The organism is Bacillus sp. JJ1533 (assembly GCF_036965045.1).
Lineage (GTDB): Bacteria > Bacillota > Bacilli > Bacillales > Bacillaceae_L > Ferdinandcohnia.
Map to the genome: position 1 here is coordinate 57,672 of NZ_JBALOV010000029.1, position 45,871 is coordinate 103,542.

Consider the following 45,871-nt stretch of genomic DNA (forward strand, 5'->3'; position numbering starts at 1 on the left):
CCAAATCATCATTGGTTCGGCCTGCAGTTGTAACGATCATTTTATCACCTGTTTGCAAAAAAAAGATGTCGTCATGACATCCTTTAGCAATGCTTATTTAACGCGGAAGTAATATTTTCCATAATGCCTTCCATTGAATTTGTTTCAATTTCATGACGTGGAATGAAGTGTACAACTTCCTTGCCTTTCAATAAAGCCATTGACGGAGATGATGGTTCATAACCCTCAAAGTACTCTCTCATCTTCGCAGTTGCTTCTTTATCTTGACCAGCAAATACCGTTACAAGATGATCTGGCTTTTTCTCATTATTTAAAACAGCTTGTGTTACAGCAGGTCTTGCAAGTCCTGCAGCACAACCACACACAGAGTTTACAACAACTAGTGTAGTCCCTTCTGCTTTGTCCATGAAGTTTTCAACTTCTTCTTCTGTTTGAAGCTCGTTAAAACCCGCTCCCACTAGCTCTTGGCGCATCGGTTTTACGATTTGCTTCATATATTCATCATATGCCATTGACATATTAATCCCTCCCTCATTTTTCATAAAATAAGCATACTATTTTGTAGTAGCAAAATCAATTTTCAAACAATATCAATACCGATTTTTTATGTTTATAATGTAATCAACCTTTAGTTTTTTCTACTTTCTGTCATTTGCTTCCAAACGGAACCCTTTGCTTCCTCGCCACCTTCAATTCGTTCGATAGCCAGTTTAATTTGCATCTTCACTTCAAATTCCGGATCATTTTCTGCCGCTTTAAGGGCATCAAGTGCTGTTTCATCGCCAACCTCATATAAAAACATAGCAGCACGCCATCTAACTAGCTTACTTGAATCCTTCAACGCCTCACACATCGCAGCAATTGCAGCTGGGTCCCCGATATCTGACAAACAGTCACCTGCTGTTCTTCTTACTGTAACTGACTTATCTTTTAAAGCCTCGTACAGGTATGGTAGTACAGTAGGCTTTTCAATCATACCTAAATAAACAGTTGCTAACCGACGGATTGAAGGCTTTTCATCCTTCAATGCTTTAGCTAATACTGGAATATCATCTTCTTCTGGATCCATTTGTTCGAGGCTTGCATAGCGCTTTGTCCAATCAGGATCATCAAGCATCTCTGCTGTCACCTTATAGGATTGTCGTTTTTGGACAGTTAGAGCTGATGTTTGCTCTGAAATTTGTTTTACAATACGGTCTAATCGGTTTTTCGGGTAGGCTGCAGCAAGCTCATCCACAACTTCTTTTCCGATTTCATCATGATTGCCATAACGAACACCTTGTTCCTTCCATTCTCGTTCCAATACTACATTTCCTGATTCCTCTTGTGCACGAAGCAACGCATCTCTGAACACATCAGGTAAGCCAAAACGGAATTCTTGTTCACCGTCATGAAGCTTGACCTGCATTGGAAGACCTTTATACATTTGCACAAAAACCTTCACTTCACCAAAATGTTCGTCGAGCTTCTGTCCTTCGTTCTCACCTTCTATCACATCTTCTCCAAAAACCTTACGGACGTTTGGTAAAAGCTCCTGCCAGTCATATCTTGCATTTCTTTCTAGCGCTAAGAAATCGGCAACATGATAAACACCTTTAATTCCTTCGATTAACATAATTTCTTTAATAAGTGGTGGTGCTTGATCTATGTTGTCTTTTTTATAATTATTGCTTTTTCCCTTTGGTAGTTCCTCGTCTAATATAATCTTCATTGTATTCGGACTAGGTGTTGGTTCAATTGATTTAATGTTCATATCTACCACTCCTTCTCCTATGAAATCAACTACCGTCATTGTAGCATACGTTTTGCTCTTATATCTATTAAGAGACATTCGTTGATTTTATTCGATTTGTACTATTCTCATTTTTTTTCTATAGCTTAGTACATCTAGAAGCAACCAGGTTCTTGCTCTTTATCAAACTTGTCTTATTTTAGCGCTTAAGTACTAAATTTCAGCAATATTGTCATAATAGCTTAATAATCTAAATATCATAAATGTGTGTTCATCAAAAGGTTGTTTTCGCTTTGTTGTGATAAGGATTAAAATTGTTATTCGTTTTCTATCTTTAAGTACTAGTTCACTTCCATAGCCTTTTTATCCAACAAACCTTTCGAAAACTAGACTATATTTGCTTTTGCAAACCATCAAGGAGGAACTTCAATGAAAAAACGCTATGGAACAAAAGAAGCCATTGTCGTGACGTCACTTGCAGCTGGCTTTTTCTTTGGTGCCCCATTTGCAGCAGATGCATCTGAAAAGCAAAACCTAGATCCCTTACTAGACAAAAACTATCAATTTGATACAAAACAGGAATTACGATATGGCCATACGGGTTATCCGGTTCGATTTCTTCAATTTGAATTACATAAGCTAAATTTTTATTATGAATCAATTGATGGTCACTATGGCGCATCTACTCAAGAAGCTGTTAAAAGATTTCAAGAATTATATGAAATAAAGATCGATGGTATCGCCGGTGAAACAACACTAAAAAAATTAAACGAGGTCATTCTGCAGCCAAAGCCCCCTTTCTATGCTGTTGGAGACGAGGGCCCTGCTGTAAAACAGCTACAAACCAAATTGCAAAGATTGAGATTTTATAGTGGTTTGATAGATGGAAAATTCGAATCAGTCACAGAAGCGAGTGTTAAGGCTTACCAGAAGAAATTTAATTTGGAAGCAAATGGCCTTGCCACAGAAGAGACAATTGACCATATTATGAAAAATAAGAATGTTAGGGGTCTCACGATCAAAAAAGCGAAAGTAGTAACGGCACAACCTGTTACAGATTCCAATTCCGTAAGTAATGAGGTACCCGCTGAAACAATGGAAGCACCGCCTGTCGATGCTAGTGTGATTTCAATTGCAATGAATTATATCGGGGTTCCCTATGTTTGGGGTGGAACTTCACCAAATGGTTTTGATTGCAGTGGTTTTTTACAATTTGTTTTTGCTCAAAAAGGTGTTAACATTTCACGAACGGTTCCTGGTATTTGGAGCCAGGGGGCAAGTGTGTCTGCACCAAGCGTTGGTGATATTGTCTTTTTTCAAACGTATAAACCAGGTCCGTCACATGCTGGAATATACCTTGGAAACAATAAATTCATCCACGCTGACTCAACCGATGGTATAAGCATTGATGATATGACGATTAACTACTGGCAATCAAGATACTTAGGTGCGAAACGTCTATAAAACAAAGGCCCGGTTCTATACCGGGCCTTTCATCTATTCGTTTACCATTTCTGATAATTCTGCCCATCTTTCAAGTAATTGGTCAAGCACCTCAGTTTCCTTTGCATGGTCATCCATTGCCTGCTGTGCTTTCTGGTAATCACTTCCGGCAGCTTCGATTTCCTTTACAAGTACAGCAACCTTTTCCTCTTGGGCTTCGATTTTTCCTTCAATTTCATCCCATTCTAGTTGATCCTTGTAGGAAAGTTTCTTCCTCTTAGGCTTAGGTTCTTCTTTTGTGAAGGTCTTTTCAATTTTTGCCTTCTGGACAGCTTGTGCAGCTTCTACTGAATTCTTCTCGAGATAATCCGAGTAATCACCAAAATAGGTTGAAATCTTATGCTCTTCTTCAAAAATTAAGAGCTGATCAGTTACCTTATCCAAGAAGTACCGATCATGTGATACTGTGATGACAACACCTGGGAAGTCCTCTAAATAATCCTCTAATACGGTTAAGGTATGGGTATCCAAATCATTTGTCGGCTCATCCAATAATAAAACATTCGGCTCACCCATAATAATTTTCAATAAATACAACCGTCTTCTTTCCCCACCAGATAACTTTCGAATTGGTGTACCATGTGTATGCATAGGAAATAGAAACCGTTCTAGCATTTGGGCTGCTGAAATTATTTTTCCATCGAGTGTATGAATCATTTCGGCAGTTTCTTTAATATACTCAATCATTCGCTTATTAACGTCCATATCCATGCTTTCCTGTGTGTAATATGCAAGCTTTACAGTTTGCCCAATTTCAATTTCGCCCGTATCCACTGGTACTCTTCCGGCAATGACATTTAATAATGTGGATTTCCCGCTTCCGTTTCGACCCACAATTCCAATTCGGTCACCTGGCTTAACAAGCAAGTTCACATCCTTTAAGATTTGCGTTCCATTAAAGCTTTTTGAAACACTTTTTAATTCAATCACCTTTTTACCGAGCCTACTACCACCAACCGAAATATCAAGTGTATCGGTGTTTACAATCTTTTTTGCATTCTCTATTTCATCAAAACGTTGAATACGTGCTTTTTGCTTGGTCGTTCTTGCCTTAGCACCTCGTCGAATCCAAGCAAGTTCACGTCTATATAAATTTTGACGTTTTGATTCAATCGCTTGCTCCTGTTCAATTCGTAGCGCTTTTGCTTCTAAAAAGCTACTATAGTTACCAGTATAGGTATAGAGATTACCTTCATCAAGCTCGATGATACGGTTTGTTACACGGTCTAAAAAGTAACGATCATGGGTGACAACTAATAAGGCACCATTGTATTTAGTAAGATAATCCTCCAGCCATTTGATTGTGTCAAAATCCAAATGGTTTGTTGGCTCATCGAGAATTAACAAATCTGGAACTTCAATTAAACTTTGAGCTAGAGCCACGCGCTTCTTTTGTCCCCCTGATAATTCCATAACATCTTGTGAAAAATCAGTAATTCCTAGTTTTGACAATACTGCTTTTGCATTTGAATTAGCTTCCCATGCATTGGCTGCATCCATTTTTTGTTGTAGGTCATATAGTCTTTCCTGATTTTCAGTGTTCATCGGTTCTTTTTCAATTCGAATCATCGCTTCCTCGTATTCTTTTAATAATCGAAGAAGTGGTGTGCTTCCTTGAAAGACTTGGTCAAGAACGGTATTTCCAATTGAAAAATCAGGTTGCTGTGGTAAATAGCTGATTGTATATCCCTTTGAATGAGTGATTTCCCCATGGTCCGCCTCTTCCACACCTGCAATGATTTTTAATAGCGTAGATTTGCCTGTACCATTGACACCGATGATACCAATTCGTTGATTATCCGTAATGCTAAACGAGATATCCTCAAACAATGTTTTTTCGGCATAGCTTTTTGATAGATTTTCAACTGTTAAAAGCATCATAACTGTCCATTCCATTCTTTATAAAATTGATCAAGAAACGCCGTCATAAAGTCATGGCGTTCTTGAGCTACTTGTTTTGCTGCGTTCGTATTCAGGGTATCTTTTAATTTGAGTAATTTTTCATAAAAGTGATTAACTGCTGTAGATTTGCCGTTTCGATATTCTTCCTTTGTCAAATTTTCACGATATGGAAGATCTGGGTCATACATTAAATCACCATGTGCACCGGCGTAAGCAAAGGTTCGTGCAATGCCAATTGCTCCAATCGCATCTAAACGGTCAGCATCCTGGACAACCTGTCCTTCAATGGTTGTCATTGGAGGTCGGTTTCCACCCTTAAACGACATGGTTGAGATGATTTCGAGTATCTGATCTTGTTCAGATTCGGGTATTTGTAAGGTAAGTAGCCAATCACAAACCTTCTGAAGGCCTTCTTCTTCCGAGTTATTTAATTTTTCATCTGCAACATCATGTAATAATGCTGCCATTTCAACGATGAATAGATTAGCACTTTCTTTTTCACCAATTTGTATTGCAGCCTTTCTGACTCTTTCGATATGCCACCAGTCGTGGCCGCTGCTATCATGCTGCAAAATTTTTTTCACAAAAGTGGTAGTTGCTTCAATGATTTGTTGTTGCTCCATATTATCCTCCGCCGACTTCAATATCGTAACCATTGTATCATAAAACGCCCCAACTAATCTGTCGCGCACCATTAAACCTTTGCATAAAATAAAAAAGCTAGAGGAACTCCAGCTTCGGTGAGAGGTGGTAACAAATATGTATTTTTTAAATCAGTTAAATCGGGAAATTGGAACAGCATGGTATGGACGGCATGTCGTATTGATTACTTGTAATCCCAGTACAAATCAATTTCTGCAGCTTCATAAGAGCCTTCACGCTCCGACGGAGCCACCAAATCCAAATTGTGCAGAAGCAATCTCCCAATTTTTAAGCATTGGTTATAAAATTGCAGCCATTGCTCCCTTATCTCATAATGAGGTGCAATACGTGCTCGTAAAATAAGTTGTTCATTTATTCATCCAGCTGATTCCGATGGTATTTTCACCAGCGTGAACACCAATCGCTACCCCAAGTGGGTAGGCTTCAATTGAAATATGATTAGGTGTAAATCCTCGAATCTGCTCTTTCCATTCCTTTGTTTTGGAATCGTCCAAGCCATATAAAATATAGATTTCATCCATTTGATTGTTCTCAACTGCATCCCTAAGATAACCTAGTATTTTACTCGTTGCCTTATTCTCAGATCGCACCTTTTCTTTAACCGAAAGAGCACCATCGATTATCTGGATGACTGGCTTTATTTGCAGCATACTTCCAAGAAAATATTGAGCGGTGTTCATTCGTCCACTACGATGTAGCTGTTCTAAACTGCCGATAATTACGTATGTTTCTAGTTTCTCGGCTAAATTAACGATAAGTTTTTCAACTTGAGTCGAAGTCCCACCTTCATGAATAAGCTTCATCCCTTCCTTCATTAGCTTTGTCATTGGATAGGTTAGAATTTTTGAATCAATAACCGTAACAGGGATATTTACTAATTCTGCTGCTTGTCGTGCAGATGAAACGGTCCCACTTAATTTTTCTGAAATATGAATAGAGATAATTTCATCATATTTTTCTTCAAGACTATTATATAGTTCCACAAAGCTTCCAATGGAAGGCTGTGATGTCTTAGGTATGGTTTTAGCTGTTTTTAACCGTTCAAAAAATTGGGCAGGTGTAATCGTTACCCCATCAAGATATTCTTCCTCATCAAAAAAGATTGTCATCGGGATAACGTATATATCCTCATGATTCTTAAGCTCTTTATCTAAGAATGCTGTACTATCTGTAACCCATGCGATTTTCCCCATAATTTCGCCTCCTTATAAATCCACTATACCTATTTTACTATATATTAAATAACATTTTTATTAAAAATGAGTAATTATCTGAAAATTTAAATCTTTAGTCTTATAAAAAAGAGGCATGATAGCCCCTTATTTTATCGTATTATGAAGTTGATGAATGGAATCAATGATATAGTCAATCATTTCAAGTAAGTCATCAATATTGTCCTCATGAATTAACCGATGAAAAATAATTTTACTATTGTTTGTAAATTGATTTATTGAACCGTATGGAAACGAGATTTCCTGTTGTATTTCTCTGGTGTCTCCCCAGATAGTGGTAAGTTCTCGCTCGATTGTAGGACAAGCATCCAATGAATCCAATTTGAAAACAAAGCCGATTTCAAGGAAACAACCCGGTTTTTCGTTGGTATTTCTAAGTTCTGAGACCAGATTATCAAGGTCAATTTTTAAATCTATATAGGCATGGATTTCGTTAATCGCTTTGTCTTTAAAGCTAATGTGGTAGTGCCTGCCCATTTTTGCCGTATCGATCTGGTCCTTACGATCAATAATCAGGATTTGTCCTTCTAAGTCCAAATCATAAAGAGCCCCTTCGACGACAACCTTTAAATTTTCAAATACAGTTGGATCAAACATAATTCTACCTACCTTTAAAATAGCCCGACAGCTTTTCCATCTTCGGTTACATCCATGTTGAGTGCAGCTGGTTTTTTCGGAAGTCCTGGCATGGTCATAACTTCACCTGTTAGTGCAACGATAAAGCCAGCACCAATCGATGGTCTGAATTCACGGATAGTAATCGTAAAATCAGTTGGTCGTCCTAGTAAGGTTGGATCATCTGAGAGTGAATATTGGGTTTTCGCCATACAGATTGGTAGATCCCCCCAGCCAAACTTCTCGAAATCAGCTATTTGCTTTTTCGCCTTTGAAGAAAACTCAACATCCTTAGCGCCGTAAACCGTTCTAGCAATCGTTTTTACTTTGTCTTCAATGGAAGCAGATAAATCGTAAATCGGCGAATAATGATTTTTTCCCGTTTCGATGACCTCAAGCAACTTCTCGGCAAGTGCAATTCCACCTTCGCCACCCTTTTCCCAAACTTCAGTTAGAGCAACAGGATACGAATGTTCCTTACACCAAGATTCAATTTTCTCTACTTCTTTTTCCGTATCTGTCACAAATCGATTAATGGCGACTATAAACGGTAGGCCAAAAGCCTGGACCGTTTCAATATGTTTTTGCAAATTCTGTAATCCTTTGGCTAAAGCATCTACATTTTCTTCTTTGAGGTTTTCATTTGCCACACCACCATGCATTTTTAACGCTCGGTTTGTCGCAACAATGACAACCGCCTCAGGCTTAATATCGGCATATCTTGCTTTAATGTCGAGAAATTTCTCAGCACCAAGATCAGCACCAAAACCGCCTTCAGTTAACACATAATCTGCTAATTTCGCCGCCATTTTTGTGGCAATGACAGAGTTACAGCCATGAGCAATATTTGCAAATGGTCCACCATGAATCAAGGCGGGAGTGTGTTCAAGTGTTTGAACTAAATTTGGTTTCAGCGCATCTTTTAACAAAAGGGTTAGTGCCCCTTCTGCACCAAGGTCACTAGCTGTAACCGGTTGTTTATGTATATTATAGGCTACTACAATTTTAGATAATCGTTTCTTCAAATCCTGGATGTCCGTTGCAAGACAGAAAATCGCCATAATTTCGGATGCAACGGTAATATCAAAGCCGTCCTCACGTGGAACACCTTGGGTCGGACCGCCAAGCCCAACAATCACATTTCGAAGAGCACGGTCATTTAAATCCACAACTCGCTTCCAAGTGACACGCCTCACATCAATTTGTAGCTCATTTCCTTGATGAATATGGTTATCAATCAAGGCAGACAATGTATTATTCGCTGTCGTAATCGCATGAAAATCACCGGTAAAATGCAAATTAATTTCTTCCATTGGGATGACCTGTGAATACCCACCACCAGTTGCTCCGCCTTTAATTCCCATTGTTGGACCAAGAGAAGGTTCTCTCATCGCAATCATCGCATTTTTTCCAAGCTTGGCAAGGCCTTGCCCCAATCCAACCGTAACTGTTGACTTTCCTTCACCGGCTGGCGTTGGATTAATGGATGTTACAAGAATGACTTTGCCATCCTTTTTCTTTTCAAGGCGCTTCATCACATCTAATGAAATTTTTGCTTTGTAATGACCATAGGGTTCGACTTCATCATCAAGTAAATCAAGTTTCTGGACTATCTCCTTGATTGGTTTTATTTTAGCCTCTTGAGCAATTTCAATATCGGATTTGTACTTCTTAGGTAATTCCATGCACATGACCCCCTAAAATCTATTCGTCATATTGTTCCTAATCATTTCTATCTTACATTATTCAGTACAAAAGTTGAAAGATAAACCTCAATTTTATAGAGTTTCCTTTACCACTAAAAACGAGTAAAGATTTTTTAATTGATATTCATATATGAATTGTTGTAAAATTTCAATTATAATAGAAAAGCGCAAGCGACTTGATCAGCCCCGAAAAGCATAAGAAAAGCCGGCGAGAAGGATGCCTTTTATCCTTTTTGACGGATTGGCTTATGACCTCGAGGGGCTAGTCGCTGGAGCTAGACATTATACAAGAAGTAGGGGGATGATACGATTGCCGATTAATATACCTCATGACTTACCAGCGAAGGAAGTGTTGGAATCAGAAAATATATTTGTGATGGATGAGGACCGTGCCTATAGTCAGGACATTCGTCCACTTAATATAGTAATCTTAAATATTATGCCTGAAAAAGAACGTACAGAAACTCAGCTCCTTAGACTTCTAGGAAATTCCCCATTGCAGCTGAATATTACGCTTTTATTCCCAGAAACGCATGTTGCAAAAAACACAGGAAAAAATCATCTTGAAAAGTTTTACACTACATTTTCTAAGATTAAGCACAGAAAGTTCGATGGAATGATCATCACAGGGGCACCTATTGAGCACCTTTCTTTCGAGGATGTGAATTATTGGGATGAACTCAAAGAAATCATGGAGTGGACGAAAACAAATGTAACTTCGACCTTACATATTTGCTGGGGCGCACAAGCAGGACTCTTTTACCATTATGGAGTCAAAAAGTATCCTCTCCCTGAAAAATGTACAGGCGTGTTTCACCATCGCGTTGTAAATAAGGATATGAAACTTGTTCGAGGCTTTGATGATTTCTATTTTGTACCGCATTCCAGATTTACGGAGGTAACACTCGATGAAATTGAAAATACGGAAGGTTTAACATTGTTATCCGTTTCCGATGAGGCGGGTGTGTGTCTAGTTTCCTCAAATGATGGAAAACATATTTTCCTAACAGGACACCCTGAATATGATGTCAATACATTAAAAGAGGAATTTGAACGTGATCTTGCAAAAGGAAAGAGGATTATCCCTGTTAATTATTTTCCTAATAATGACCCAGCTAATCCACCAGTACACAGCTGGAGATCGCATTCATATTTGCTGTTTGCAAACTGGCTCAATTATTATGTGTATCAAGAAACACCGTATGACTGGGAATAGACAAAAGGTATCTCGCAACCGAGATACCTCTTTTTATTTCTCTTTTCTTAACATAAAAACCCACATAAAGGATAATGCCTGTTTTAGCTCCCTTGGCAGCCCCTTTGTCCATTCTTTGTTTACAGCATCTTTATATACTGGTTGACCATCTTCTACCGTCCAGCCATTTTCTGAAACCAGTTGTTCAAATTCCCATGGCATCATCGTGTTTTGGATGACTTTTTTACCATATAGTCGTGGATACGCATTTTGCCTAGGACCTGCTGTAGGTCCCAATAATCCTGCACAAAAAATACCACCTGGTTTTGTCACTCTCTTAATTTCATTAATTGCCTTCAAGGGCACCTCTGTCCACTCAATCGAGTTGATAGCCATTACGCCTGAAAAGGTGTCATTTTCAAAAGGGAGAGCAGTCAAATCACCTTGTCTAAATGATAAGCCACAAGATCGGCTTCGTTTATTTGCTTTTTCAATCATATCAGCAGAAATATCAACACCTACCACCTGAAAGCCATGCTCTGCAAGTAAAAATGACCCATATCCATCACCACAGCCTGCATCTAAAATAAATGCGTCGTTCTCTAGGTATTGTGAAAAAAACGGAATAATCGTTGACCTGCTCCCTGAATTCCACATTGCTTGGCTTTGCTTGCTCCAAAAATCTGCACGACCATTCCATTGTTTTTCCGCTTCTTCATGCCATTTGAAATCAGTCATCCTGTTCACCCTCTCCAATATCTACCAAATATTATAACAATAAAAAACAATGAGACACCAGCCTCATTGTGATTACGTAATATGAATTTTTTTATCTGGGTCATTACGATGTTGTTTATAATACGTCACGATATTGCCGACATAGTCTTTGAAATCAGGACAGCTTAATCCTCCCTTTTCGAGCGCTTTTTTCGCATCCCTTGCATCATATTGCGAGGGACAACGAAAATATTCAACCGCCTCCTTCTCTACCCCTAAGAATTTCCTCACAAAAGAAAGAGAAAGCCCTAGCTCCACCAGTTTAGGAGAAATCGTCCAAGTTGGCTTTTTGCCAAGTAATTCCTCACAGATCATCCGATATAAATCCCGTGCTTGATGTGGATTTGGATCTGTAAGATGAAAGGTTTTCCTTTTTGCGTCATCTGCCCCTGATAAATAAACCGTAGCATGAATCAGATAATCATACGGAACAACATTAAATAACACATCCCCCTTTCCTAGGTAAGGAATAGGCAAATACCGGATCCTGTCTAATATCCTCATAATAAAATAGGGTCCATCAAATTTCGAGGTCTCACCAGATTTAGAGTTTCCTACAGTAATGCCCGGTCGGATAATGGTATAGGGAATGTCCCTTAGCTCCTGAACAAGTACCTCTGCCTTATATTTTGTTTCTTCATAATGATTTTTAAATTGCTGACCCATCTGAAGTTCCGTTTCCTTAATTAGACCCGTACGGTTTCCTGATACATATGCAGTGCTGAAGTACACATATCTTTCCAGGTTCGGAAGCGTTTGTACGAACTGATTGATATTCTTTGTTCCCTCGACATTTACTTTTTCTGCAATCGGTTGTGGGACCGCCAAATCATATATAGCTGCTAGATGAAAGACATGAGTTATTTTTTCACGAAGCATATGGCTATTATCCTTTGAAAAACCTAGTGATTCCTCGGTGATGTCCCCTATTTGCACTTCAACATGGTTTAAACCTTTGATTCTGTCATTTGCTAATTCAACTTGACTTGGAAGAACCAATAATACAAAACGGGCATCTTCGTATTTTTGTAACAATGCATGTAATAGTCTGGATGCTAAAAAGCCTGGAAACCCAGTCAATAAAAAATGCTTCATACTTTCACTCCTTTCAAAATAAAGCTAGGGACAAAACTGCCTTACAGATATTCTTTTAAATTATACTCTCGTAAAAGCGCCTCAAGTTTAATAGCTTTGCCAATATCACCTTTTGAGTACGAACTCGTATCCATTATGCAAAAAAACTTATTCCTGCATCCCAAGGTTTACGAATGCAGAAATCACAATGCGGTTAAGTAAACGAGAAATTTCTTCAAAATGGAGGTCTTCTTCTTTCGTATCAAAAAAGAACTGCATAATGACTTCATTGATTGCACCGACCATCGCCTGAGCTACAATTTTCACCTCATTTTGTGTAACAGTGATTGGAAGCTCTGTTTCAACAGTTTGCAGGATGATGTTCGCGAACACCTGGTGTGACCGCTTCCTCACTAATTCAACATTACGAGACACCCCAACTGATTCAACTAATAAAATTTGGGCAACATGTTTATTTTCAAAGCAGACTTGAATATAACGATTAATCCCTGCAAATGCCTTGTATGACATTCTTTCTTCCTGTATAATCGCGAGTCTTACCTCCTCGGCCATTTCATCGCCTAACTGTTCAAACAAGGCTACCATCAGTTCCTCTTTACTTTTAAAATGCTGATAATAGGTTGTTTTCGAAACCCTTGCCATCTCCACAATTTCAAGCACAGATGTCTTTTGGTATCCCGCTTCAGTAAAAAGCTTTAGTCCTGCAAATAATAGTTTTTCTCTTGCCTCAATTGGCATTTCTGTAACAAATAACAAATTTGATCCATCCATTCATGTACGTGTACGTATCAGTATTTCTTCTTTCAATTATACAATTTGATAAAATATGATTCAAATCATTTTTTAGAAAACTCAATCATTGGTACAATAACCATATTTTCATTTTCGAATCTCCCACTTTATAGTATTTAAAAAATAGCCTTAAGAAGACCAACAAAGATTGATCTTCTAAGGCCAATACAAGCTTATTCCTCGATAAGGATCAAGTAAATAGTTTTGCTAAAATCCCCACCTAGGACTCTTATGTTGCCAGATTTTATCTAACTCTTCTACTTTCACAACCTTCTCCCAAACCCCAGGTTCTATAAATGAAAATTGGTTGTTTTTACAAAAGTCTTGATCTCCGTGAAAAATAACGATTTCTCCAGCTTCGTTTATTCTTGCTACGCCAACTTCCTTCCCTTTATAAATGGCTTTGGTTGTTAAGTTGTAACCATCGTCTGCTTCGTGTAGGTCGATGTTTTTTAAGAAGATAGAATCATTATTATCATATTTTGTAAATCCTTTTTTTAAATCCTCTTGATTATGGGAAACTAATACAAGCTTATCGATTTGATAATCAAAATATGCTTGATACTCTATTCCTTTGTATAATGCATAATCTCCATCTTTTTCTTTCATACTTACCTCCGTATCAGTATGCTTTTACCCATTTTAATTCGGCACGATTAAACACGGCAATTAATATTTTGTGGCCAGTTCGAGTAAATTCGTACATTTCTGCTCCATTTGGTGGAATGTCAACTTGGCTTCCGTCCGCGTACTTAAATTCTACAATTCTATGATTATCACTGAGCGTAATCCCATTTCCTGTAAATGGACGATCAGACTTATGAATTTCTATTTTATTCATGTCTGCTGAGTCTATGTCATTTAGGATTCTTTCAGCTCTAGTTACATCAGCTGAGGTATTTCCTCCTAATGGAATCTTGATAATATCTGTATGATCAGCTGGATATCGGATTATACCAACAGAGTAATCACTATAGGTAAATGCTTTTTCTCCATTATCTCCTACTCGATAGTGCAAGGCTAGACCGTCTACAATTTCTTCAGGAGTATTTAAGTGATTTACATCCTGTGCCCTCGCAACAAAACCACGGATTTTGTATTTACCGTTGATGTAATTGTCAAATGAACTTGGTGTTATTACCTTTTGCATAATTGTAGAAGGTGTTGGAAAATCAACATCCAAACGTAATTTGAAAAGGGTATCAATTTCAGCATCTGTTAGCCTACTAATAGTTGTTCTACTAAGCCTGTTATAATCCCCTATTGAGATATTGTGTTTACTCAACAAGGAACTTAAATTTTCTTGATAGGAGGGTCCAAAATTACCTGAACGGTGTACACCTGCCTCCAAAGCCTCAACGAAATGATCAATTTGACTAGGATTGTTTAATCTTAATCGATTGAATTCAGAAGGTGATACATTTTTATCGACAAGCATCTTAACGTGATCAGGAGTAAATCCTTTATCCTGAATAAAACGTTTTACCCAAGTTGCTTCTGTACGACTGGTAATACCATAGATACTATAATCGCTCGGATCAATATTGCGATTAGCAAAGAAGAGTATATCATCTAACTTAAATCCATCACCCATCAAGCGTGTTAGCTGGGCTTCGTCATACCCTTTGTTCACAAGATCTAATAGTGAGTTTAGACCTTGATTATCTAAATGTGATGCATGATTGATAAAGTCTTTACTTATACCTGCCTCATCTAGTTGTTTCAGTAAATTCTCTGTAACGTGTAGATTTTTAGAGCCGTTATTTTTAATAAAATTGTAAATAAAATCATCTGAGTATCCGTTTGTTGCTAAGCGTGTTGCGAAACCACCCGCTGCAGCATCTCCAAATCTCTTAATATTATCCATTAACGTTGACAGATGACTCAAGAGCCTTGGAAGCTTGCTAAGAGCAAATCCGCCCCCTGCACCAACTAATGACCAGATGGCCTCTGTGATAATCGCATCTCCCGCTGACTCATCACCTAACACATAATACTGATAAGACAGGTGAATGAGTGTCGCAATAAAGTACACCGTAATAGCTAAAAGGATAATGCCGCCAATCACAGCTAATGGTCCACCAGCTAATAAGACCAAGCTAGAATACAGCATTGATAAAGCATCAATGGCAGTAATAAGAGTAGCCAGTTCGACTGGAATACCAGTTGAACCACCATTAATTCCTCCAGCAATTCGGTAAGCAGCTGAGCCTGTATCTGGGTCAAGGACTAGATAAGCCGAGCCTTTCCAGTCAAAGTATCGAATCTCTTCTTCTGGAATTGTCACGATATTTCCATTTCGGACAGCATTTCGAATATCATTTTTTACAGTTTGGCTAACATTAAGCCTTGGCATAATTTCATCCATATTCCCGCTGTTAATCGTGTAAGATAGAATGCCACGAGCATTGGCTTCTTCAAAAATCTTGATCGTCGAAACAGATGGTGTGCCCAATAGTTGTTCGAAAATACGATGTTCTAATGCAGAGCCCAAGACACCGCCTGCAATCATAAATGGCTGTTTATTCTCTTGATCATTGTTTCTAGAATTGACAGCAACCACATTACGATTTACATCGACAAACAGATTGCCTTCTCCCATTTCTACCGGACTCATAAAGAAATATTTCACTTGAGGCTCATAGCCTGTTGTTGTTTCACCTAATAAACGAGTCGAATTGACATTGAATTGTTGACCGATGTATTCTTGGGTTAAATCAACTTGAGCAAGATAAGCTTGAACGACACCGTGTAAGAATTCACCCATGACCTCATCGGTGTACATATTTGCATGATTACTCGTTTCTTTTAGGGCTGTCATTCGTTCTTCTAAGCTTTGTAACTGGGATTCTGAAACACTACCATAATCCAAGCCAGTTGAGTAGAATCCTCCAGCTGTAACCGTATTATTGGCTACTTCTGAACCGATTCTAGGTGCAGAGAGTGTAATATCAAATGATTGTCTAAATCCAGCCCCTACTGGTTCTCCCTCGGCAACCACTTCACCATCTATGGTTAAAACAGGAATGAGTTTAATCAGATGAACTGGAGTTTGGAAAATCCCTCCATAGGCTTTGATGATTTCACGATCCTCAGTTGTTGCTGGCTGATATGAGAGTGTAATTCTTTTTCCGAATAGTTCTGCTGCACGTTTCGTATAGTCAAATTGTGGTGAACCTGTCCAATTTAGTGAAAACGGACTTGCACCTTTGATTTGGAAATTAACTGTTTCAGCAAGACTTTCTGGGATTTGTGAGAAAACACCATATTCCTCTACTGTTGTATATGGAAGTGATAATGGTATTACACCAAGGTGTTCCTCAGTTACCTTCCAGCCGCCAATGATATCTGTTATGGTTGAGCTTTCACCCACATTGCCTTCCAAGTAGGACTGTAGCTTTGTGTATTGCGACTCTAATTCTTCCTCTAGTAGATTGGTAGGAATATTCGTCGTTGTCAGTAAATCAGCTGAACGCTCACTATTATTATGGATTTCATCTAAGATTGATTCGATATCTACGTCAATTTGATCCTCAAGGTTCAGTCCTTCTGCATACTCTTGTTGGACGAAGCTAGGGTCTAGTGGTACCCATGTACTCGTTCCAGATTGCTCTCCAATTCCACGATATTCATCATAGGGGACATAGGCTTCAACCCAAACATGCTCGACTTGAATGGCAGAAATTTTGCCGCCTTTGATAAGTGAACTCACTGGTGTACCTAATGAAGCTAAAATTCTTGCTGCCGCTTCTGGCGTTTCAGCTCCAACCCATTTCATTGCCCGTTCAATCGGTACTTCAATTGTGCCATGTGCATAGCGTGCTGGAATGTCATGGTAACGAAGCAAAGAGATTAGTAGAGATGCTTGGTCTATGTCATTCCCGCTTCGTTCCTCAAGCGTTCCGAGTGCTCCTTTTCTAGAACCATAGTATGGCTCAAAGGTGACAGTATGACGAACGAATTCATAGATTTCTAGTGGATTTTTACCTAGTTCCTCTGCGACTGCTTCAATTTGTTCTGTCCATTTCGTCTCAATCGTTTCTTGCACATCTGCGTCTGTTGGTTCAACTGCCTCTATATAGGCAATCTCGATGTCAGTAGTTTGACTCGAATGTGTTCCACTCTCTTGACCAAGAATAACCTCCTCAGGCTCAAGGTTGAATGGGCGATGTGGTAATTCATTACCGAGTATTTCATACGGCTTCTCTGGAGCAATTTGCTCTTTCAGGTTTGATAAAGCTTCCTCCCAATTAGTAGAATTTAAGGATTGACCTGAATTCTCATCTTTAGCAAGTTGGTTCAATATGCCAATGGTTTCTTCCAATTTAACAAATTGCGAATCAACTATGTTTTTTGTATCCTTTAAGCGTTGGATACCTTTTGTTGAGCCAGCTTTCTTCAGTGTTTTCTCGTGAGATTTCCACTCATCCACTAACTCTTTTTTTGCCTGATGAATCGTTTGATTCATCTCGTGTATCGTTTTTCGTAATTGAACAATGTCGTTCTGCTTTTGATTACTTTCAAGCTGCTGATATTGTTGATCCAAGTTATTCACTAATGTTCCGAGTACCGTTTGCGGTTGACCAAGATCACCGGAAGGTTCTTGAATAGTAGGCTCATGAAAATTCATGAGTTCCTCTGTCACTTGGTTCACTTTGGCGTTTGTGATGATATGCTGAGATGGCATGACAAACGAGACAAACAATGTAAATAAGGTGGTATAAATGATTGTTTTAAAATTGAAACGACTTGATTTTCTCATTTACGATCCTCCAAGAACCATTTTTGTTCAATATAACCAAGCACACGCTCGAGTTTTAATCGGATTAACTCTTCTTTTTGTTTGGTTAATAGTTCAAGAGATTTCACAAGTGAATCAATGAGTTGTTCTCTCTCCTCACTTGTTTCGGCTGGTTCCTGGTGTCGTTCCACAAGCAGTTGAAGTGTGTTATTAATCTGCCCCTTGCCTTGTTTACCTTTTCCTTGTTTTAAAGCATCAATGGCTTCTGCGAAAAGCTCATCCCTACCTTGTAAGACTTCATATGATATGGTCGTTGGTTCAATTGAAACCCATTCTTCTTTTACTAAAAATTCAGTATGAGCTGTTACTTCATACGACCCTTTTTCCGCTGGGGTTGCTGTAACAAATGTAAGCTCGAGTGGAGCATCACCTGCTACTTTCCCATCCCAAGAGAGGATATTGTCGTTAAGAACAAAATCACCGCTATCAAGGACTTGGAAGCCTTCAGGTAGGGGAACACGTACCTTCGCATCTAAGGAAGCTCCTTTTGCAGTTAAGGCCATGACATATTGGATACTTTCTCCTGCATGGTTCTCCTCTTCATTTGGTATTGCTTGCTCGATAATTTGTTCTACATCTGTTTTGAATTCTGAGAGGTTTTCATCATATCCTTGTAAAAAGCGGTCTGTAAGATAGGCAGCCATTCCATTTCCATACGGATGACTACTCCACGCCTCTCCAGATTTTCCTCGCTTACGATCGAAAACATCATAGGTCCAAAAATCAGCTAAGTTGAATCGTTCTGTCACCAGTAACCCTTGTCCACTATGGAGTTTAGAGAGTAATTCTTGATCATAGTGTGCGGTTAATGGACGGTTCGAATCGTGAAGGAAGTACAGATTGTATAAACCGGAACGCAACTCTTCGATAAACGTCGCTTCCTTATTCACAACGGTTACCATGGCACCAAGTTCTTCTAATAGACTAGCAATTTCTTGCTGATTTTTTTCTGTCCAAAGTAATACACGAGGGATTGTATCATCTAATCGAAAATCTGCTTCTAGTCCAACCTCTAACACAAATCCCGTACTATCTAGATTCACCCATTCTCCGTTTGGTTTTTGTACTTGTAGAGTAACTAGATAATCTCCGATTGAAAAATCGACGGTCGGTATCATGTTGCTAATTGATTTACTTTCCCCAACCGAAAGATCAAGGGTTGTTGGTACTTGGTGAACAATCTCTTCACGTTCTGGATCGAGCAGTACTAATTCAGCATTTATTCCTTTTAGGTCCATGTTTCCATGATTGGTGATTGAATAGGTCACTGGAACTTCTTGACCTAGATAGAATGTTTTATTAGAAAGCACGATGTTACCAGTGAGGCCGATGTAGCTATCCTCATTTTTGGCAACTGTAAATAGGATTTCATCTGAAACAACGACTTCGCCGTTTGAGATTACCTCTGTCTGCAACGTATAGACGCCTGGTTCAATATTCCCTTGTTCAAAAGTGAAGGAAATATCTTGGAGGCTTTTCGCTGGTAGAGTTACTTCTTCCCGTTTTTCATTCAGTATTGAACCATCATCCTTCAACCATTTCGTTACAATCTCTGTCCTTTCAAAGGCTTTGTTTTGGCTTGTATTCTCTAACTTGTTTGTAATCTGAATTGATTCACCTGGCTGATACGTCTCTTTGTCGGTGTGGAGCTGAAGCTTAATGGTTCCATCCGCTAAAATCGAAATTGGGATTTCCCTTGTGATGATGGTCCCATCCGACTCCTTAACTTTAACAACGATTGTGTAATTACCCTCATAAGTCCCACTTACCACCCATTCGACATCTTTTTCGAAAGGTGAATCCGATTGGAGACCTTTGACCGGAAACTCACTGATGACCTCAACAAGCTCATGATTTTCATCCACAATTTGGACATCTACTTGTAATTCTTTTTCTTCTTTTGAGAGATTTTCAACTTTTAAGTTAACAGTCATAACATCATTCGGATAAAATTCTTCTTGATTTACACGGACATCCACTTTTAAAGTACCTGATGAATGTATTTGTAAATCTGGTAACGATTGTGTATGATTGATTCCTTCCACATCTTTATACTCCAATTGCGTATTTCTCGTTATCACAATCTCTTTGTTTGGTTCAACGACCGACGTATTCAACCTTAGTTGAATCGCTTCGACTTGTTCAAAAATAATCAGGTCATAGTCCCAAGAGACAACGGTTTCTCCATTGTCATTCGTTGTAACACTTTTTGGTTTCGGAGAGGTCTGATCTTCGTCAATCGTGACATAAGATGGAAGGGTAGTTGTTAGAGATACATCACGGCCAGATATATTAAAAATTTGATTTCCAACCTCTGACATCATAGCATCAAGTTCTTCCATTGTTGGACTAAAACGATAGATCCCACCTGTAAGCTGTGCAATCTGTTGTAAAATGGACTGGTCCGCTCCACTTCCTAATCCCACTGTATGCACAACTATCCCTTGGTTTGCTGCTCGTCTTGCCTCTTGTAAAATACTATAATCACTCCATCGATTATCATCGCCATCTGACATCAGAAGGATGACTTTCTTATGTTTTGGAATCCCAGTGTTGTTAATGAGATTAATAGAGTCCCTTAAAGCAATACCGATCGCTGTTCCATTCCATGGAGATTGAGGTGTGTCATCTAACCGTTGCTTTAATAAATCCTTATCACTTGTAAATTCCTGTTGAATCCAAACAGTCCCTGCAAATTGGACCACTGCACCACGATCTTCACCATCGATCAGATCAACTACATGCTTTGATGCCTCAATCGCAAAGTCTAGCCGATTTGGGTTTTCATATACATAATCCCTATTGCCCCATTCCATACTGCCTGAGTTATCAATCGTTAGGACAAAATCGATAGGTTCTCTCGTTTCTTCTAATGCTTTACCAATTCCCTCTAATTCAAAGCTCACATTCACTTCATCTGCCTCTGGATGGAGGGCTTTGTCTTCAATCTTTTGTCTAGCTTCTACTTTTGGTGGTATCGGTTCCGGTAACACTTCAAAAATTGTACTCTCTTCAAAAATCACCTTCTCATGATGGCTCAAGTTAGTTTCAATTGTATAGGATGATTCCACTGATACCTCTGGACTAAACGTAAGCATTGGCAGAATCACGACATCCCCACTCAGATCATTCGTGTGTTCCTTAGAAGCTTCTGCGACCGTTTCTCCACTTGCATCTACTACCCTTGTCGTCACAGTTAGATTGTCAACAATATTCACAAAAGGATATAAATGTACGGTAAGCGGCACCTCTACTTCCTCATTGACAACAGCTTGTCCGGGCTTGGCAACAGTTGTACTCTGCCAGTTGAAGCTAGGAGTTACTGAAAATCCTTTACTTGCTGTCATTAAGAGTACACCTGTCTGCGAGTCTTTGATGTGGGCTGTAAGCACGTATTCCCCAGGTTCGGCACTATGAACTGGCCAGTGATAGAGTTCTCCCTCTTGTTCTAGGACAAACATCTCTTGTTTAGGACTTTGTACAACCACTTGCACATTGACTTCTGTGCTTGAAGTAAAAACAGGCTGAGCTAATAAGACATCATAAGCATTGAAGTGGAGTGATTCTTTTCGCTCTTCTCCATCCATCTTGAATAGTTCTATGTCCTCAATGGATACAGACTGAAGTTGAGAATCCAATAGAAAGTCAATCACTAATTTTGTTGTATACGGATCCTCAATCCAGCTTCCATTCGGATGCTGAAGTTCTTTTACTCTTTGAATCATCTGATCTAGATTTGGGATTCCTAATGTCCTAATTAATGCCGATAGAACATGTAAGGTTTCCTGGGGTTGATCAAATGTTTCTAAACTGAGTAATAAGTCTGAAGAAGATAAATATTGGGCACCTTGTAAAATGGAAGTTTGCAGTTCCTTTTTTATCTGCTTGGTTGGAGTTGTAACATCCATTTCATCCCAATTACGTACAAGTTGATCTAAGGTAAGGATAATTTGAGCGGTAAGAGATGGTGAAGATGCTCCTTTTTCTTGGTAAGCCCAAGATCCATCCTCACGTTGCTGCTTTAATAGGTAGTTGGCTCCATTTATTACCGAGTCATTATCTAATTTATCATTTTTTAGATTTAATAGGCCTTGAAGGACTATTGTCGTATCTAATACATCACTTGCATACGAATGTGCAAGGCCCCAACCCCCATCATCATTTTGACCTTGGGTAATGGCCGAGATTGATTCGGTTCTTTGTTGAGTATCTGTCAAAAACGGTAAGATTCTTGACATTTGATCAAAATTTGATGCTTTCTGTTTCTCAAGAAAGTGAACCCCAAGCTTGTATCGTTCTTTGCTCACACCAGTATCTGACATCAACTGTAGTATTTCTGATGTGTTTCGGATCGTAGGTTCAGTATCCCACTCCCCTGTTTCTTTCTGTTGCGATAGTAGCCAGTCAAGTGCATGCACGACATCCTCATCCATTTCAATGGTCTTCTGCAATTCACTTGCAAAAGCCCCTGTTTGGAAAAGGGTAGAAGCAAAAAGCACAAAAACAAACATGAAAATCACACACTTGTTCCTTTTCCTGAACAACGTAAAATAGCTCAAAATATTTCCCCCTTACTAATAGTAGTTGAATACAAAAAGCATATATACCCACAGTTTTACAATATTAGACAAATCATGTAAAAAATCCTATTCAATTACAAAAATTGAGTCTTTGTTACTAATCAATATGTACTACACAAGTATAAATAGGTACATTATCCTATTTCTTAGATACAAAAAAGCCACCCCTCAAAAGTGAGAGCTGGCCGATAGAGTAGGAGTGCCTATCACACAAAAAAGCTTAAAGGCGAATTTGACCTAGGAAGGAAGAAATAGATTTGATTTTACTATAGGTTAGTTCCCGCTTGGCACCTTTGCTTGAAACTCAAATTCTATTTTCTCCGTTTGATCATTCCATTTCAGGTAAGCATCAAAGGTTTTACTGTCTTTTTTAAAGCCTTTGATGAGGTTTGTCTTGTTTCCTGAGAGAAGCTTCTGAGCATTTGTTTTTGAAATGGTTTTCCCTAAAATCCTACCTGAAATCGTGAACTTACAGCCGTTTGACTTATAGTTCGAACAGCCATAAAAGGTACCTTTATTGATCACGTTGCCTCGACATTTCTTACAAATTCCCACCACTGTACCAATTTCTTTTTTATTGTATTTGCTTTTTTGAGAGCTGACATTTTCTACATTGACATTTGAGAGATCCCAGGTTCCACTTAGCTCTTTCGCATCGTCAATGATTTTTTGAGAAAGCTTTTTTGTCTGTAGCATAAAGGATGCAGGTGAGGCTTTGCCTTGCCCAATTTCATGGAGCCGCTGTTCCCATTTTGCTGTCATTTCAGGAGATGCAAGAATTTTATCACCAATTACATCAATTAAAAGAATTCCTTTTTCCGTTGCAAATACTTGGTTCTTCTCAACCTTGATATAGTTTCGTTCTTTTAGCATCGTAATGATACCGGCTCGTGTTGCTTCCGTACCAAGTCCTTCTGTTTTGGCTAAAATCTTCTCTAGTTCATCATTCTCAATATGCTTACCGGCTGTCTTCATTAATGTAATGAGTTGCCCTTCCGTATAGCGCTTCGGTGGCTGAGTTTTGCCTTCTTTTGTGTAGCTCTTTTCTACAACACCAGATTCACCGATTTCAAGCGGAGGCAGGATCACATCATTATCCTTTGTATCTTCTTGAAAGAGAACCTTTCTCCACCCTTCCTGTAAGCTAACCTTCCCCTTTGTGATGAACTCAGCTCGCTTGTCTACAAGCGTTTTTACAGTTGTATAGTTAAAAATAGCTGCCTTATAATGTGCTGCGATTAATCGTTTGACAATCAAATCATAGATTTTCTTTTCATCACCTGATAGCTTAGCAGGATTGGGGACCTGCTCGGTTGGAATGATTGCATAGTGATCGGTTACCTTTTTCTCATTGACATAGCGAGAATTATTGTAGATAGATGTGACTGGAGTCGGAAAATAAGCTTGATAGTCTTCCAGTTTTTGAAGCTTTGAAAAAATATCAGGGATGGTCTGGGCCTCTTCCTTTGTTATATAACTAGAATCAGAACGTGGATAAGATATAATTCCTTTGGTATAAAGGCTTTGTGCAACATCCAATGTCTTTTTCGGTGAAAATTTAAAGGCTTTGTTTGCCGTTGCCTGGAGACTTGACAAATTAAATAATAACGGTGGCTGATATTCTTTCTTTTCAGTGTCTACTTCAGCAACTTCAGCGGGTTTATCCTTACAAAATGCTGCAATTTTTTCAGCCATTTCCCTTGAAGAAAGACGTGATTCATTATCCTTCGTCCATTTTCCTTCAAATTGTTTTCCGTTGATTTGAAAGTTCGCAAAAACTTCCCAAAAGGCTTGCGATTTAAAATTCCCAATTTCCTTTTCGCGTTTTACGATCAGCGCTAATGTCGGAGTTTGGACCCTTCCTGCAGAAAACACGTCGGAAATGCCTTTTTGCTTTAATAATAAGGTATAGACCCTTGAGGCATTCATGCCAACAATCCAATCAGCACATGCACGTGCTTTCGCTTCATAATAGAGATTTCTTGTGTCCTGCTCTAATAAGAGATTCTCAAAACCTTCTCGCACTGCCTTTTCCGTTAATGAAGAAATCCATAATCGTTTCAACGGCTTTGACACCTTTGCCATCTCAATAATGTTTCTTATAATCAATTCCCCTTCACGGCCCGCATCACCAGCATGAATGATTTCTTTTACTTCTGGTTTTCGAAGGAGATTCTTTATGATTGAAAACTGCTTTGATTTTGATTTCGTGACCCGGTATAAGAAATGGTCTGGAATGATTGGGAGGGTTTCAATACGCCAGTTTTTCCAAGCGGGATTATATTCTTCTGGTGGTAGTAACTCACAAATATGGCCAATCGCCCAAGTAAAATAGGCCCCGTTTGGAAATAGCGGATTCGGCGCAACCTCAATAAACCCTTGAGATTTCTTACTCCTAAAGGGAGCAGCAAGCTTCATCGCTTGATCTGGTTTTTCCGCGATTATGACTTTCATATTAATCCTCTTTTCAATATCACTAATCCATTTATTGTATCAAAATTTACTTGTTTATTGGAATATAGATTTTTGTGGGTGATTTGGGAGAAATACTAAAAGAGCGTATAGGAGCTAAAAAACCACCTAGGATGGTCTTTTAGCTGTTCTTTTCTCTAAATAAAAGTGGGTATGTTCAACAATATGATGGATGGAGATGACCGATAATTCCCCGTGTTGGACAGTTCCAACAGCGTAGCGGCCTTTATCATCCTCCACAATAAATGAGGTTCCATGATCAGCATCCATGATGCTGTCACAAATAGATATGATTTTATTATACAAATAATCCTTATTCACAATCATGTTACTTGTATGTGAGGTAAACCGGATAATGATTTCTTTTCCATTATAATTGTGTCTGAACATCTTAACAACCTCCAGCTAATCAGATAAAACGCGTTCGATTTGAATTGATTTTTCAACAGATAAATCGATTATCGTGTTTGATACCTCAACTAATGGATTTAATAAATCATATGGGTTGATGTACTTAATTTTTCCTATTTGTCCATCTGTTAACAATACGTGATGTCCAATTAAAGCATTCATAATTTGCTGTAAAAATGGCACTAAAATAGTTGGATCAAGCTTACCGAACATATCATCATTCATTTGTTTGATTACCTGATAAAAGGGTGTTGCATCATGATAGACGCGGTTGGATGACATGGCATGAAAGACATCCGCTACGGCTACAATTTTTGATAAATAACTGATTTTGGGTCCCTTTAACCCGAACGGATATCCTTTCCCATCCTCCCTTTCATGGTGTTGGAGCGCAACAAGACTAATTTCATGACTGATTCCATCCGTGTTTTTTAGAATTTCATAGCCATAAATCGTATGCTTTTTTACAATTTCATATTCTGCTTTTGTTAATTTACTTGGTTTATTTAAGATTTCTGTGGGGATCTTTGTTTTACCAATGTCATGCAAGGTCGCTGCGATTGTGAGTGCTGTCAAATCCTTCTCAGACAATGAAAGCCATTTGCCAATTAATGTTGCAATTACACCCACTCCGATATTATGTCGATATGTATAATCATCTGCAGATTGAAGCTGATAAAACAAATGAAAAAATTGCGGGATTTCTGATGCTGTCTGAATAATAGGGATAACTGTTTGTTTAATCTCAGCGAGCGGCAGCTTCGTATGTCGCTTTACAAAATAAAAAATATCCTCTACCTGGTCAATCGCTTCCTCTAATTTCCCTGTAATGATAGATAAATGTGGTTTACTTGAAGGTATAAACTCGTAACCGCTATCAAATTCTTCTATAATTCTATCAAGTTCATCAGGATGAATCACAGTGATTTTTGTTTGATCGATCTTCATTTGGTATGACTCCCCACTAAAGCCTTGTTTCCATTATTATATCAAAAATTGGAATTTCCACAATAATTATTTGAATATACGAAAATATCGAGAAATTTTTCGTGTTGGCCTTCCTAATTGCCACATTTTTTTCCAAGAATGCGTAAAAAACCCTCTATTCCCTTGACTTAACACGCTTTAGGTTGTATATTAAAATCAATCATTTAGCTAGTAGTTTAGTATTTTTTTTATAATAATTCTATTTTTAAAGATACATAAATGAGCGGCTATATGATAAAAATTTTTACGTTGCACGGTTGTGCCGAAGGTTTAGGAGGAAAAGCATAATGCAAAACGGTAAAGTGAAATGGTTTAACAACGAAAAAGGTTTTGGCTTCATCGAAGTTGAAGGTGGAGACGATGTATTCGTACACTTCACAGCTATCCAAGGTGAAGGTTACAAATCATTAGAAGAAGGTCAAGAAGTTTCTTTCGAAGTTGTCGAAGGTAATCGTGGACCTCAAGCTGCTAACGTTGTAAAGCTATAATTCTTACATTTTATTTTAAAAATGTGAAACCAAGGCTGATTTTTATCAGCCTTTTTTGGGGCTCTTTTTCTGAAAGGCCCCTCCTTATTTATGATAATTTTTTACCATACTCCTTTAGCTTTTGACCCACAGTACAATTTTTAATACAGAAATTTTGGGCATGGCGCTTCCCATTTTCCTTCCGGAAATGTTCTTTTACAAAACAATCTTGGCAATAAGTGTCAAGCATTTCACCAACTTCCAAAATAAGTTCCTTTCGCTTCACAAAATATCATCTCCCATTTTAATCCAAATGTCACGTTATCAAGTATTCTTCCCATCAGTATCACCTATTAAATGAATATGACAGGTAGGCTTAATTACTTACCCTTTTATTTCAAATTTACTGGAAACAATCGTCCCTTCCAACGCCTGTGTAGCTAGTCGATCTGCCTCTGCATTTTGTTTTCGACCAATTGGATCGTAAATAGGATGAATCCCCAGTTTTTTCATTTTCTCCTCAATTCGATCTAACCATCTATTAAGATTATCTTCAAAGCATGGCCATTCTCCAGAGAGTTGTTTTAACACCACATGAGAATCCCCTTTAAAAATTACTGTTGAATGGTGTACACCTAATTCCTCCAATGTATTTAACATCAACCAAAATGCAGCATATTCTGCTTCATTATTTGATTCCATTTCTTCAAACACTTCATTCACTCTAACCCGATATGGTTTTTTATTTTGAGTATAATAAATCGCAGCACCTAAACCGGCCTTCCCTGATTGGATGTCATAACCTCCATCAAAATATGCCATGATATCTTGAGGTTCGGTTTCAATTTCTTTAATAAGCTTGCTCAGTTCTTTTTTCGTCCATTTTGTTTGTCGTTCATCATAAAAAACAAGTTCCTTCGTACGTCCTGTTCGTTCAAAGTCTTCTGCTAGTCGCAATGCTTCTTCAGCTGAAACTTCATCCGACATCAAAGTGATGACTTGATTTTTTGGCGTTTTATATGTCCATTCTAGCTTAAGTTTCATCACGCTCATCCTCTCCAATGGAACGTATCTTCATTTTTCCTAATTTTTAACTCATTATACACTCTTTCCATTTGGATATATACTCCCTTCTTTTCTAAAGGCTCATTTCTAAAAGATTGTTTTTATTAACTTAAATTTTTTGGGTTGAACTAGGGTGATTTCCGCTTCTGGCACTCGCTTTCCGCGGGCGATCCGCAAGCCTCCTCAGGCCTACACGATGTAGGTCACGAAGCCGTTGCCACAGGACGTGGGTTCTTAGGCTTCGAACATTAATCCTCACTGCGGTGTCTCGCTTGGCTCGCTATTCCCGCAGGACATTGAATAGGCTTCCTTGAAACTACACCGCACGAAGAAAATGCGTGCATTTTCAAGGATCTCGTGCCATACGCTTCAATCACTAGAGGGAACACCCAAAGTCCCAATAATACTTGGTTATAGCTATTTCAAAAAAAGAACAAAGTTTGCGAAAACAGCCCTTCTAAAAGAGTATCTGTATCTTCATCCCATGTTGATTTAGTGATAAAATACTTTATATCAATTATATGTGGAGGCATTTGATGATTGAAGTGTATATAGATGGTGCAAGTGCTGGAGACCCTGGTCCGTCTGGTGCAGGCATTTTTATTAAAGGTAATGGTATCGTTGAAAAACATTCGATTCCGCTTGGTATCATGACAAACCATGAAGCTGAATATTACGCTTTGCTTAAAGGACTTGAAATTTGTATTAAAAATGACTACAAGATCGTTTCTTTTCGGACAGATTCACAGCTTGTTGACCGAGCCATTGAAAAAGAGTATGTTCGAAACAAAAAATTCGTACGCTTACTTGAAAAAGCATTACTGCTATCAAAACAATTAGATCTTTTTTTCTTAAAATGGATCCCAAGTGCTCAAAATAAAGTCGCAGATGAATTGGCAAGACAAGGCATCCGAAAAAATGAAATGTAAAGGAAACCCTTGGACACCAGTTGGTCCAAGGGTTTTTATGACATGATATTTCGCTCTTCCACAAATTGATAGGCCTGTTTACGTGTTTGAATTTGATTTTCCTTAAACATCTCTAATAAAGAAATGAAAAAGCTCCCGTCAAATTCCTTCTGTGCCTTTAATGTAATTTCAATTGCAACAATGACAATGTCATCTGTTGCTGCCGTATAATGCTGTCCAAATGAAATGAAGCCAACTGCGTCTTCGCCAAGATGAAACCCTTTTTGGGCTAAAAACTGCAGATACTCCTCTACCCGATTTTCTAATTTAAACAATAGTCCCCATCCCCAACAAAAAATACAGAATCTAATCTAATAGTACCGCATTTTTTGTCGAAATTCTACGACTTTTTTGTTAAAAAGTGGGCTAAAGTTCCTGTAATCATTCCAAAAAGAGCACCACCAAGTACTTCTTCTGGCTGATGGCCAAGTCTTTCCTTTAACTTTTCTTCCTTCTGGTCATGGTAATGATGGTCCTTTTGTCCTGCTAATCGTTCAATTTCTTCATCAAGTTCGTTCACTTTTATTGTTAGTTCACCGGATTGACGACGAATTCCTTGTGCATCGTACATCACGATTAAACCAAATATGGTGGACAGCGCAAAATCGATGGTTGGAACCCCTCTTTTTAACGCAATAAAGGTAGCTAATGATGAAACACCCGCAGAATGTGAACTTGGCATTCCGCCCGTTTCAAAAAAGGTGCCCCAATCCCATCTTCCTGTTCTCAATTTTTTAATTGGTATTTTTAAAAATTGAGCAAGTCCGATTGTAAGTAATGCGGTATAGATCCCTTTGTTCACGATTCTCACCTCTTGGTTAGTTTCCTAGTTCTCCACCTTTTCTATTCAAGACATAATCCAAAATAGGATGGAAATAATATGGAATGGAGGTGACATGTCATGGCGAAAAAAGCGAACAACCGTGGGAAAGCTCCAAAAGGCGTGAACCCACAAGGTTATAATGAAGATACAGAATTCTCTATGGAACCAAAAAGCGGGCTTGAAAATAGAGCAAAGAAAAAGAATACTAAGATATAAAGTTTTACGGGATGCCCTGTTGCAGTATTGGGTATCCCTGTTTTAAAAGTTTACATAATATCACAACTACCCCAAGTGTGCGGCTAACGGCCATAGAAATGAAATATCAGCCATATGATTTATACTATCGGCCATAGATTTATAATAACGACTATTGGTCAAGTTAGAATTACACAAACTTCCCTAATTTGTCCAAATCAATAGAAAAAAAGCACTCTAAAAGAGTACTCCGTTAACTTATAAATTGATCCAAGCCCTTAAATTCAAGCTCTGTAAATTTTTCATAGACTTTTTCACGATCAATTTGGATTAATGCATCTTCAAGTGAGCAGCTAATTGGTACTTCACAATGAATTCTTGCCAATTTTCTAGATAAATGCAGCATGTCCAAATCTTCTTTAATTTTTGTCTTTTGACCTTTTGATAAATTCTCTACATTTTCAAGAATACCTTCAATTGATTCAAACTGCTGAAGAAGTTTCAAAGCCGTCTTTTCACCGATTCCTCGAACACCAGGATAATTATCACTTGTATCTCCCATTAAAGCTTTGAGGTCGACCATTTGTTGTGGGCGAATCCCTTTTTCATCTAAAAAGCTTTCACTTGTGTACTCCGCGTAATTCCCGATTCCTTTTTTCATAATTAGAACCGTAATATTCTCATCAAGTAGCTGCAGAATGTCTTGGTCACCTGTCAGAATGATTACCTCAGAGTCTTGGCTATATAGCTTTGCAAGGGTACCAATGCAATCGTCGGCTTCATAACCCGATAGCCCCACATTCGGGATATCAAATGATTTCACTACATCTTTAACAAGATCAAATTGTGGGATTAACTCTTCTGGTGGCGCACCGCGATTTCCTTTATATTCACTGTACATTTCAGTCCGGAATGTAGAGCTTCCCATATCCCAGCAACAAATCACATGTGAAGGCTTGTACCTATTGACAGCCGTCATCATATGCTTAACGAAACCGTGAATCCCATTTGTTGGAATCCCTTTACTATTCACCATAAAATAACCGCTCATTGCCGTTGCGTAAAAAGAGCGAAACAATAATGCCATTCCATCTATTAACATAATCTGATTTTTCATCAGCATATCCTCCCTGTCGACAATTACTCATAACTGAAATTATACCACATATTCACCATGGAATTGTTTGTATCTTCCTTCCAAGCAAAGAAAAAAGCCCTCATAAGAGGACTTATTCTAGTTTTCATTATTTGCGAAATGCGAATTCCTTTACCATATCAACAGTTACTATTTTCCGCAATGGGACTATTCCTTTTTTAGCAAGCTGATTCATTTCAATTGTTACTTTATTGATTTTCTCAACAGTGAACTCCTGATTTTGCTTCGCTAAAGCAACTGCTTCGTCAATATATTGTTCTCTTTTTTGCTCAAGCCCGATAAAGGTTTTTACGATTTCGTGCTGTGCATTTGAATGTTTTGTGATTGCTTCATGGACGTTTGTCATTTTTCTCCTCCGATGTTCTCATTAGCTTCACGATATGGGGTTTAGGTTCCCAGCAATTAAATTTATATTCTGGCTTTGTATCATAGCCTAAGCGTACACATCTGTAAGTCATTATACCATCTTTTCGTTCTGCGATAAAATTCACACAGGTCGCACATGCATGATATTTGGATTTTGATTCGGTCAAGACCAATCACCCCATATGTTCGATATAGTAGGCTTTTAACGTTTCGTGGACCTGTTCTAAGCCTTCAATATCAATATCCTCAGATAAAATCTTCGTAACCCCATCAAAATACTCATGAATTTCCTGCAATGCATTTTCTTGAAGCGCTAGTAGTCCTTTATTGATTTCTTGCTTGTAAAAGGCAACAAGTTTCTCTTGATTCTCTTCAAGATAAGAACTTACAGGTGCATCCAACAATCCTTCAAGCTCCACTTGCATTTGCTTTTTCTCATTTTTTTCAAAAAACGATTTTGGGTTTTTAAATAAGCCAAGTGCCTTTCTATAACGAGTGAGTTCTTCATTTACAAGTCCATTTTTAAATTCAATCGATTCAAAATCTAGTTCAATGGACTCTGAAATACTCATATTTGGATGAATCGATTTTATCTGTTCATTAAAACTACCAAGCTGACCATGGAGTCGCTTTGAAATAAATGCTTCAATACGCAATGAAGTGGCACGCATTTCTTGCGCTAGGTCAAAGCCAACTGAATCCAAAAATTCAACTAAACATGATTGTAGTGCATTTTTCAAATCCCGACCATCATCTCTAAGTGATGACGGGTTAAATGCTTCCTTAAACATATCTGATACTCGTAGGGAGACTCTTTGTTTTATATAAAAGGTAAGTTCCATTATCTCCTGTTCTATAACCCCAAATAACGCCTTGTTATCAACACTCGTAACGACCTTCTTCATCTTGGCGTGTTGCTCTTTTGCTTCCTCAAGTTTCAAACGCTTAATATCCTTATCTTCCTTAGCAGACTGAATATAGGAATCAATAATTGCCGCTGCGCGCTGAATATCAACATATCCTTCATTCACCGCCACCTCTGTCAATTCATCAATAACAAAGGAGTGAAAATCTGTTTCAAAGCGTTCAATACCCGATGTCTGAAGGATTCCTAGATCCTTTTCACTGACTTTATTAAGCTTTTCAAGTAAAGCCGCTCGACTTGATACTGTATAAAGTCGTGGAAAACGAATTCCGTAGCTTACTAACTGTGACTCGACATACTCTTTTACATCTTCCAATTCATCGGCTGAATTCGCTAGATCCGCAGCATTTATGACGAAGAACATTTTATCCATACTAAAGGTGTCCTTGACACGTCCCAGCTGAATTAAAAACTCACGGTCAGCTTTTGAAAATGCATGATTATAATAAGTCACGAACAGAATAGCATCGGCATTTTTGATATATTCAAACGCAACCCCTGTATGGCGGGCGTTGATTGAATCAGCTCCAGGTGTGTCCACCAATGTGATGCCTTGTTGGGTTAATGGACAATCATAGTAAAGCTCAATCCATTCCACAAAGCAAGCTTTTTCTTCCTTTGCAACATAGTCATTAAAGCCATCCATATCTGTTGCTAAAACTTGATCCATATGCGAAGAAATATCATCAAATCCTGCAACTACAGCCTTTAAGAATGAAAAATGCGGCTTTTCTTTTGCCTCTATTTTTTCAATACTGCTAATTTTTGACTGGATGATCTCTAGACTGGCATTAAGATTTTCTGCTTGCTCCCCAAAAATGTGTAAGGAATGGTTGATATCGTCTAATAACTGATTTGTTGATTTAATTTTTACAAGTACAGTCCCATGCTTATGCTCATCGGTTGGGAAGGTAATTTTGTTAATGGTTGCGGTCGTTGGGTTAGGTGATACTGGCAGTGCCTGTTTTCCCATTAACGCATTCGCAAAAGACGACTTACCAGCACTAAAAGCACCAAATAATGCAACCGTAAAATGTTTGTGTTTTAAGCGATCTGCTTTATCCAGAATATCCTCTGCAAGCAATGAAAGACCGGTGATTGGCTTAATCAGTTCATGGGCTTTTTCTAAATGTTGAATCGCCTCGTCGGACGAACTTTTCCTGCCTTTTTGCTTTTGAGTTGGTTTATGTTCATTTTTTTGAACGACAATCTTTTGTTTTTTTAGTTCCTGGAGGATTTCTTCAGTTGAGGAAATCTCGACATGTTCAGTAAAACGTGACAGCAAGTTTTCCACGGTCTCGACATGACTAAACATAATTCTACCATCCATGATGTCATCGAGCATCGTGGTAATTTCAGCACGTTTTGCTTCAAATTTCGTTAATGTTGCAAACGCCTCTGAATAAACCTCATATTGCTTTAGCTCTGCCTTTAATTTGTTTTCCTCTTTGGCAGTCCCTGACTTTATTTGTTCAAGAATATCCTGTAGTAATGCAACTGCTTTTTGTTTGTATTTTCTTTTAATATAATTACCAACATCGTCTGTGTAGGTTAAAATATACTCCCCTGTTACACGCGCACCGGGCTTGACTATATTTTTCAACTCGTCAGAAGAAAGTTCAATGGCAAGTTCGTTTCCGGTTGGTTGTGTTGAAAGCCGTAAATTTTCAACAAATTTTCCGACAAAGTCTTTCAAATGCCATTCTAATTGAGTGGACATTTTTTCTTTTACATCATCGAAGAAGGCTTGCAAACGCTCCTCACGTTCTTTTTCTGTTTTATTCTTGGAAAATAATACACCCACTTTAAATTCTGGCTGTACAGACTCAACAAAAAGCTTGGCAAGATCACGGGTTTGGAATGGCATCAAGATTGCATTTGATAAAATTGTTTCAATTTCTTCCATAAACTCTGTTTCAATTTTTTCCCGTTCTATCGCAAAGTTCACTAATTGTTGGTTCAATTCCTCAATTCGACCCGGAATTTTTTTTCGGTCTTCCATCGATAATGAAATAAGCTTTTCTTTAGTAGCATCAAGTTCAGGTGCATTTTGATCATCTAAAAATGCAATATGCTCGAGTAAAATTTGTCTTGCTGAATAAAAAACCCCTTCTAACAAAAGCTGATCTTTGTTAGCTATTTTATCATGAAGCAATTGCTGAACCTGCTGGAACTGATTGTGCTCGTTATTTGGGTCCTTAAGTGTGGTGTAAAAAATGTCTGAGTATGCAACATTCCAGTTTTGGAATGCCTCCTCTACCCCTTGTTTAAATTCGGCAAAACTTAATTCAGATTCTTTATGCTTATCGACTTGGTTTACAATTAAATAAACCGTTTTATTTCGATCGGTTAATTCCTTTGTAAATTGGAAATTTAACTCAGAAAGAACATGGTTATAGTCCATCACGTAAAAGAGTAAATCCGCTAAATGTAATGCAGATTCTGTAGAAACACGATGGGCATCATCGGTTGAATCAATCCCAGGCGTATCCATGACAACTACTTTCTCTGGTAGTTTCATAGTGTCATGACTGATTTCAATCGATTCGATAGCTTCCCCGTCTTTTGCATATGATTTGATTACCTCATAATCATACTGATCTGGATATTCAATGATTTTACCATCTCGATAATAAACGCGTGCATATTCACGCCCCTGTTTTACTTTCACAAGGTTTGCACTTGTCGGAATCGGGCTTGATGGTAACAGGCTCTCCCCAATGAGTTCATTAATCATGCTCGATTTCCCTGCTGAAAAATGGCCAGAGAAGCCAATCATATACTCTAAATTCTTTAGTTTTTTTAGCAGCTGGATGATTTTCGAACTGCTTTCTTTGTCATTGTTTTTTTCAAAAATGTCATATAAGGAAGCCAGTCTTTGTTCCAACGCTTCCTTTGTAATTTGTTGTGTTTGAATCATGTCTAATCCCCTTATTGAGCAATCATAATTGTAGTATATATGTATTTTACTCTACACCCATACTTTTGACAAAGCAGAATATTAAGAAACTATCCCAAGCGCATAAAAATAACCAGGTATTTACCTGGTCAATCGCTTACGAACCATACCAATGTGCCGATAGTCTTCATGTACACTTAATGCCTGTTCCTCAACTGGTATACGAATCGACATTATCGCAAAGTTCAGCAAAGAGAAGATTGTTCCAGTGATATACGCCTGAAAAATCACTGGTATCAAAATGAACTCAAGTGCGACAATTAGATAATTCGGATGCTTAAAATATTTATAAGGACCTTTTGCCTGTACCTGACTCTTCTGCAAAATCATGATTTTCGTATTCCAAAACAGCCCTAGTGAAGTAAGTGCCCACACCCTGCCAAGCTGGGTGATTGCAAATAAAAAAAATAAAACCGGATAGAACACCGATAATTCGTTTCCTCGATACAAGACCTCAAAAATTAGTGATACAAAAAACAAGATATGCATGAGCACTATGTATTTATAATGACTGTGGCCAACCTCATAGCCACCTTGTGATAAAATCCATTTTTCATTTCGTTTTGCTATCCGTAGTTCAATCAATCTTTGTGCAATGACTAATGAAATAAATATCCAAAACATCATCCTATTTCCTCCATTGTAAAAGGATTAATTCCGAGCTAAACCCTGGCCCTAAGGCTGTTACTAGACCATAATCTCCTTCTTTTCCTAGCTTTTTCTCCATAAATTCCTTCAAGACATATAGCACTGTAACAGAAGACATATTTCCTTGTCTTCTTAATACATCTCTAGCGATATCTGTCATTGAACTGGGAATTTCAAGTGCGGCTTCATATGCATCTAATACTTTTTTTCCTCCAGGATGGGCGATAAAATGCTTGGTATCGTTTATTTCAAGTTCATGCTTATGTAAAAATTTATCCACATTTCCTTTCAACCATGACTTTACAATACCCGGGATATCTTTTGAAAAAATGACGTGAAGACCTGTATTTTTAATATCCCAACCCATTACATTCTCCGAATTCGGCATTAAGGTCGATTGGGAGGAAACAAAGGTTGGTAAAGCACTAGGCACCGAATAGTGCTCCACCTCATCTCCACCAATACAAACACATGCCGTACCGTCAGCAAATAATGAGGTACCTATTATATTACTCTTAGTAAAATCATTTTTTTGAAAAGTTAAACTGCAAAGTTCAACAGCTAGTACTAGTACTTTTGCCTTCGGATATGCTTTGCAATAATCAAACGCCCTCGCTATGCCAGAAGCTCCTCCAGCACACCCAAGTCCCCATATCGGAATTCGCTTTGTTTGGGGATTAAAATCCATTTTATTCATAATTCTTGCTTCAATACTCGGTGTTGCGATTCCTGAGCTTGAAATAAAGAAAATAGCATCAATTTCTTGCAGATCAATCTTTTTTTCAAGCAAATTTTCATTTCCTAAACAGTTTTGAATTGCTTTTATTCCATATGTAATAGACTTTTCAATATATGTATTATTCTTTTCCTCAAAGGTAAGCTCTTTCCCATACCATTCCAATGATTCACTAAAATATCTCTCTTCAATTTCACTATTGGCAAAAACCTTAATGAGCCGATCAATATCTGGAAAATGTTCAAAAAAGAGGTCTCTAATAAATTGAGTTGTATTCGTTTGATTGATTTTATTTGATGGGTTGCAGATACCTATCGAAATCACTTTAGGCATGGAAAGCTCCCTTTCTTTAAAGATTATCTTAAGGTTACTTTTTCCATTTTTAGTATATGTATGCAAGATTAAAAACAGGCGTAAAAAAAGCCTTCCCACTTAACGGGAAAGCTCACGTTTCAAAGGAGTTGTTTTGTTGTTGTGCATTAATAGTATAACTCAAACTTTTCAAACATTCACTAGTAAAATTTTGGTTTGTAGTTTCTATTTTTAATTAAAATAAGGTCTTCAGAAGCTCCTCACGATTTTTGTCGATTGCTTCAAAATCCATTGCAGCTTTGTAGTATTCTTCAAGCTTATCGTGAAGTCGTTTTGCTTCACTTAAATAATTCGTACCGATCGTCATCTTATTTTTATATTCAAGGTTTAACTCTTCAATTTCCTTTTTAAATGTGTTTTCGATTTTCGGATCCATGCATAATGCAAACATATCGACTACTTCATCTTGCTCACGGAATGGATCGACAACATGTGGAGCCGTTCCATCAACGATTGACACACTTAGTTTCGGAATAATTATCATGTCAATGCTTTTCGGATCAAACGCACAATGAAAATATTCAACCGATAAACCATGATGTTCAGCATGCTTTGCAACTTTTTTCATTAAGGTGGACTTGCCGCTTCCTGGTCTCCCTTTAATGATATAACGCTTCTCATAATCCTCGGTAATGTTATCGATAAAATTCACAGCACCCTTTGGTGTCGCAGCCCCAAAGAATCGCTTCCGTTTTGTTGGATGTTCTTCCTCCTCGAAAGGCTTACTAAAAATAGTATCAATTAAGTTTTGAAGTACCGCATCAGCCTTTTTAAAGCTCATCGATGAGACATAAATATCCTCACGCTTTAAATGTATTTTCTTTGCTTCCGCAAAGGTTTTATAGGCATTTTCAAAGTTCCTTGAAATGTCGTCTGTTAGTTCGATAATTTCATCCTTATATTGGGATAAGTAATCATCATTACGGTATTGACCAAGATCAATTACCTTCTCGACTACGCCAGGGTATCTTGGCTCAATAACATGTGGTGCCGTTCCGTCTACAAATCCTAATTTTCTTTCTGGAATCACGAGGCCATCAATAGAGTGATTATCTGAGGAACAGTGTAAGTATTCGAGATCATAGCCTTTGTCCATGAATACAAGGCCGATTTTTCTCATGAAGGTGGATTTTCCTGTGCCAGGACCTCCTTTTAAAATGTAAAGAGTTTCCAAGCCCTCCAATGCCTCATCATACAACGAGTAAAAACCTACACTTGAATTGGTGCCTGCATAATAATTTTTCACTTTTGCCATATAAACTGTATACCTCCTTGTAGACATTCGCCTATCTTAGACTATGGCGAAGGTGCAAACTATGTGAATAAAAAAATCAATTTTTCACTACTGCCACAAAGGAAGTTATTTTTTTAATATAAGAATCACCGTTATCAATCTACTAAAAAATCACTATTCAAAAATAGTGATTAGGAAGTCTTTTGGTCGTTCTTTTGAACATGAATATCAATTTGAGTAATTACGCCATTCCCGCATTTAAAACATCTTTCTTTGTTATTTAGGAGAAGCGAATAACATCTCGAACAATAATATCTAATCATATATACACTCCCTTTTAGATTATAATATGTTTCCTTTTCAAAACCGTTAGTAGAATTTGTCACAATTTATTCAAATATTTTCCTAATCAAATGTGATAAAAATCACTGTTTTATAAAGTTTTCACTATTAATATAGTGATTAGATTAGGAATGAACAATTTGTGAAATACTCAAAATCGACTAGTTTTTAACAAATTGTTTTGTATGATGAAAGTGTAAAAACCTTTGATAAACGCTTGAAGGGGGTCGTGAGGAATGGCAAAGACACAGCTTACAAAGACAAACCAAAAAATAAAAATTGAAGATGAAAAAACTTCCTTAAAAGGGACATTGGCATCTGTAATTTTACTCGGAGTTTTCTTAATTGTAACTTGGCTTGGTGTCTATTTCTTGTACTTAGACAGATTGTAAAAACATTTCTACTAAGAAAACGAGACAAGGCTACCAAAAGCAGAATGGTTTGTAATATTTTATGAAAAAAAAGTCAGAAAAAGAATGTGAAAATTTGAAAGGGGAAAAAGCCATGCATCTACATAAATTCGAAAAAATATGGCTCATTTTTGGAATAGGAATCCTTATTGTATTCCTAATAGTTGTTGGTATCGGCGCATTTGCGATGGGTCACCAGCCAGCAAGCAGCATTAAAACAATTGATCCTGAAAAGGTAACCGAAACAGCACCATTTGATAATCCTGGACTTGTTCATATTGAAGGTAATAAATACGAGCTTAATCTTGTTGCTGAAGCATTTGCTTACACACCTAACACAATCCAAATTCCTAAAGGTGCAGAAGTAACATTTAATGTTGTCACAAAAGACGTTGTTCACGGGTTTTCAATTGCTGGTACAAACGTCAATATGATGATTGAACCAGGTTATATTAGCAGCTATACACAAACATTTTCAAAAACTGGTGAATTCTTAGTGTTATGTAACGAATACTGTGGAGCTGGACACCACTTAATGATGTCGAAAGTTGAGGTGACTGAATAATGACTAGTTCAATTGCTAAAGTAGACAAAAAAGATGCGAAATTAGCAATGGCACACTTTTATGTAGCGTTTATTGCTTTATTTTTAGGAGGAACTGCAGGATTACTGCAGACACTTGTCCGTTCTGGAAAATTCACATTACCTGCAGGCATTGGTTATTATCAATTATTAACAGTTCACGGAGTTTTATTAGGACTTGTACTTACTACATTTTTTATCATCGGATTCTTGTTTGCGAGCTTAAGTAAAACGGCAGGTACCCTATCCCCAAAGCTACGATTAACAGCTTGGATTGGATTTTGGACAATGACAATTGGGACAGCTTCAACTGCAACGACGATTCTATTAGGTAAAGCATCTGTTCTTTATACATTCTATGCTCCACTACAAGCACATCCTTTCTTTTACATTGGACTGGCGCTTGTTGTAGTAGGTAGCTGGATTGGTGGATTTGCAATGTTTACCCATTTTGGAAAATGGAAAAAAGCAAATCCTGGTAAAGTTACACCTTTATTGAGTTTCATGGCTGTCATGACAATGATTTTATGGTTAGTTGCAACACTTGGGGTTGCTGCATCAGTACTTATTCAATTTATTCCATGGTCATTTGGTTGGGTTGAAACAATCGATGTCCTTATTAGTAGAACATTATTCTGGTATTTCGGTCACCCACTTGTATACTTCTGGTTATTACCAGCATACATGGCATGGTATGTTGTGATTCCTAAGGTAATCGGAGGAAAGATTTTCTCAGATGCCCTTGCAAGATTATCATTTATTTTGTTCTTATTATTCTCAATTCCAGTCGGATTCCACCATCAGCTGACTGAACCTGGTATTGATCCGAATTGGAAATTCCTACAAGTCATACTGACATTTATGGTTATTATTCCTTCTTTAATGACTGCATTCTCAATGTTTGCATCATTCGAATTGTATGGAAGATCAAAGGGTGCAACAGGATTGTTTGGTTGGTTTAGAAAGCTTCCTTGGGGAGATGCTCGTTTCTTCGCACCATTTGTTGGTATGTTATTCTTCATCCCTGCAGGTGCGGGTGGAATTATCAATGCTAGTAACCAAATGAACCAAGTAATTCATAATACGATTTGGGTAACAGGACACTTCCACTTAACTGCTGCAACAACTGTTGTATTAACATTCTTTGGGATCGCCTACTGGTTAATTCCACATTTAACTGGGCGTGTGATGACAAAAGCAATGAACAAACTTGCCATTATCCAAACAATCGTATGGACCGTTGGTATGACGTTCATGTCAACAGCTATGCACTTTGCTGGCTTACTTGGAGCACCAAGACGCTCAGCGTTCTCAACATATGGAGGTTCTGAACAAGCAGCAGAATGGGTTCCTTATCAGATTGCACAAGCAATTGGTGGATCAATTCTCTTTATTGGAATCATCTTAATCCTTGTTATTTTTGTGAATCTTGCATTCTTTGCACCAAAAGGCGAAACAGAATTCCCTGTAGGTGAAGTGTCAGAAGAAGCAGAAAAAACCCCAATGCTTCTTGAAAACTGGAAGCTATGGGTTGGTGTATTAGTTGTATTAATCTTAATCGCTTATACAATTCCATTTGTAGATATGATTCAAAATGCACCGCCAGGAGCAAAGCCATTCAACCATATATTATAAGGAACTAAAAGCTACGCAACTTAATTTTGCGTAGCTTTCTTATTTATAATTTATAAATTGAACTATATTTGTTTTCTAAGTATTGGATTAAATAGTTTGCATTTAATCCCTCACCTGTCACGTCTTTGATGATTTCTAAAGGTTTTTTCAGCTTTCCATGTTTATGAATATTTTCAGTCAGCCATTCTTTAATAGGAAGTAAGTTCCCCTCTTCCAGCAATTCATCAAAGTTCGGGATATCCTTTAACATTGCATTCTTAAATTGGGCCGCATACATGTATCCAAGTGCATATGAAGGGAAATAGCCGAAGCTGCCCCCTGCCCAATGGACATCCTGCAGTATCCCTTTTGCATCGTTCTCAGGACGAATTCCTAAATACTCTTCATATTTTGCATTCCAGATTTCAGGTAGGTCTTTTACTTCAATCTCATCATTAAACAGGCTTTTTTCAATTTCATAACGCACCATGATATGCAATGGATATGTTAATTCATCTGCCTCAATTCGAATGAATGATGGCTTCGATTCATTGATAGCTCGATAGAAATCATCTACAGAAACATGATCAAACTGACCACTTGCATATTCTTTTAGCAATTCAAAGTTATTTTTCCAAAGTGGCAGACTGCGACCGACAATATTTTCATAAAACAAGGACTGAGATTCATGGATCCCCATCGAAGTTCCTTGAGCAAGGTTTGTTCCCACTAAATCAGGTGAAATATTTTGCTCATACAAGGCATGTCCACCTTCATGAATGGTTCCAAAAACAGCTGTTCTGAAGTCATTTTCAACATAGTTTGTCGTGACTCTAACATCCCCTGGATTTAATCCTGTTGCGAATGGGTGAACAGTTTCATCCAGTCGACCTGCTTCAAAGTCGTACCCCATTTTCCTAAGTATTTCAAGACTAAAAGCACGTTGCTTTTCCTTAGGAAATTCTTTAAATAAAAATGTCGTTTCCGGCTTGTTCTGTGATTCGGTTACTGCCTTTACTAATGGAACTATTTTTTCTCTCAATTGAGCAAATACTTGATCGACTATCTCTACTGTTACTCCTGGTTCATACATATCAAGTAATGTGTTGTATTTATTTCCTTCATAGCCCCAATAGCCAATAAATTTTTTCGTAAAGTCGACAAGCTTTTCTAAATATGGGCGGAACATATCAAAATCAGATTTTTCTTTTGCATCCTCCCAAACGGATTCAGCTTTTGATTGAAGGATGACATACTCACGGAATTCATCGGCAGGAATCTTTTTATTCCGTTCAAAATCCTTTTGACATTCCTCTACAACTTTCTTCGTAATTTCATTAAGCTGCTTTTGTGACTCTGGAGTTGTTAATTTTTTTAAATAGGCTTCCATTTCAGTCGAAGTAGACATAGCAAAAACCTCTGATGACAACATTCCAATTACTTCAGAGCGTTGTTCTACTCCTTTTTTGGGAGCACCTGTACGTAAATCCCAATACATTACCCCAATGGCTTCATTATAGCTAGTCATCTTTTTGACTAACTCAAGAAATGCTTGCTCAGTTTGTTGTAATTGTTCAGACATTGTTCGTCCTCCCCTTTATTTTGTATCAATCTTTGTCGGTAACACATTTTTAATGTTAGCAATGATTTGATTGCTTATAGTATCTTCTACAAAAATGCTGACAGTTCCTGCATCCTCACTGGAACGAATTAAACGACCTATTCCTTGCCGCAACCTTAAGAGCATGTACGGCAGGTCAATCTGCTCAAATGCGTTTTGAGATTTTTTTCTTTTTGCCTGAAAAACAGGATCATTTGGCGGGAATGGCAATGACCAGATGATTACATTGGACAATGAAGGTCCTGGAATATCAAGTCCTTCCCATAATGAAGTCGAGCAAAGAATGCTGGGCTCATTATTCTGAAACGTTGACACAAGTCCACTAATTTCTTGATTCCCTTCAAATAACATTGGATATTTTTTTGTGTTGCAATTCTCTTTAAATGTTTGAAGCTCTTCTTTTGAATTAAATAAAAGTAATGCCCGGCCCCCAGATTTGTTAATCTCATCCCAGGCAAATTCAAATTTTGATTGAAACAGATCCTTACTGGACTGAAATACAGGCATCTGAATCTTCATTTGATTTTCATAGTCAAATGGTGATTCAACCGAAAATGATTGATAGTTTGTTATTCCTAAACTTTTTGAAAGATAGTCAAATGATTTATTTTCAGATAAAGTAGCAGAAGAAAACACAAATGGAATCTTATTTGAAAAAACTTTTTCCGCAAGAATGGTTTCTACTGCTTGTGGCATTATGACTAACGTGTAGCTTTCACCCTCTGCCTCGACCCACGTGATCGCATCATTTTCTTCACTAAAAAGCTTTAATGAATACTCCATTTGATCTAAGTATTCATCGACAATATGTAATTCGTATTGATCAATCGTATATGTCTCTGCCTCAAACACAAGATTATTCCCAATCTCAACTATCAACTGATGAAGCTTCTTAGCATCGGCAACTAAGTGCTCAGTACGGACTATATCCATCCGTTCAGACCCTGAAACGGTTTGACTATTTGCTTGAAGTAATCTATAAAATTGACTGTTTTGTTCAATCGTATCTTCAATTAATTGAGCAAATTCTTCCCGGATATCATTTTCTAATAGTCGTGTTAACAGACCTTCTAGAGTCGTTTCCTGGACCCGATACGTTAATGCTTTTTGAGCTGAGAACTCAAGTAAATGACCTTCATCAAAAACTACACAGCTACTTTCTGGTAAAAAAGGCAGCTGTCCTTCTCTTTTTCTGGCTTCCATCGTCCATACATGCTCCATATAAAAGTCATGGGAACAGATAATTAAATCAACAGCCTTTCGATAATGGTCTCTTGATAATGTTAGACCACAACGATGTCTCAAATCACATGAAAAACAATCCTGAAAGCTATCCCATGAAACACTTCTCCATTCCTCGTCCGTTAAATTAGGGTATGTTTTTCGATCCCCATAATGGTGGAAGGCTTGCATGGTAGAATGATTATGAACAAAATCTGGTAATTCATTATAGATTTGTGAGATATGTTCATTTGTTGTTCTTCGAGTGGTAGTCTCTAATTTTCTCAAACAGAGATATTGATCCTGAGCCTTTGCAAGACGAACATCTATTTTTAGGTCTAATGCATCAGCTATTTTAGCAATATCGCCCTCAGGCTTCACAAGCTGCTCAATTAAGGACTCATCTGCACATGAGATAACGGCAGGCTTTCTCATATATCTTGCATAACAAATCGCATATAAAAGGTAGACAATTGTTTTACCAGTACCTACACCTGCTTCTGCAAATACAATTGATTTTTCCTTAAACGCTTTTTCTAGCTGAAATGCCATATAAATTTGTTCATCACGAAGCTCAAAACCCTTTTCCGGAAGGATGTCATAAAAGACATCACCAATCCACTCATTTAATTTATCAAAGAAATTTTCATTTCTGGAAATTTGAAAGGGTAACCTTTCTCCAATCATATGTAAAACCCCCATAAACCAAGGTACGCGCCAATTTTTAATTATCTACTAGTCGATAGATGAAGTCAATATTGTAAACAAAATAAAACCCGCACATGCGGGTTCTTAGTATGATTCATTCACTTTTATAACGTAACAAATCAACATCTATGGCAGTTGAGTGAGACATTGCATGAAGAAGGTCGTTTTTTGCTTGTGTTATCGATTGAAGAGGATCTAACTCTTCCCCGATCTCATTTTGTAAGACCATGTACGTATCATTCAACGCATCCTGTATTCTTTTGAAATCTAGGTAATTCATTTTCATTCACTCCTGAAAAATTTGTAGACACCAATAAAGTATATGTCCCAGCAAGTTGAACTATTCATGAATTCCTTATATTTTTTAACGTTCTCTAGGTGGTCGTTTTCCCCAATACTGATAGTAATCGGTTCGGATAAATCCATTAAATAATTTGCGTTTTTTCGTTGCAGGTTTACCGTATAATTGTTCGAATTCAGGATGTGAGGTCAACATATATACGGACCATGTTTCATTTGGACGAAGGGCTTCCCCCATACTGCGATACATTTCTTCAACAGCCTTTTTCTCACCAAGTCTTTCTCCATATGGAGGATTTCCGACAATAACTCCGTATTCCTTAGTAGTAGTAAAATCACGTACCTGCATTTGTTTAAATTGGATGAGGTCACCAAGCCCTGCTTCCTCAGCATTATCCTTTGCTATTTGGATCATTCGGTGGTCAATATCATAGCCGCTAATATCAATAGGTTGATCATATCTAGCTAAATCCTCTACCTCTTGTCGTGCTTCATTCCAGCGACTTTTACCAATCCATCCCCATTCCTCAGAAACGAAATCACGATTAAAACCAGGAGCAATGTTTTGCCCAATTAATGCAGCTTCAATCGGGATGGTTCCTGAGCCGCAAAATGGATCGACAAATGGTCTATCTGGCGTCCAGTTGGTTAGCATGACTAAGGTTGCAGCCAGTGTTTCTTTTAAAGGCGCCTCAC

At 37.9% G+C, this 45,871-nt stretch carries 40 protein-coding genes (1 of these 40 running past the window's edge); 9 read left to right on the forward strand and 31 right to left on the reverse strand.

Going from position 1 to position 45,871, the window contains the following annotated elements; translation table 11 throughout:
* From V7138_RS15665 to V7138_RS15675, 3 genes are all read right to left on the reverse strand, one after another.
* Positions 1 to 40, reverse strand: partial view of a class I SAM-dependent methyltransferase gene (locus V7138_RS15665; protein ID WP_335398979.1) — the 5' end (the start) only. Its footprint begins 743 nt before the window's first position; 40 of the gene's 783 nt are visible here — the first part of the coding sequence; the start codon lies at positions 38 to 40; the stop codon falls past the left edge of the window.
* A 43-nt stretch (positions 41 to 83) separates the two neighbouring features.
* Complete coding sequence (locus tag V7138_RS15670; RefSeq protein WP_335398981.1) at positions 84 to 518, reverse strand: BrxA/BrxB family bacilliredoxin; 435 nt, start codon at positions 516 to 518, stop codon at positions 84 to 86.
* Positions 519 to 628: 110 nt separating this feature from the next.
* Complete coding sequence (locus V7138_RS15675; protein WP_335398983.1) at positions 629 to 1,753, reverse strand: conserved virulence factor C family protein; 1,125 nt, start codon at positions 1,751 to 1,753, stop codon at positions 629 to 631.
* A 408-nt stretch (positions 1,754 to 2,161) separates the two neighbouring features.
* Between V7138_RS15675 and V7138_RS15680 the strand changes: the two genes are divergently transcribed.
* Positions 2,162 to 3,196 carry a C40 family peptidase gene (locus V7138_RS15680; protein ID WP_335398985.1) on the forward strand — a complete coding sequence of 345 codons (1,035 nt, stop codon included), beginning with the start codon at positions 2,162 to 2,164 and terminating at the stop codon, positions 3,194 to 3,196.
* A gap of 33 nt (positions 3,197 to 3,229) precedes the next feature.
* Here the strand turns inward: V7138_RS15680 and V7138_RS15685 are convergent, their stop codons facing one another.
* Positions 3,230 to 5,116 (reverse strand): ABC-F family ATP-binding cassette domain-containing protein, encoded by a 1,887-nt coding sequence (locus V7138_RS15685; RefSeq protein ID WP_335398986.1) that lies wholly within the window; start codon positions 5,114 to 5,116, stop codon positions 3,230 to 3,232.
* Positions 5,113 to 5,760: an HD domain-containing protein gene (locus tag V7138_RS15690; protein ID WP_335398987.1), complete on the reverse strand. Its 648-nt coding sequence runs from the start codon at positions 5,758 to 5,760 to the stop codon at positions 5,113 to 5,115. The genes V7138_RS15685 and V7138_RS15690 overlap by 4 nt, the downstream gene beginning before the upstream one ends.
* 136 nt (positions 5,761 to 5,896) lie before the next feature.
* Here V7138_RS15690 and V7138_RS15695 point away from each other — a divergent pair, with 136 nt between their 5' ends.
* Entirely contained in the window at positions 5,897 to 6,142 is a 246-nt protein-coding gene (locus tag V7138_RS15695; protein ID WP_335398989.1) for a hypothetical protein, read from the forward strand.
* A gap of 5 nt (positions 6,143 to 6,147) precedes the next feature.
* Here the strand turns inward: V7138_RS15695 and V7138_RS15700 are convergent, their stop codons facing one another.
* The 3 genes from V7138_RS15700 to V7138_RS15710 form a co-directional block, all read right to left on the reverse strand.
* The gene (locus V7138_RS15700) at positions 6,148 to 6,993 is read right to left on the reverse strand and encodes a DegV family protein (RefSeq protein ID WP_335398991.1); all 846 of its coding nucleotides are present in this window, start codon (positions 6,991 to 6,993) and stop codon (positions 6,148 to 6,150) included.
* Between the two features lie 126 nt (positions 6,994 to 7,119).
* Positions 7,120 to 7,629 (reverse strand): hypothetical protein, encoded by a 510-nt coding sequence (locus V7138_RS15705; RefSeq protein ID WP_335398993.1) that lies wholly within the window; start codon positions 7,627 to 7,629, stop codon positions 7,120 to 7,122.
* 14 nt (positions 7,630 to 7,643) lie between these two features.
* A complete protein-coding gene (locus V7138_RS15710; protein ID WP_335398996.1) occupies positions 7,644 to 9,332 on the reverse strand; it encodes a formate--tetrahydrofolate ligase in 1,689 nt (562 codons plus the stop codon).
* 331 nt (positions 9,333 to 9,663) lie between these two features.
* Here V7138_RS15710 and metA point away from each other — a divergent pair, with 331 nt between their 5' ends.
* Positions 9,664 to 10,569, forward strand: coding sequence for a homoserine O-acetyltransferase MetA (metA, locus tag V7138_RS15715; protein WP_335398998.1), 906 nt, complete (start codon positions 9,664 to 9,666; stop codon positions 10,567 to 10,569).
* Between the two features lie 33 nt (positions 10,570 to 10,602).
* On the opposite strand, the gene V7138_RS15720 is transcribed toward metA, so the two are convergent.
* The 9 genes from V7138_RS15720 to V7138_RS15760 form a co-directional block, all read right to left on the reverse strand.
* Positions 10,603 to 11,286, reverse strand: a complete 684-nt coding sequence (locus tag V7138_RS15720) for a class I SAM-dependent methyltransferase (protein WP_335399000.1) — start codon at positions 11,284 to 11,286, stop codon at positions 10,603 to 10,605.
* Between the two features lie 72 nt (positions 11,287 to 11,358).
* Positions 11,359 to 12,420, reverse strand: a complete 1,062-nt coding sequence (locus V7138_RS15725; protein ID WP_335399002.1) for an SDR family oxidoreductase — start codon at positions 12,418 to 12,420, stop codon at positions 11,359 to 11,361.
* Positions 12,421 to 12,567: 147 nt separating this feature from the next.
* A complete protein-coding gene (locus tag V7138_RS15730) occupies positions 12,568 to 13,176 on the reverse strand; it encodes a TetR/AcrR family transcriptional regulator (protein WP_335399004.1) in 609 nt (202 codons plus the stop codon).
* 243 nt (positions 13,177 to 13,419) lie between these two features.
* On the reverse strand, positions 13,420 to 13,821 hold the full coding sequence (locus V7138_RS15735) for a hypothetical protein (RefSeq protein WP_335399006.1): 402 nt from the start codon (positions 13,819 to 13,821) through the stop codon (positions 13,420 to 13,422).
* Between the two features lie 13 nt (positions 13,822 to 13,834).
* Positions 13,835 to 17,974, reverse strand: coding sequence for a transglutaminase-like domain-containing protein (locus V7138_RS15740; RefSeq protein ID WP_335399008.1), 4,140 nt, complete (start codon positions 17,972 to 17,974; stop codon positions 13,835 to 13,837).
* Positions 17,971 to 22,572: a VWA domain-containing protein gene (locus tag V7138_RS15745; RefSeq protein WP_335399010.1), complete on the reverse strand. Its 4,602-nt coding sequence runs from the start codon at positions 22,570 to 22,572 to the stop codon at positions 17,971 to 17,973. Before V7138_RS15745 ends, V7138_RS15740 begins: the two co-directional genes overlap by 4 nt.
* Before the next feature lie 294 nt (positions 22,573 to 22,866).
* Positions 22,867 to 25,047 carry a DNA topoisomerase III gene (locus V7138_RS15750; RefSeq protein WP_335399012.1) on the reverse strand — a complete coding sequence of 727 codons (2,181 nt, stop codon included), beginning with the start codon at positions 25,045 to 25,047 and terminating at the stop codon, positions 22,867 to 22,869.
* Between the two features lie 126 nt (positions 25,048 to 25,173).
* On the reverse strand, positions 25,174 to 25,455 hold the full coding sequence (locus V7138_RS15755; RefSeq protein ID WP_335399014.1) for a hypothetical protein: 282 nt from the start codon (positions 25,453 to 25,455) through the stop codon (positions 25,174 to 25,176).
* Positions 25,456 to 25,470: 15 nt separating this feature from the next.
* Positions 25,471 to 26,424 (reverse strand): HD-GYP domain-containing protein, encoded by a 954-nt coding sequence (locus V7138_RS15760; protein ID WP_335399016.1) that lies wholly within the window; start codon positions 26,422 to 26,424, stop codon positions 25,471 to 25,473.
* Positions 26,425 to 26,750: 326 nt separating this feature from the next.
* Between V7138_RS15760 and cspD the strand changes: the two genes are divergently transcribed.
* Positions 26,751 to 26,951 (forward strand): cold-shock protein CspD, encoded by a 201-nt coding sequence (cspD, locus tag V7138_RS15765; RefSeq protein WP_010283969.1) that lies wholly within the window; start codon positions 26,751 to 26,753, stop codon positions 26,949 to 26,951.
* Between the two features lie 88 nt (positions 26,952 to 27,039).
* Here cspD and V7138_RS15770 read toward each other — a convergent pair whose 3' ends face one another.
* Positions 27,040 to 27,216, reverse strand: coding sequence for a zinc-finger domain-containing protein (locus V7138_RS15770; protein WP_335399018.1), 177 nt, complete (start codon positions 27,214 to 27,216; stop codon positions 27,040 to 27,042).
* A gap of 98 nt (positions 27,217 to 27,314) precedes the next feature.
* Positions 27,315 to 27,974, reverse strand: coding sequence for a ribonuclease H family protein (locus V7138_RS15775; RefSeq protein ID WP_335399020.1), 660 nt, complete (start codon positions 27,972 to 27,974; stop codon positions 27,315 to 27,317).
* Between the two features lie 557 nt (positions 27,975 to 28,531).
* On the opposite strand from V7138_RS15775, the gene V7138_RS15780 reads away from it, so the two are divergent.
* Positions 28,532 to 28,924 (forward strand): reverse transcriptase-like protein, encoded by a 393-nt coding sequence (locus V7138_RS15780; protein WP_335399022.1) that lies wholly within the window; start codon positions 28,532 to 28,534, stop codon positions 28,922 to 28,924.
* A gap of 35 nt (positions 28,925 to 28,959) precedes the next feature.
* Here the strand turns inward: V7138_RS15780 and V7138_RS15785 are convergent, their stop codons facing one another.
* Together V7138_RS15785 and V7138_RS15790 are read right to left on the reverse strand one after the other, a co-directional pair.
* The gene (locus V7138_RS15785) at positions 28,960 to 29,238 is read right to left on the reverse strand and encodes a DUF6123 family protein (RefSeq protein ID WP_335399024.1); all 279 of its coding nucleotides are present in this window, start codon (positions 29,236 to 29,238) and stop codon (positions 28,960 to 28,962) included.
* A gap of 65 nt (positions 29,239 to 29,303) precedes the next feature.
* Entirely contained in the window at positions 29,304 to 29,765 is a 462-nt protein-coding gene (locus tag V7138_RS15790; RefSeq protein WP_335399026.1) for a divergent PAP2 family protein, read from the reverse strand.
* 99 nt (positions 29,766 to 29,864) lie between these two features.
* Here V7138_RS15790 and sspL point away from each other — a divergent pair, with 99 nt between their 5' ends.
* Positions 29,865 to 30,002, forward strand: coding sequence for a small, acid-soluble spore protein L (gene sspL / locus V7138_RS15795; RefSeq protein WP_335399028.1), 138 nt, complete (start codon positions 29,865 to 29,867; stop codon positions 30,000 to 30,002).
* 232 nt (positions 30,003 to 30,234) lie between these two features.
* Here sspL and V7138_RS15800 read toward each other — a convergent pair whose 3' ends face one another.
* The 6 genes from V7138_RS15800 to V7138_RS15825 form a co-directional block, all read right to left on the reverse strand.
* Positions 30,235 to 31,098: a 5'-3' exonuclease gene (locus V7138_RS15800; protein WP_335399030.1), complete on the reverse strand. Its 864-nt coding sequence runs from the start codon at positions 31,096 to 31,098 to the stop codon at positions 30,235 to 30,237.
* A gap of 127 nt (positions 31,099 to 31,225) precedes the next feature.
* The gene (locus V7138_RS15805; protein ID WP_335399032.1) at positions 31,226 to 31,483 is read right to left on the reverse strand and encodes a DUF2533 family protein; all 258 of its coding nucleotides are present in this window, start codon (positions 31,481 to 31,483) and stop codon (positions 31,226 to 31,228) included.
* Positions 31,484 to 31,676: 193 nt separating this feature from the next.
* The gene (locus V7138_RS15810) at positions 31,677 to 35,348 is read right to left on the reverse strand and encodes a dynamin family protein (RefSeq protein WP_335399033.1); all 3,672 of its coding nucleotides are present in this window, start codon (positions 35,346 to 35,348) and stop codon (positions 31,677 to 31,679) included.
* A gap of 120 nt (positions 35,349 to 35,468) precedes the next feature.
* On the reverse strand, positions 35,469 to 36,014 hold the full coding sequence (locus V7138_RS15815; protein ID WP_335399035.1) for an isoprenylcysteine carboxyl methyltransferase family protein: 546 nt from the start codon (positions 36,012 to 36,014) through the stop codon (positions 35,469 to 35,471).
* Position 36,015: 1 nt separating this feature from the next.
* Positions 36,016 to 37,104, reverse strand: coding sequence for a type III polyketide synthase (locus V7138_RS15820; RefSeq protein WP_335399037.1), 1,089 nt, complete (start codon positions 37,102 to 37,104; stop codon positions 36,016 to 36,018).
* A gap of 214 nt (positions 37,105 to 37,318) precedes the next feature.
* Positions 37,319 to 38,398 (reverse strand): PRK06851 family protein, encoded by a 1,080-nt coding sequence (locus tag V7138_RS15825; RefSeq protein ID WP_335399039.1) that lies wholly within the window; start codon positions 38,396 to 38,398, stop codon positions 37,319 to 37,321.
* Between the two features lie 557 nt (positions 38,399 to 38,955).
* Between V7138_RS15825 and V7138_RS15830 the strand changes: the two genes are divergently transcribed.
* The 3 genes from V7138_RS15830 to V7138_RS15840 all read left to right on the forward strand — a co-directional run bounded on the left by V7138_RS15830 (position 38,956) and on the right by V7138_RS15840 (position 41,346).
* Positions 38,956 to 39,111, forward strand: a complete 156-nt coding sequence (locus tag V7138_RS15830) for a cytochrome c oxidase subunit 2A (protein WP_335399041.1) — start codon at positions 38,956 to 38,958, stop codon at positions 39,109 to 39,111.
* Between the two features lie 112 nt (positions 39,112 to 39,223).
* Positions 39,224 to 39,694: a cytochrome c oxidase subunit II gene (locus V7138_RS15835; protein ID WP_335399043.1), complete on the forward strand. Its 471-nt coding sequence runs from the start codon at positions 39,224 to 39,226 to the stop codon at positions 39,692 to 39,694.
* Positions 39,694 to 41,346, forward strand: coding sequence for a b(o/a)3-type cytochrome-c oxidase subunit 1 (locus V7138_RS15840; RefSeq protein ID WP_335399045.1), 1,653 nt, complete (start codon positions 39,694 to 39,696; stop codon positions 41,344 to 41,346). The genes V7138_RS15835 and V7138_RS15840 overlap by 1 nt, the downstream gene beginning before the upstream one ends.
* Before the next feature lie 43 nt (positions 41,347 to 41,389).
* Here V7138_RS15840 and V7138_RS15845 read toward each other — a convergent pair whose 3' ends face one another.
* The 4 genes from V7138_RS15845 to V7138_RS15860 all read right to left on the reverse strand — a co-directional run.
* A complete protein-coding gene (locus tag V7138_RS15845; RefSeq protein ID WP_335399047.1) occupies positions 41,390 to 42,907 on the reverse strand; it encodes a carboxypeptidase M32 in 1,518 nt (505 codons plus the stop codon).
* A 15-nt stretch (positions 42,908 to 42,922) separates the two neighbouring features.
* Positions 42,923 to 44,854, reverse strand: a complete 1,932-nt coding sequence (locus tag V7138_RS15850) for an ATP-dependent DNA helicase (protein WP_335399048.1) — start codon at positions 44,852 to 44,854, stop codon at positions 42,923 to 42,925.
* Positions 44,855 to 44,969: 115 nt separating this feature from the next.
* Positions 44,970 to 45,155 (reverse strand): hypothetical protein, encoded by a 186-nt coding sequence (locus tag V7138_RS15855; RefSeq protein WP_335399050.1) that lies wholly within the window; start codon positions 45,153 to 45,155, stop codon positions 44,970 to 44,972.
* Positions 45,156 to 45,239: 84 nt separating this feature from the next.
* Positions 45,240 to 45,871: THUMP domain-containing class I SAM-dependent RNA methyltransferase (locus V7138_RS15860; protein WP_335399052.1), on the reverse strand; the 632-nt coding region annotated here is incomplete at its 5' end.

Excerpts from the sequence above, each read along its gene's own strand:
- V7138_RS15740 (WP_335399008.1), bottom strand. The coding sequence starts at position 17,974 with ATGAGAAAATCAAGTCGTTTCAATTTTAAAACAATCATTTATACCACC.
- V7138_RS15755 (WP_335399014.1), bottom strand. The coding sequence starts at position 25,455 with ATGTTCAGACACAATTATAATGGAAAAGAAATCATTATCCGGTTTACC.
- V7138_RS15705 (WP_335398993.1), bottom strand. The coding sequence starts at position 7,629 with ATGTTTGATCCAACTGTATTTGAAAATTTAAAGGTTGTCGTCGAAGGG.
- V7138_RS15775 (WP_335399020.1), bottom strand. The coding sequence starts at position 27,974 with ATGAAACTTAAGCTAGAATGGACATATAAAACGCCAAAAAATCAAGTC.
- V7138_RS15675 (WP_335398983.1), bottom strand. The coding sequence starts at position 1,753 with ATGAACATTAAATCAATTGAACCAACACCTAGTCCGAATACAATGAAG.
- V7138_RS15695 (WP_335398989.1), top strand. The coding sequence starts at position 5,897 with ATGTATTTTTTAAATCAGTTAAATCGGGAAATTGGAACAGCATGGTAT.
- V7138_RS15830 (WP_335399041.1), top strand. The coding sequence starts at position 38,956 with ATGGCAAAGACACAGCTTACAAAGACAAACCAAAAAATAAAAATTGAA.
- V7138_RS15805 (WP_335399032.1), bottom strand. The coding sequence starts at position 31,483 with ATGACAAACGTCCATGAAGCAATCACAAAACATTCAAATGCACAGCAC.
- V7138_RS15735 (WP_335399006.1), bottom strand. The coding sequence starts at position 13,821 with ATGAAAGAAAAAGATGGAGATTATGCATTATACAAAGGAATAGAGTAT.
- cspD (WP_010283969.1), top strand. The coding sequence starts at position 26,751 with ATGCAAAACGGTAAAGTGAAATGGTTTAACAACGAAAAAGGTTTTGGC.
- V7138_RS15750 (WP_335399012.1), bottom strand. The coding sequence starts at position 25,047 with ATGAAAGTCATAATCGCGGAAAAACCAGATCAAGCGATGAAGCTTGCT.
- V7138_RS15780 (WP_335399022.1), top strand. The coding sequence starts at position 28,532 with ATGATTGAAGTGTATATAGATGGTGCAAGTGCTGGAGACCCTGGTCCG.
- V7138_RS15825 (WP_335399039.1), bottom strand. The coding sequence starts at position 38,398 with ATGGCAAAAGTGAAAAATTATTATGCAGGCACCAATTCAAGTGTAGGT.
- V7138_RS15810 (WP_335399033.1), bottom strand. The coding sequence starts at position 35,348 with ATGATTCAAACACAACAAATTACAAAGGAAGCGTTGGAACAAAGACTG.
- V7138_RS15815 (WP_335399035.1), bottom strand. The coding sequence starts at position 36,014 with ATGATGTTTTGGATATTTATTTCATTAGTCATTGCACAAAGATTGATT.
- V7138_RS15820 (WP_335399037.1), bottom strand. The coding sequence starts at position 37,104 with ATGCCTAAAGTGATTTCGATAGGTATCTGCAACCCATCAAATAAAATC.
- V7138_RS15835 (WP_335399043.1), top strand. The coding sequence starts at position 39,224 with ATGCATCTACATAAATTCGAAAAAATATGGCTCATTTTTGGAATAGGA.
- V7138_RS15710 (WP_335398996.1), bottom strand. The coding sequence starts at position 9,332 with ATGGAATTACCTAAGAAGTACAAATCCGATATTGAAATTGCTCAAGAG.
- sspL (WP_335399028.1), top strand. The coding sequence starts at position 29,865 with ATGGCGAAAAAAGCGAACAACCGTGGGAAAGCTCCAAAAGGCGTGAAC.
- V7138_RS15840 (WP_335399045.1), top strand. The coding sequence starts at position 39,694 with ATGACTAGTTCAATTGCTAAAGTAGACAAAAAAGATGCGAAATTAGCA.
- V7138_RS15850 (WP_335399048.1), bottom strand. The coding sequence starts at position 44,854 with ATGATTGGAGAAAGGTTACCCTTTCAAATTTCCAGAAATGAAAATTTC.
- V7138_RS15845 (WP_335399047.1), bottom strand. The coding sequence starts at position 42,907 with ATGTCTGAACAATTACAACAAACTGAGCAAGCATTTCTTGAGTTAGTC.
- V7138_RS15800 (WP_335399030.1), bottom strand. The coding sequence starts at position 31,098 with ATGAAAAATCAGATTATGTTAATAGATGGAATGGCATTATTGTTTCGC.
- V7138_RS15855 (WP_335399050.1), bottom strand. The coding sequence starts at position 45,155 with ATGAATTACCTAGATTTCAAAAGAATACAGGATGCGTTGAATGATACG.
- V7138_RS15690 (WP_335398987.1), bottom strand. The coding sequence starts at position 5,760 with ATGGAGCAACAACAAATCATTGAAGCAACTACCACTTTTGTGAAAAAA.
- V7138_RS15700 (WP_335398991.1), bottom strand. The coding sequence starts at position 6,993 with ATGGGGAAAATCGCATGGGTTACAGATAGTACAGCATTCTTAGATAAA.
- V7138_RS15670 (WP_335398981.1), bottom strand. The coding sequence starts at position 518 with ATGTCAATGGCATATGATGAATATATGAAGCAAATCGTAAAACCGATG.
- V7138_RS15685 (WP_335398986.1), bottom strand. The coding sequence starts at position 5,116 with ATGATGCTTTTAACAGTTGAAAATCTATCAAAAAGCTATGCCGAAAAA.
- V7138_RS15725 (WP_335399002.1), bottom strand. The coding sequence starts at position 12,420 with ATGAAGCATTTTTTATTGACTGGGTTTCCAGGCTTTTTAGCATCCAGA.
- V7138_RS15760 (WP_335399016.1), bottom strand. The coding sequence starts at position 26,424 with ATGAAGATCGATCAAACAAAAATCACTGTGATTCATCCTGATGAACTT.
- V7138_RS15720 (WP_335399000.1), bottom strand. The coding sequence starts at position 11,286 with ATGACTGATTTCAAATGGCATGAAGAAGCGGAAAAACAATGGAATGGT.
- V7138_RS15680 (WP_335398985.1), top strand. The coding sequence starts at position 2,162 with ATGAAAAAACGCTATGGAACAAAAGAAGCCATTGTCGTGACGTCACTT.